Source organism: Streptomyces sp. NBC_00670 (assembly GCF_036226765.1).
Lineage (GTDB): Bacteria > Actinomycetota > Actinomycetes > Streptomycetales > Streptomycetaceae > Streptomyces.
The window spans coordinates 5514130-5571800 of the sequence record NZ_CP109017.1 but is presented as its reverse complement, the minus strand read 5'-3'; the positions used below and the strand labels follow the sequence as shown (position 1 = coordinate 5571800).

General features: G+C 70.6%; 41 protein-coding genes, 1 tRNA gene, 3 rRNA genes and 1 pseudogene (1 of these 46 running past the window's edge). 16 read left to right on the top strand and 30 right to left on the bottom strand.

Annotation, left to right across the window (positions count from 1 at the left end; all coding sequences use genetic code 11):
- Window positions 1-20: 20 nt before the first annotated feature.
- Window positions 21-488: a hypothetical protein gene (locus OIE12_RS24780; RefSeq protein WP_329138862.1), complete on the top strand. Its 468-nt coding sequence runs from the start codon at window positions 21-23 to the stop codon at window positions 486-488.
- 25 nt (window positions 489-513) lie between these two features.
- Window positions 514-756 (top strand): annotated as a pseudogene (locus tag OIE12_RS24775) (antitoxin); the annotation flags it as partial.
- A gap of 188 nt (window positions 757-944) precedes the next feature.
- Here the strand turns inward: OIE12_RS24775 and OIE12_RS24770 are convergent.
- Entirely contained in the window at window positions 945-1658 is a 714-nt protein-coding gene (locus tag OIE12_RS24770) for a class III extradiol dioxygenase subunit B-like domain-containing protein (RefSeq protein WP_329138860.1), read from the bottom strand.
- Between the two features lie 69 nt (window positions 1659-1727).
- Window positions 1728-3257, bottom strand: a complete 1530-nt coding sequence (gene miaB, locus OIE12_RS24765; protein WP_329138858.1) for a tRNA (N6-isopentenyl adenosine(37)-C2)-methylthiotransferase MiaB — start codon at window positions 3255-3257, stop codon at window positions 1728-1730.
- A 114-nt stretch (window positions 3258-3371) separates the two neighbouring features.
- Between miaB and OIE12_RS24760 the strand changes: the two genes are divergently transcribed.
- On the top strand, window positions 3372-4370 hold the full coding sequence (locus OIE12_RS24760) for a TAXI family TRAP transporter solute-binding subunit (protein WP_329138856.1): 999 nt from the start codon (window positions 3372-3374) through the stop codon (window positions 4368-4370).
- A gap of 35 nt (window positions 4371-4405) precedes the next feature.
- Here OIE12_RS24760 and OIE12_RS24755 read toward each other — a convergent pair whose 3' ends face one another.
- The gene (locus OIE12_RS24755) at window positions 4406-5821 is read right to left on the bottom strand and encodes a sensor histidine kinase (protein ID WP_329138854.1); all 1416 of its coding nucleotides are present in this window, start codon (window positions 5819-5821) and stop codon (window positions 4406-4408) included.
- Window positions 5822-5830: 9 nt separating this feature from the next.
- Window positions 5831-6517: a response regulator transcription factor gene (locus tag OIE12_RS24750; protein WP_329138852.1), complete on the bottom strand. Its 687-nt coding sequence runs from the start codon at window positions 6515-6517 to the stop codon at window positions 5831-5833.
- A 331-nt stretch (window positions 6518-6848) separates the two neighbouring features.
- Between OIE12_RS24750 and OIE12_RS24745 the strand changes: the two genes are divergently transcribed.
- From OIE12_RS24745 to OIE12_RS24715, 8 genes are all read left to right on the top strand, one after another.
- The gene (locus OIE12_RS24745; RefSeq protein WP_329138850.1) at window positions 6849-7625 is read left to right on the top strand and encodes an amino acid ABC transporter ATP-binding protein; all 777 of its coding nucleotides are present in this window, start codon (window positions 6849-6851) and stop codon (window positions 7623-7625) included.
- 167 nt (window positions 7626-7792) lie between these two features.
- Window positions 7793-8629: a glutamate ABC transporter substrate-binding protein gene (locus tag OIE12_RS24740; protein WP_329138848.1), complete on the top strand. Its 837-nt coding sequence runs from the start codon at window positions 7793-7795 to the stop codon at window positions 8627-8629.
- 144 nt (window positions 8630-8773) lie between these two features.
- The gene (locus OIE12_RS24735; RefSeq protein ID WP_329138846.1) at window positions 8774-9442 is read left to right on the top strand and encodes an amino acid ABC transporter permease; all 669 of its coding nucleotides are present in this window, start codon (window positions 8774-8776) and stop codon (window positions 9440-9442) included.
- Window positions 9439-10371 carry an amino acid ABC transporter permease gene (locus OIE12_RS24730; RefSeq protein ID WP_329138844.1) on the top strand — a complete coding sequence of 311 codons (933 nt, stop codon included), beginning with the start codon at window positions 9439-9441 and terminating at the stop codon, window positions 10369-10371. Before OIE12_RS24735 ends, OIE12_RS24730 begins: the two co-directional genes overlap by 4 nt.
- Window positions 10372-10590: 219 nt before the next feature.
- Window positions 10591-12348: an FAD-dependent monooxygenase gene (locus OIE12_RS24725; RefSeq protein WP_329138842.1), complete on the top strand. Its 1758-nt coding sequence runs from the start codon at window positions 10591-10593 to the stop codon at window positions 12346-12348.
- A gap of 377 nt (window positions 12349-12725) precedes the next feature.
- Window positions 12726-12812: a putative leader peptide gene (locus OIE12_RS33520; protein ID WP_324608160.1), complete on the top strand. Its 87-nt coding sequence runs from the start codon at window positions 12726-12728 to the stop codon at window positions 12810-12812.
- A 134-nt stretch (window positions 12813-12946) separates the two neighbouring features.
- The gene (locus OIE12_RS24720; RefSeq protein WP_329138840.1) at window positions 12947-13492 is read left to right on the top strand and encodes a cysteine dioxygenase; all 546 of its coding nucleotides are present in this window, start codon (window positions 12947-12949) and stop codon (window positions 13490-13492) included.
- On the top strand, window positions 13489-13959 hold the full coding sequence (locus tag OIE12_RS24715) for a rhodanese-like domain-containing protein (protein ID WP_329138838.1): 471 nt from the start codon (window positions 13489-13491) through the stop codon (window positions 13957-13959). The genes OIE12_RS24720 and OIE12_RS24715 overlap by 4 nt, the downstream gene beginning before the upstream one ends.
- A 167-nt stretch (window positions 13960-14126) precedes the next feature.
- On the opposite strand, the gene recX is transcribed toward OIE12_RS24715, so the two are convergent.
- From recX to OIE12_RS24675, 8 genes are all read right to left on the bottom strand, one after another.
- Window positions 14127-14975 carry a recombination regulator RecX gene (gene recX / locus OIE12_RS24710; protein WP_329138836.1) on the bottom strand — a complete coding sequence of 283 codons (849 nt, stop codon included), beginning with the start codon at window positions 14973-14975 and terminating at the stop codon, window positions 14127-14129.
- A 6-nt stretch (window positions 14976-14981) separates the two neighbouring features.
- On the bottom strand, window positions 14982-16100 hold the full coding sequence (recA, locus tag OIE12_RS24705) for a recombinase RecA (RefSeq protein WP_329138834.1): 1119 nt from the start codon (window positions 16098-16100) through the stop codon (window positions 14982-14984).
- Window positions 16101-16360: 260 nt separating this feature from the next.
- Window positions 16361-16921 carry a hypothetical protein gene (locus tag OIE12_RS24700; RefSeq protein ID WP_329138832.1) on the bottom strand — a complete coding sequence of 187 codons (561 nt, stop codon included), beginning with the start codon at window positions 16919-16921 and terminating at the stop codon, window positions 16361-16363.
- A gap of 113 nt (window positions 16922-17034) precedes the next feature.
- Window positions 17035-18294: an AI-2E family transporter gene (locus OIE12_RS24695; RefSeq protein ID WP_443053897.1), complete on the bottom strand. Its 1260-nt coding sequence runs from the start codon at window positions 18292-18294 to the stop codon at window positions 17035-17037.
- Window positions 18295-18411: 117 nt separating this feature from the next.
- Window positions 18412-18606: a DUF3046 domain-containing protein gene (locus tag OIE12_RS24690; RefSeq protein WP_030379477.1), complete on the bottom strand. Its 195-nt coding sequence runs from the start codon at window positions 18604-18606 to the stop codon at window positions 18412-18414.
- A gap of 35 nt (window positions 18607-18641) precedes the next feature.
- Window positions 18642-18950 (bottom strand): AzlD domain-containing protein, encoded by a 309-nt coding sequence (locus OIE12_RS24685; protein WP_329138830.1) that lies wholly within the window; start codon window positions 18948-18950, stop codon window positions 18642-18644.
- Window positions 18947-19678 (bottom strand): AzlC family ABC transporter permease, encoded by a 732-nt coding sequence (locus OIE12_RS24680; protein ID WP_329138828.1) that lies wholly within the window; start codon window positions 19676-19678, stop codon window positions 18947-18949. Before OIE12_RS24680 ends, OIE12_RS24685 begins: the two co-directional genes overlap by 4 nt.
- A 10-nt stretch (window positions 19679-19688) precedes the next feature.
- Window positions 19689-20540: an AraC family transcriptional regulator gene (locus OIE12_RS24675; RefSeq protein ID WP_329138826.1), complete on the bottom strand. Its 852-nt coding sequence runs from the start codon at window positions 20538-20540 to the stop codon at window positions 19689-19691.
- A 193-nt stretch (window positions 20541-20733) separates the two neighbouring features.
- Between OIE12_RS24675 and OIE12_RS24670 the strand changes: the two genes are divergently transcribed.
- A complete protein-coding gene (locus tag OIE12_RS24670) occupies window positions 20734-25644 on the top strand; it encodes an ATP-dependent helicase (RefSeq protein ID WP_329138824.1) in 4911 nt (1636 codons plus the stop codon).
- A gap of 51 nt (window positions 25645-25695) precedes the next feature.
- A complete protein-coding gene (locus OIE12_RS24665) occupies window positions 25696-26535 on the top strand; it encodes an Fpg/Nei family DNA glycosylase (protein WP_329138823.1) in 840 nt (279 codons plus the stop codon).
- A 623-nt stretch (window positions 26536-27158) separates the two neighbouring features.
- Here OIE12_RS24665 and OIE12_RS24655 read toward each other — a convergent pair.
- From OIE12_RS24655 to OIE12_RS24620, 8 genes are all read right to left on the bottom strand, one after another.
- The gene (locus OIE12_RS24655; protein ID WP_006142544.1) at window positions 27159-27536 is read right to left on the bottom strand and encodes a helix-turn-helix domain-containing protein; all 378 of its coding nucleotides are present in this window, start codon (window positions 27534-27536) and stop codon (window positions 27159-27161) included.
- Between the two features lie 109 nt (window positions 27537-27645).
- Window positions 27646-28191: a CinA family protein gene (locus OIE12_RS24650; protein WP_329138819.1), complete on the bottom strand. Its 546-nt coding sequence runs from the start codon at window positions 28189-28191 to the stop codon at window positions 27646-27648.
- Window positions 28188-28949 (bottom strand): CDP-diacylglycerol--glycerol-3-phosphate 3-phosphatidyltransferase, encoded by a 762-nt coding sequence (gene pgsA / locus OIE12_RS24645; RefSeq protein ID WP_329138817.1) that lies wholly within the window; start codon window positions 28947-28949, stop codon window positions 28188-28190. Before pgsA ends, OIE12_RS24650 begins: the two co-directional genes overlap by 4 nt.
- A complete protein-coding gene (rimO, locus tag OIE12_RS24640; RefSeq protein ID WP_329138815.1) occupies window positions 28946-30418 on the bottom strand; it encodes a 30S ribosomal protein S12 methylthiotransferase RimO in 1473 nt (490 codons plus the stop codon). Before rimO ends, pgsA begins: the two co-directional genes overlap by 4 nt.
- Before the next feature lie 103 nt (window positions 30419-30521).
- Window positions 30522-31424: a helix-turn-helix domain-containing protein gene (locus tag OIE12_RS24635; RefSeq protein ID WP_329138813.1), complete on the bottom strand. Its 903-nt coding sequence runs from the start codon at window positions 31422-31424 to the stop codon at window positions 30522-30524.
- A 238-nt stretch (window positions 31425-31662) separates the two neighbouring features.
- The gene (locus tag OIE12_RS24630; RefSeq protein WP_329138810.1) at window positions 31663-34464 is read right to left on the bottom strand and encodes a DNA translocase FtsK; all 2802 of its coding nucleotides are present in this window, start codon (window positions 34462-34464) and stop codon (window positions 31663-31665) included.
- A gap of 248 nt (window positions 34465-34712) precedes the next feature.
- Window positions 34713-35414: a response regulator gene (locus OIE12_RS24625; RefSeq protein ID WP_030379488.1), complete on the bottom strand. Its 702-nt coding sequence runs from the start codon at window positions 35412-35414 to the stop codon at window positions 34713-34715.
- Window positions 35415-35775: 361 nt separating this feature from the next.
- The gene (locus OIE12_RS24620; RefSeq protein WP_329138808.1) at window positions 35776-41322 is read right to left on the bottom strand and encodes a HAMP domain-containing protein; all 5547 of its coding nucleotides are present in this window, start codon (window positions 41320-41322) and stop codon (window positions 35776-35778) included.
- Between the two features lie 469 nt (window positions 41323-41791).
- Here OIE12_RS24620 and OIE12_RS24615 point away from each other — a divergent pair, with 469 nt between their 5' ends.
- Entirely contained in the window at window positions 41792-44449 is a 2658-nt protein-coding gene (locus tag OIE12_RS24615) for a SpoIIE family protein phosphatase (RefSeq protein ID WP_329138806.1), read from the top strand.
- An 86-nt stretch (window positions 44450-44535) separates the two neighbouring features.
- On the opposite strand, the gene OIE12_RS24610 is transcribed toward OIE12_RS24615, so the two are convergent.
- The 7 genes from OIE12_RS24610 to dapA form a co-directional block, all read right to left on the bottom strand.
- Window positions 44536-44608: transfer RNA gene (locus tag OIE12_RS24610), tRNA-Thr, on the bottom strand.
- 95 nt (window positions 44609-44703) lie between these two features.
- A complete protein-coding gene (locus OIE12_RS24605) occupies window positions 44704-45366 on the bottom strand; it encodes a DegT/DnrJ/EryC1/StrS family aminotransferase (protein WP_329142181.1) in 663 nt (220 codons plus the stop codon).
- 114 nt (window positions 45367-45480) lie between these two features.
- Window positions 45481-45597: ribosomal RNA gene (gene rrf / locus OIE12_RS24600) — 5S ribosomal RNA — on the bottom strand.
- 87 nt (window positions 45598-45684) lie between these two features.
- A 23S ribosomal RNA gene (locus OIE12_RS24595) occupies window positions 45685-48807 on the bottom strand.
- Between the two features lie 313 nt (window positions 48808-49120).
- Window positions 49121-50645 (bottom strand): 16S ribosomal RNA (locus OIE12_RS24590).
- The 16S, 23S and 5S rRNA genes sit together here, the layout of an rRNA operon.
- Window positions 50646-51154: 509 nt before the next feature.
- A complete protein-coding gene (locus OIE12_RS24585; protein WP_329138805.1) occupies window positions 51155-52840 on the bottom strand; it encodes a ribonuclease J in 1686 nt (561 codons plus the stop codon).
- A gap of 142 nt (window positions 52841-52982) precedes the next feature.
- Window positions 52983-53882 (bottom strand): 4-hydroxy-tetrahydrodipicolinate synthase, encoded by a 900-nt coding sequence (gene dapA, locus OIE12_RS24580; protein WP_030381283.1) that lies wholly within the window; start codon window positions 53880-53882, stop codon window positions 52983-52985.
- A 377-nt stretch (window positions 53883-54259) separates the two neighbouring features.
- Here dapA and OIE12_RS24575 point away from each other — a divergent pair, with 377 nt between their 5' ends.
- Both OIE12_RS24575 and OIE12_RS24570 read left to right on the top strand, forming a co-directional pair.
- On the top strand, window positions 54260-54499 hold the full coding sequence (locus OIE12_RS24575) for a hypothetical protein (RefSeq protein ID WP_329138802.1): 240 nt from the start codon (window positions 54260-54262) through the stop codon (window positions 54497-54499).
- A gap of 118 nt (window positions 54500-54617) precedes the next feature.
- The gene (locus OIE12_RS24570; protein ID WP_329138800.1) at window positions 54618-55178 is read left to right on the top strand and encodes a PH domain-containing protein; all 561 of its coding nucleotides are present in this window, start codon (window positions 54618-54620) and stop codon (window positions 55176-55178) included.
- 47 nt (window positions 55179-55225) lie between these two features.
- On the opposite strand, the gene OIE12_RS24565 is transcribed toward OIE12_RS24570, so the two are convergent.
- The 3 genes from OIE12_RS24565 to OIE12_RS24555 form a co-directional block, all read right to left on the bottom strand.
- Entirely contained in the window at window positions 55226-55726 is a 501-nt protein-coding gene (locus tag OIE12_RS24565) for a tetratricopeptide repeat protein (RefSeq protein ID WP_329138797.1), read from the bottom strand.
- An 86-nt stretch (window positions 55727-55812) separates the two neighbouring features.
- On the bottom strand, window positions 55813-56565 hold the full coding sequence (dapB, locus tag OIE12_RS24560; RefSeq protein WP_329138795.1) for a 4-hydroxy-tetrahydrodipicolinate reductase: 753 nt from the start codon (window positions 56563-56565) through the stop codon (window positions 55813-55815).
- A 64-nt stretch (window positions 56566-56629) separates the two neighbouring features.
- On the bottom strand, window positions 56630-57671 hold the 3' portion of the coding sequence (locus OIE12_RS24555) for a M16 family metallopeptidase (RefSeq protein WP_329138793.1). It continues 338 nt past the right edge of the window; 1042 of the gene's 1380 nt are visible here — the last part of the coding sequence; its start codon lies off the right edge, out of view; it ends in the stop codon at window positions 56630-56632.

Below are 57671 nucleotides of genomic sequence, written 5' to 3'. Positions count from 1 at the left end.
GAGTACCGTATGGAGTGGATATGGGTGTTTTTGCGCGACTTTTTCGGAAGTCGAAGGTCGTCGAGTCCTCGGCGCCGTCGGAGGGCGACGAGTCCTCGGAGACTGCGACGCCATCCGAGGCCGGGGAGTCCGCGACGACCACGGAGTCCGCAGCAGTCGCGGAGTCGCCGGTAGTCGCCGAGGTCTCGGGGGTTTCCGAGGTCTCGGAGGTCCCGGAGTCGTCCGCCCCCTCCGAGGACTCCGGAGTCTCCGAGTCGTCCGGCTCCGCGCGGGATGCGGAGTCCTCCGAGGGCCGCGAGACCGTGGAGACGGACGTCGAGGGCGCCGCGACGGCGGACGCCGACGCCCGCGCCGACGGGGCGAAGGACGCGGCGGACGATCAGGCCGCCGTCGGTGCCCCCGCCGCCCGCGACCGCGCGGCGATTCCGGGGCAGCAGTCCGCCGGACGGACCGCCGACGAGGAGGCCGGCGAGAGCGCCCGCACATGACGGTCCCGCGAGGGGAAGGTGCACCATGGGTCTGCTCGACAACGTGAAGGCCAGGCTGGGCCCGGCCAGGGACAAGGTCTCGGACCTCGCCGATCAGCACGGGGACAGGATCGGGCGGGGGATCGACAAGGCGGCGCGAGTCGTCGACGAGAGGACCGGGGGCAAGTACCGGGACCGGATCCGGACGGGGTCGGGGAAGGCGAAGGACGCGGTGGGGCGGCTCGGCCACCGTGAGGGCGACGGCGGGGGGGGCGGCTCCGCCGCCGGTGTCCTGAGGGAAGTGGGGGTGCGGCGGGAGTTCTTCGCCCCCGCCGCCCCTGCCCTCCCCCAAGCTCTCAACTTCGTTCGAGCAGGGGGGACCCCCGTCGTCCCCGGGGGCTCCGCCCCCCGGACCCCCAGAAGATCGCGCCCACGCGGCGGAGCCGCACATCGACACAGCCCCGCGCCCCTAAGGCATCACGACCAGGTTGCCGTCATGTAGCCGACCCCATAAGGGGCCTCCGCGTACAGCAGTGTGCCCGTGAGGTCGGCCGTGGTGGCCGCGCCTGCCAGGACCTGCCAGGGGGCGCGGCCGGAGACCTTCAGGGTGAGGGCCAGGTCGGGGTCGAGTGCCATGAGGGCGGCCGGGTCCGCCGTGCCGAGTGCCTCGGCGGCCCGGGCGTCGAAGGGCTCGGCCCGTTCGTCGAGGTAGCCCGGCGCCTTGAGGGACCGGCAGGCGCTGCCGTCGCCCATCACCAGCAGGGCCACCCGGTCGGCTCGCGCGGCGATCTGCCGGCCCACCTCCGCGCACCGTTCGGGCTCCAGCGGCTCGCCCACGCCCAGTCCCTCGACCGGGGCGCCGGACCAGCCGTTGCGCTCCAGCAGCCACGCCGCCACGGCCAGCGAGGGCGGCAGCACGCCCTCTGACCCGGTGCCGGGGTCCCGGCCGAGCCGGACGTCCAGGTCGACGCCGAAGCCGCGGAACGAGCCGGGCGTGCCCTCCGGGTGCGGTCCGCGCCCGGGCCGCTCGGCCGGTCCGACGACGACGAGCAGGTCGGGGCGGGCCGCGGCGAGGACGCCGAGGGCGTCCGTGCACGCGGCCCGCACGGCGTCCAGCTCGGGCGCGGCGCCCCGGGCCACCTCGGGCACCAGCAGGGGCGGACAGGGGCAGACGGCTGCGGCGACAAGCATGATCGGCAGCCTAACGCCGTCCCACGGCCCGCCGCCGCCGCATTTCCGGCTGCCGCGCCCCGGCGCGGATCAGTCGCAGCCGCACCCACTCGCCACGGCCGGCAGCGGCTCCGGCACGCCGATCTTCGGCAGGCCGAGCAGGACGCCGCTCTGCTGCTTCTCCTGCTCCCGGGCGTTGCGTGCCGCCCAGGCGTCCCCCGCGCGCGTGCGGCGCACGTCGAGCACGGCGCCCTCGGCGAGCAGGTGGTGCGGGGCGGCGTAGGTGACCTCGACGGTGACCATGTCGCCGGGGCGGACCTCCTGCTCCGGCTTGGTGAAGTGCACCAGGCGGTTGTCGGGGGCGCGGCCGGAGAGGCGGTGGGTGGCGCCGTCCTTGCGGCCCTCGCCCTCGGCGACCATCAGCTCCAGGGTGCGGCCGACCTGCTTCTTGTTCTCCTCCCAGGAGATCTCCTCCTGGAGGGCGACGAGCCGCTCGTAGCGCGTCTGGACGACCTCCTTGGGGATCTGGTTCTCCATGGTGGCCGCCGGCGTTCCGGGCCGCTTGGAGTACTGGAACGTGAACGCCTGTGCGAACCGGGCCTCGCGCACCACGTGCAGGGTCTGCTCGAAGTCCTCCTCGGTCTCCCCGGGGAAGCCGACGATGATGTCCGTGGTGATCGCGGCGTGCGGGATGGCGGCGCGCACCTTCTCGATGATCCCGAGGTAGCGCTCCTGGCGGTAGGAGCGGCGCATCGCCTTCAGGACCGGGTCCGAGCCGGACTGCAGCGGCATGTGGAGCTGCGGCATGACGTTCGGCGTCGCGGCCATCGCCTCGATGACGTCGTCGGTGAAGTCGCGCGGGTGGGGCGAGGTGAAGCGGACCCGCTCCAGGCCCTCGACCTGGCCGCAGGCGCGCAGCAGCTTGCTGAACGCCTCGCGGTCGCCGATGTCGGAGCCGTACGCGTTGACGTTCTGGCCGAGCAGGGTGATCTCGGAGACGCCCTCGGCGACCAGGGCCTCGACCTCGGCGAGGATGTCGCCGGGGCGGCGGTCCTTCTCCTTGCCGCGCAGCGCCGGGACGATGCAGAACGTACAGGTGTTGTTGCAGCCCACGGAGATCGAGACCCAGGCGGCATACGCGCTCTCGCGCCGGGTCGGCAGCGTGGAGGGGAAGGCCTCAAGCGACTCGGCGATCTCGACCTGTGCCTCCTCCTGCACGCGGGCGCGCTCCAGGAGGACCGGCAGCTTGCCGATGTTGTGCGTGCCGAAGACGACGTCGACCCAGGGCGCCTTCTTGACGATGGTGTCGCGGTCCTTCTGCGCCAGGCACCCGCCGACGGCGATCTGCATCCCGGGGCGCGAGGCCTTCCTGGGGGCGAGCCGGCCGAGGTTGCCGTAGAGGCGGTTGTCGGCGTTCTCGCGGACGGCGCAGGTGTTGAAGACGACGACGTCCGCGTCGCCGTCGGAGCCCTCGGGGGCCCGTACGTACCCGGCGCCCTCCAGCAGCCCGGAGAGCCGTTCGGAGTCGTGGACGTTCATCTGGCACCCATAGGTGCGGATTTCGTAGCTCTTGGGTGCGGGAACGTCCACTGCCGGGCTCCGGTCGCTGCTGCTGGTCATGCCCTCCAGGGTAGGCCGTCCCGCGACCGTCCCCGGGGGCGCCCGGAAGCGTCCGGGGGCGTCCGGGAGAACCGCCCTGGCCGTCACGGCCCTCCTGCTGGCAGGATCGCGCGCATGGTCACAGGTCTCGCCGGGGTCGGCCGGCGCCGGATGCTGTACGCGGCGGCGGCCGTGCTCGTCGTGCTCGGGCTGCTGCTGTGGTGGCTGCTGCCGCTGGGCGGGACGTCGCCCAGCGGGACGATCAGCCTCAGTACGGGCACGCCCACCGGCGTCTACCAGAAGTACGGCGTCCTTTTGCAGCGCGAGGTCGCCCAGCAGATGCCGCAGCTGGACGTGCACCTGGTGAACAGCGACGGATCGCAGCAGAACGTCCGCCGGGTGGCCACCGGGAAGGCGGACTTCACCATCGCCGCGGCCGACGCCGTCGAGGCGTACACGCTCGCGGACCGGGAGGGCGCGGACACGCTGCGCGGCTGCGCACGTCTGTACGACGACTATGTGCACCTCGTCGTGCCGCGCTCCTCGGACATCCGCTCGGTGGCCGACCTGAAGGGGCACAGCGTCGCGGTCGGGGAGGCCGGGTCCGGGGTGCGGCTGATAGCGGACCATGTGCTGGCCGCGGCGGGGCTCGATCCGCAGGACGACGTCACGCCGCTGCCCCAGGGCATCGGTGACGCGCCCCGGCTGCTGGAGCAGCACCGGATCGACGCGTTCTTCTGGTCGGGCGGGCTGCCCACCGCGACCCTCACCCAGCTCTCGCAGCGCTTCCCGGTGCGGCTGGTGCCGATCGGCACCGATCTGGTGCGCAAGCTGCACGCCCAGGGCGGCGCCTCCCGCTACTACCGGGCGGCGGTGATGCCCGCCGACGCCTATCCCGACGCCCAGCACGGCAACGCGGTGCCCACCCTCGCGGTGGCGAACCTGCTGGTGACCCGGGCGAGCTCGGGCGCGGACCTGACCGAGCAGCTGACCCGTACGGTGATCGACAGCCGGGACCGCATCGGGCGCAAGGTGCACGCGGCGCAGCGGGTGGACCTGCGCACCGCGATCTACACGGACCCGCTCCCGCTGCACGAGGGCGCACGCCGGTACTACCGGTCCGTGAAGCCGTAGGGAGACCCCCGGGCCCCCAGACCCTCCGACGGCTTTCACGCCCCCCGCTGCACCGACGTCCGCGGCACCGTCACCGTCACCGTCAGGCCGTGCGGGGCGTGGTGCGCGTACGCGATGGTGCCGCCGCCGGCCGCGAGCAGGGCCCGGCAGATGGACAGGCCGAGTCCGGAGCCCTTGATGTTCTGGTGGGCGGTGCTGCGCCAGAAGCGGTCGCCGATCCGGGCGAGCTCCTCGTCGGTCAGGCCGGGCCCGAGGTCGTTGACGACGATGCTCGCACTCTCGCCCCCGGCGGCCACCTCCACCTCCACGCGCTCCCCCTCGGGGGTGAACTTGAGCGCGTTGTCGATGACGGCGTCCAGCGCGCTGGACAGGGCCACCGGATCGGCCCAGGCCGTGGTGGCCGGGCACTGCCCCTCCAGCAGCACGCCCTTGTCGGCGGCGACCGGCTCCCAGGCGGCGACGCGCTCGGCGGCCAGCGCCCCGATGTCGGTGAGCCGCAGCTGCGTCTCGGCGTGCTCGGCGAGCGCGAGGTCCAGCAGGTCGTCGAGCACCTGCGCGAGGCGTTTGCCCTCGGTGCGGACGGAGGCGATCTCCTCGTTGCCCTCGGGCAGTTCCAGGGCGAGCAGTTCGATGCGCAGCAGAAGCGCCGAGAGCGGGTTGCGCAGCTGGTGGGAGGCGTCGGCGACGAAGGCGCGCTGCTGTTCCAGCACGTCCTCGACGTTGTCGGCCATCTCGTTGAACGAGCGGGCCAGGCGCTGGAGTTCCGGGGGCCCGCCGGCCGCCGCGACCCGGGACTTCAGCCGCCCGGTGGCGATGTCGTGGGTGGTGGCGTCGAGGATGCGTACCGGCCGCAGCACCCAGCCGGTCAGCCGGAGCGCGGCGCCGACGGCGAGCAGCATCGCGGCGATCTCCCCGGCGGCGAGCACCACCCAGCCGTGCAGGATCCGGGAGCGCATCTGCCCGGTGGGCGAGTCGGTGACCACGACCGCGACGACGTCGCCGTCGCGGATGACCGGGGAGGCCACGAAGAGGGAGCTGTGCTGCCAGGGCCAGACCTGCTGGGGGTCGTGGCTGCGGCGCCCGGCGAGGGCCTCGTCGAAGGCGGCGCGGCCCTCGCCCTCCTCGGGCACCTGCCAGTTGCCGGGGGCGCGGGCCATGGGGCACTCGTCGCGGTAGAAGACGCCGCCCCGGATGCCGTACACCCCGTGGTAGGTGGTGAGTTCCTTCTGGAGGGTGGCGCCGCGCTCGTCGCTGTCGGCGAGCGTGGAGCAGCCGGCGGGCCGGTCGGTGACGAACTGGGCGAGCGAGGCGAAGCGCGCGGTGTCGTCGATCCGGTCGACGACGACCTTCTGCTGTTCCCCGGCGGCCAGGCTGACCGCGAGCGGGATGCCGAGCGCGAGCAGGACCGCCGCCATGAGGACGATGAGCAGCGGCAGGAGACGTGCGTGCACGCGGCCCCGCTAGGCGGCCGGGGCGACGAGCCGGTACCCGACGCCGCGCACGGTCTCGATCAGCGCGGGCATGCGCAGTTTGGAGCGCAGCGAGGCGACGTGCACCTCCAGAGTGCGCCCGGTTCCCTCCCAACTGGTCCGCCACACCTCGCTGATGATCTGCTCGCGGCGGAAGACCACGCCGGGGCGCTGGGCGAGCAGCGCGAGCAGGTCGAACTCCTTGCGGGTGAGCTGGACCACCGTGCCGTCCACCCGCACCTGGCGGGTGGGCAGCTCGATGTGGACGGTGCCGAGGCGCAGCGCGGTCTCGACGGCGCCGGTGTCGTCCACGTGCGGGGTGCGCCGGCTGACGGCGTGGATGCGGGCGAGGAGTTCGCCGGTGTCGTACGGCTTGACCACGTAGTCGTCGGCGCCGAGGTTGAGGCCGTGGATGCGGGAGCGCACGTCGGAGCGGGCGGTCACCATGATCACGGGAGTGCTGGTGCGCTTGCGGATCTTGCCGCACACCTCGTAGCCGTCCTGGTCGGGCAGGCCCAGGTCGAGCAGGACCACGTCGAAGCCGGCCGCCTCCGGGACGAGGGCGCGCAGGGCCTCCTCGCCACTGCGGGCGTGGGTGACCTCGAAGCCGTGCCGGGCCAGTACGGCGGACAGGGCGGCGGCCACGTGGTTGTCGTCCTCGACGAGGAGCAGTCTCATCCTGCGGCGCCCTCCGGTCCTCGGTGGTCTTGCGGCTGCGGCTACAGTGGTGGCACACGCGTGCGGACGCGCGTACGGGGTGGTCACACGGACGCCGGGGGCGTTCCGCGTGCACATGGCAGTGACGCCGATGAAGCAGGACGCCGTCAAGAGGGATCGGGTTGCGAGCGGCTTCTGTTATCCACCCGGTACGGGTTCCGGACGCTCCTATGACGGCACGCGTCCGGACGATATCCGATCGTGATGCTCAACCTTCCCTCAGATGTGCTGACGGTCACTTTGATGGCTGATTACTGTCCTCCGAAACCGAGGAGGACGGAGCCAGTCAGCAATGACCGAAGTAGCAGTTGCCAAGAACAGTACGGCCTCGACCAGTGATCTTGTGGTCCTGAAGAGCGTCAACAAGCACTTCGGCGCCCTGCATGTGCTCCAGGACATCGAACTGACCATCACCCGCGGCGAGGTCGTCGTGGTGATCGGGCCCTCCGGGTCCGGCAAGTCGACCCTGTGCCGCACCATCAACCGCCTGGAGACCATCGACTCCGGCGAGATCAGCATCGACGGCAAGCCGCTGCCCCAGGAGGGGCGGGAGCTGGCCCGGCTGCGCGCCGACGTGGGCATGGTCTTCCAGTCGTTCAACCTCTTCGCGCACAAGACGGTGCTGGAGAACGTGACCCTGGGCCAGCTCAAGGTCCGCAAGACGGACAAGAAGCAGGCCGAGGAGAAGGCGCGCGCCCTGCTCGACCGCGTCGGCGTCGGCACCCAGGCGGACAAGTACCCCGCGCAGCTCTCCGGCGGCCAGCAGCAGCGCGTCGCCATCGCCCGGGCGCTGGCCATGGACCCCAAGGTCATGCTGTTCGACGAGCCGACCTCGGCGCTCGACCCCGAGATGATCAACGAGGTCCTCGAGGTCATGCAGCAGCTGGCGCAGGAGGGCATGACGATGGTCGTCGTCACCCACGAGATGGGCTTCGCGCGCTCGGCCGCCAACCGTGTGGTGTTCATGGCGGACGGCCGGATCGTCGAGGAGGCGACCCCGGACCAGTTCTTCAGCAACCCGCGCAGCGACCGGGCCAAGGACTTCCTGTCGAAGATCCTGCACCACTGAGCCCCGCCGGCCCTCGCGGCCGGATCCGCCGGCCCTCCATGGCCGGATCCCCCCACACGCACAGACTTCCGTACCGGCACCAGCACGCGCGAGGCGCACCGCACACGCACACGCACACGCACCGCCGGCCTCGGCACACCGCTTTCACGAGTCAAAGGACGAAAGACATGAACCTCCGCAAGATCACCGCCGCCTCGGCCGCCGTGCTCGCCCTCGCCGTGACCGCCACCGCCTGCGGTTCGGACGACAAGGACAGCGGGTCCTCGGGCGGCGGCGACAAGATCACCGTCGGCATCAAGTTCGACCAGCCCGGCCTCGGCCTGAAGAACCCGGACGGCAGCTTCTCCGGCTTCGACGTCGACGTCGCCACGTATGTGGCCAAGCAGCTCGGCTACGACGCCAAGGACATCGAATGGAAGGAAACTCCGAGCGCCGACCGTGAGAACGCTCTGCAGCGCGGAGATGTCGACTACATCGTCGCCTCCTACTCGATCACCGACGAGCGCAAGGAGAAGGTCGACTTCGCCGGCCCGTACCTGCTCGCCCACCAGGACCTGCTGATCCGCGCCGACGACAACATCGCCAAGGGCGCCGACCTCAACGGCAAGAAGCTGTGTTCGGTCACCGGCTCGACCTCGGCGCAGAACGTCCAGAAGAGCATCGCGCCCAAGGCCCAGCTGCGGAAGTACGGCACGTACTCCGAGTGCCTCGACGGACTGACCAGCGGCGCCGTCGACGCGGTGACCACCGACGACTCGATCCTCGCGGGCTACGCCTCGCAGGACCAGTACAAGGGCAAGGTCAAGCTGGCCGGCCTCAAGCTCAGCAACGAGAACTACGGCATCGGTGTCAAGAAGGGCGACACCAAGATGACGGACAAGATCAACAAGGCCCTCGAGAAGATGGCGTCGGACGGTTCCTGGGACAAGGCCGTCAAGGCCAACTTCGGCCCGGCCAACTACAAGAACGAGCCGGCCCCGAAGATCGGCAACATCGTCAAGTAGGCGCACGCCCTGCACCAGACCGGTACGGCGAGCAGGCCCGAGTCACGACGGCAGGTGAGCCCGTACGCATGATGTGCCGCGCCCCGAGCGCGCGGGCGCGGCACATCCCGACATCCCTCGGCACTCGTGGAAGCGCGGGAGATCGTGTTCGACTTTCTTGAAGGCTACGACGTCCTCGCGGCGTTCTGGGTGACGGTGAAGCTGACGTTCTTCTCCGCCCTGGGCTCGCTGATCCTGGGCACCCTGCTGGCCGGTATGCGGGTCAGCCCGGTGCCGCTCATGCGCGGTTTCGGCACGTTCTACGTGAACACCGTCCGCAACATCCCCCTCACCGTCATCATCGTTTTCTCCTCCCTCGGCCTCGCCGACGTCTTCGGCATGACTCTCGGCGTGCCCAACGACTTCGACGCTCTGTCCTACCGGCTCTCCATCCTCGGCCTGAGCCTCTACACGGCGGCCTTCGTCTGCGAGGCGCTGCGGTCCGGCATCAACACCGTGCCGATGGGACAGGCGGAGGCGGCCCGGGCCCTGGGGCTGAACTTCACCCAGGTCCTCACCCTGATCGTGCTCCCCCAGGCGTTCCGCACGGCGGTCGTCCCCCTGGGCAACGTCCTGATCGCCCTGACCAAGAACACCACGGTCGCGGCGGCCATCGGTGTGGGCGAGGCGGCCCTGCTGATGAAGGACATGATCGAGAACGAGGCGCAGCTGCTGCTCATCTCGTTCATCTTCGCCCTCGGCTTCGTGGTCCTCACGCTGCCGACGGGTCTGCTCTTCGGTTGGCTCGGCAAGCGCCTGGCGGTGAAGCGATGAGTTCCGTCCTGTACGACACGCCCGGCCCCCGGGCGAAGCAGCGCAACATCATCTACTCGGTCGTCTTCGTCGTCCTCCTCGGCCTGCTGCTGTGGTGGGTCTGGAAGCAGATGGACGACAACGGCCAGCTCGAATGGGCCAAGTGGAAGCCGTTCACGCTGTCGACCAGCTGGACGACGTATCTGCTGCCCGGTCTCGGCGAGACCCTCAAGGCCGCGGCGCTGTCCATGGTGATCGCGCTGCCGCTGGGCGCGCTGTTCGGCATCGCGCGGCTCTCCGACCACGTGTGGGTCCGGGTGCCGGCGGGTGTGATCGTGGAGTTCTTCCGCTCCATCCCCGTTCTGCTGATGATGGTCTTCGCCAACCAGTTCTATGTGCAGTCCACGGACCTCAGCAGTGACACCCGCCCGCTCTACGCGGTCGTCACCGGCCTGGTGCTGTACAACGCCTCGGTGCTCGCGGAGATCGTCCGGGCCGGCATCCTGTCGCTGCCCAAGGGGCAGGCGGAGGCCTCGCACGCGATCGGCCTGCGCAAGTACCAGACCATGACGTCGATCCTGCTGCCGCAGGCGGTCACGGCGATGCTGCCGGCGATCGTCAGCCAGCTCGTCGTCATCCTGAAGGACACCGCGCTCGGCGGCGTCATGCTGAACTTCACGGAGCTGCTGTCCGCCCGCAAGACGCTGGCCGCGTTCTACGCCAACGTCATCCCCAGCTTCGTGGTGGTGGGCCTGATCTACATCGTGCTCAACCTCGCTCTCACCACCTTCGCGAGCTGGCTGGAGCGGCGGCTGCGGCGCAGCAAGCGCGGCACGGGCACGGTGCTGGGCGCGGAGGACGTCGAGGAGCTGAACGCGGCGGAGCTCGGCAGCGTGGTCGGGGCCGGCGCCGGGGTCGGTGGTGCCGCCGACGATGTCGGCAAGAGGTGACGACCGGTCACCGTACGTGAACGAGGCCCGCCGGGGAACCGGCGGGCCTCGTCGTGCGTTTCCCCGGTGGCTCTGACCCACTTGGCGGCACGGCGGGGACCGGGATGATCACGGCCGAGTCCGTCGCTTGACGCGGACAGCGGCAATGGGTTGCATACGTTCTGTGATCGTGCACCCCGCTCCACCTGCCTGTTCCCGTCCGTTCCCGAGGACTTCGTCATGGGCGGGGGGCGCGGCGCCGTGGACCCGGTGATCATCGTCGGCGCGGGGCCCGTGGGGCTGACCCTGGCACTCGCGCTGGCCCGCCAGGAGGTCCCCTCCGTGGTCCTCGACGACGGCCCGGGCAAGGACGAACCCCGGCTCGCCCGCACCGCCGTGCTGCGGGAGGACACCACCGCGCTCGTCGAACGGCTGACCGGCGCGCCGCTCACGGGGGCGGGCGTCCGCTGGAGCGGCTGGCGGTCGATGCGGCGCCGGCAGGTGATGCGGCGGGCGGTGTTCGACGGCGCGGGCGAGGATGCCTCCGACGGCGGGTACGGGGGCGGGTACGGGGGCGCGCTCGACGGGCGGCGCGGGGGCGCGTTCGGTGACGCCGACGACGCGCAGGATGGCCCGGCCGAGGACTCCCCCGAGCCCCGGGGGGCGGAAGCCGCCGGACCCGCTCCCCTGCACCTCGCCCAGCACGTCCTGACCGGCATCCTGCGGGCGGCGCTCGCCCGGGAGCCGCTGGTGAAGGTGGTGGTGGAGAGCCGGCTGGACGGCGTCGAACAGGACGCGTCGGGCGTCACGGCACACACCCGGGGCCCCAAGGGCACCTGGTGGCGCGGGAGTTACCTGGTCGGCTGCGACGGCCCGCGCTCCACCGTCCGCAAACTCCAGGACATCCGCTTCCCGGGACGCACGGCCGTCGAGCGGTACGCCGTCGCCGCCCTGCGCACCGAACTCCCGTGGAGCGGCGAAGCGTTGCTGCACCGCCTGCCGCCGTGGCGCACCGCGGGCCCCTCGGCCGGCGAGGTCACCGCACGGCCGCTGCCCGAGGGGGTGTGGCGGCTGGACTGGCTGCTGCCGCCCGGCAAGGAGCTGGTGACACCGGAGCTGCTGGTCGGCCGCATCCGCGAGACGCTCACCGGCTGGACCGGCAACGCCACACCGGCGTACGAACTCCTGGACACCGGCGTGCACACCGTGCACCACCGGCTCGCGCGCCGCTGGCGCGCCGACCGGGTCTTCCTCGCCGGGGACGCCGCACACCTGCTCGGCGCCCTCGGCACACAGGGCCTGGACGAAGGACTGCGGGACACGGACAACCTCGCCTGGAAGCTGGCGGCCGCCTGGCACCAGCCGAGCGGCTCGCGCGAGGCCCTCCTCGACAGCTACCAGGAGGAACGGCGCGCGGTCGTCTCCGCCCGGCTGCGCGCCGCCGACCAGGTGCTTCCGGTACTGCGCGGCGGACGGGGCCTGCGGTCGTACGTCCCCGGGTCCGGGCGCGGCCACGACGCGCTGCTCGCCGACGGCCACCTGGGGCGGGGCCCGCTGGGCGGCCCCGGCGCCTACACCGGCTCGCCCCTGGCGGCGCCGGACGACGAGGCGACGGTGCCGGTGGACACGCCGCCGGGTGCGCCGGTGGCCGACGTGACGGTGACGGCCGAGGACGGCACGTTCGTACGGCTGCGGGACCGGCTGGGGCGCGGGGCGCTGCTGGTGGTACTGGTCGCTCCGGGCACCGGGGTGTGGGAGCGGCGGCACTGGATGTCGGCCGGGATCATGCCGAGGCTCGCGGCGGCGGTGACGGCACTGCCGTATCGCGCGGAGCTCCTGGTCACCGAGAGCTACCCGGGCGCCGCCCCCCACACGGTCCTCCTGATCCGCCCCGACGGCCACCTCGTCACCGCCCTCGCGGGCGTCCACCCCGCCGCCCTCTACACGGCCACGGCAACGACCCTGGCCACCCAGGAGCCCACCCCGCACACGACCTGACGGACGGTGCGGGGGGGGCTCCGCCCAGGTGTGGCGGGGGATGCGCCCCCTCAGGGGCGCGGGGAACTGCGCGACCAGCCACGACACCCCCGCACCCGTCACCGAGCCCCAAGTCCCCGCTCCTCCGGAGGCCCGAGGGAGCAGAGCCCCCTCGGGGTCGGAGGCGAAGCACCCGTGGCTGCCCGTCGCGTCGTTGTGGGGGTGCAGGGGGCGCAGTCCCCGCGTAGAGGGCCCGGGGGCTTCCGCCCCCGATGGGGTCGAAGGGCGGAGTCCTTGGCGGACGGGGAGGGTAGGGGCGGCGGGGGCGAAACACCCCCGAAACAACACCCCGCACTCCAGAATTGACCACCCGCCGCCCCCATGGTGTACTCCCGACCATGACCGACACCTGCGTACGCCTTTGGCGGAGGGTCCACATGGACCTCGTCCGCTACGCAGGCTGCGTATGTAGCCCGTCCTGCTGAACCACGCCCCCCTTCCAGCCGGCCCCCCCGGCTCTCGGTTCACCCCCGGCTCCCCACCCCCGCGCACCCACGCCCCCCTGCAGGGCCACCACGCGCACCCAGGAGAGCCCCGGACTCCTCAGGACGGTCCCGCGATGTCTGCCACCCCTTCCGCCACCACCTCCCCCGCCACGGACTCCACTCCCACGCCCCCCACCCAGGCCGAACTCCTCGACTTCGTCCACCGCACCGCCGCCGACACGGAGCTGATCGACTCCCTCCCCCTGGACCCGGAGGGCCGCACCTGGATCCGCCTCGACGGCCCCGGCGGCAGCGAGGCCTGGCTGATCGGCTGGCCCCCCGGCACCGGCACCGGCTGGCACGACCACGCCGACTCGGTCGGCGCCTTCCTCACCGCCCGCGGCGAGTTGAAGGAGAACGCGCTCGCCGCCCGACTGCCCACCGACGGCTGGAAGACCCTCGAACTGACCGAGGACGTCGACCGCGAGCGCCGGCTACCGGCCGGCAAGGGCCGCGCCTTCGGCCGCCACCACGTGCACGAGGTGCTCAACGAGTCCGCCGACGCCCACGCCGTCTCCGTCCACGCCTACTACCCGCCCCTGCCACGCATCCGCCGCTACTCCCGCTCGGGCCACGTCCTGCGCCTGGAGCAGGTCGAGAGCCCGGAGGACTGGCAGTGAGCCCCAGCCGTCCCCCCGCCGACCACGGCCTCAGCCGCCCCCAACCGCCCCTCGGCATAGACGAGTTGCTGAAGCAGGTCCGCGCAGACCTGGACCGCGTCGAGCCCCGGCGGGCCCACGAGGAGGCACAGTCGGCCGGCACCCTGCTGGTCGACATCCGCTACGCCGCCCTGCGCGACCGCGACGGCCTCGTCCCCGGCGCTGTCATCGTCGAGCGCAACGAACTGGAATGGCGCCTCGACCCCACCGGCAGCCACCGCATCCCCGAGGCCACCGGCCACGACCTGCGTGTGATCGTCTTCTGCAACGAGGGCTACGCCTCCAGCCTGGCCGCCGCATCCCTGCGCCGACTCGGCCTCCACCGCGCCACCGACCTGACAGGCGGCTTCCAGGCCTGGCGCGCCGAGGGCCTGCCGGTGACGTTCGCCCCAGGACGTCCCCCCACGGCCCCCGCGCAACCCCACTGAGCCGAATCCCTCGACCCGCCCGGCGCCCGCGCCCCCGACCCGGGCCCCGGGCGGGTCGAGGTGGAACCGCCCCCTCGCCCCCGTGGCCAGACACTCGCCCCCGCCGACTCAGTCCCCCTTGTCCCCCTCGTCTCTCTCATTCCCCCTCGTCGCCTGCGCCCCCTCGTTCACTCGAACCCCAGATCCTCCGTCTCCTCCCCCTCCTCCTCCAACGCCTGCCGGACCACCCGAAGGGCCATGCCCTCCGGATACCCCTTGCGGGCGAGCATTCCGGCAAGGCGGCGCAGCCGCTTGTCGCGGTCGAGGCCGCGTGTCGCCCGGAGCTTGCGCGCGACCAGCTCCCGTGCCGTCTCCTCCTCCTGCTCGGCGTCGAGTTGTCCCACGGCCTCGTCGATCAGGGCCGGGGCGACCCCCTTCGTCCGGAGCTCCCGGGCGAGGGCCCGCCGGGCCAGGCCCCGGCCGTGGTGCCGGGACTCCACCCAGGCGTCCGCGAACGCTCCGTCGTCGATCAGGCCGACCTCCGCGAACCGGTCGAGCACGCCGTCCGCCACGTCGTCCGGGATCTCCCGCTTGCGCAGGGCGTCCGCGAGCTGTTTCCGCGTGCGCGGGGTCCCGGTGAGCAGGCGCAGACAGATCGCCCGCGCCCGCTCCTCCGGGTCCCCTGGGGACTCCCCCTGCTCGGCCCTCGACGAGGAGGAGGAGTCCCCGTCCTGTGCGGCGCCGGTTCGCTCCCCGAAACCGCGCCGCCGTCCGCGGCCCCGTCCCGCGTGCGCGCCCCCGGCCCGGCGGGCGCCGCCCCGCCGCGTGCCACCGCCACCGGCCCCGCCGGCCGGTTCACCGCCGGCCGGTTCACCGCCGCCGGTGCCGTCCCCCGGTTCCCCGTCGGCGCCGTACGCGTGCTCGTCGTACCCCCCGTCCCCGCCCGCGGCGGGCCGGCCGCCGGCGTCACCGGTCCCCCGGCCGGAGGGCGCGGGGGGCCGGGGGGTGTACTCGGCCCACTCGGTGCGTCGTGTCATGCTCCGCTACTTCGCCGCCGCGGCCTTCGCCTTGCCGGCCTTGGCCGCCGGTGCGGGCACCGCCTTGGCGTCCGTCGCGGGAGGCGTCACGGCCGCGTCCGTGCCCGGCTCGGCGGCGGGCTCCTCCGGACGGACCCCGACGCCCAGCTTCTCCTTGATCTTCTTCTCGATCTCGTTGGCCAGGTCGGGATTGTCCTTCAGGAAGTTGCGCGCGTTCTCCTTGCCCTGACCGAGCTGGTCGCCCTCGTACGTGTACCAGGCGCCGGCCTTGCGGACGAAGCCGTGCTCCACGCCCATGTCGATCAGACCGCCCTCGCGGCTGATGCCCTGGCCGTAGAGGATGTCGAACTCGGCCTGCTTGAACGGCGGCGCGACCTTGTTCTTGACGACCTTGCAGCGGGTGCGGTTGCCGACCGCCTCCGTGCCGTCCTTCAGGGTCTCGATGCGGCGGATGTCGATGCGCACCGAGGCGTAGAACTTCAGCGCCCGGCCACCGGTCGTGGTCTCCGGGGAGCCGAACATCACACCGATCTTCTCGCGGAGCTGGTTGATGAAGATCGCGGTGGTCTTGGACTGGTTGAGCGCGCTGGTGATCTTCCGCAGGGCCTGGCTCATCAGCCGGGCCTGCAGACCCACGTGGCTGTCGCCCATCTCGCCCTCGATCTCCGCGCGCGGGACGAGCGCGGCGACGGAGTCGATGACGATGAGGTCGAGGGCACCGGAGCGGACCAGCATGTCCACGATCTCCAGGGCCTGCTCGCCGTTGTCCGGCTGGGAGAGGATCAGGTTGTCGATGTCGACGCCCAGCTTCTTCGCGTACTCGGGGTCGAGGGCGTGCTCGGCGTCCACGAACGCGACCTGGCCGCCGGCCTTCTGCGCGTTCGCCACGGCGTGCAGGGTGAGGGTCGTCTTGCCGGAGGACTCCGGGCCGTAGATCTCCACCACCCGGCCGCGCGGCAGGCCGCCGACGCCGAGGGCCACGTCGAGCGCGGTGGACCCGGTCGAGATGACCTCGATGGGCTCGTTGGTCCGGTCACCCATGCGCATGACCGCGCCCTTGCCGAATTGTCGTTCAATCTGTGCGAGCGCGGCGTCGAGCGCCTTCTCGCGGTCGGTTCCTGCCATGGGTTCCACCCGGTTCGTTTGTGTCGATCGCTTCACGCCAAAGACGCTAACGCCTGCCACTGACAATGCGCCTCGACGCCGTCCGGCCTGTGGATAACTCGGGCACTTCGCCGCGAATCACACGGGCGTTCCCTCCGCCCGGCGCCCCGCCGGAGATCTCATATGAATGGATGTTCGATTTTCATGTCAAGCGCACCACGCGGCACCGGCGCCGCGCCGGTGTCTGCGGTCAGCGGAGGCCGATCGTCGCCATCGACGTCTCACTCAGGGCGGAGACCGTACTCGGCCAGCCAGCCGAGCAGCTCGTGGCGGGAGGTCCGGACGAGGCGTCCTCCGGTGAAGCGCTCGTCGTCGGTCACCTCTGCCACGCATTCGGCAGGAGGCACGAAGGAGCGCGCCTCCTCGTCGGTGGTGAACTCGGCCTCCGCGAGTACCAGGCCCCGCAAGTGGGCGTCGAAGACGTCGACACCCAGCGGAGGAACGCTGAGACGGGCCTTGGACAGCACCCGGGCAGGCAGGGAGGCGAGCACGTCGTACTCGGCCGTCGACAGATACGTATTCGTGATCAGGCCCTGGGTGGCACCGGGCCGGTCCAAGGGGACCTTTTGAGTGAGTTTCATCTGGCGGCGGCCGTCCGGAAAATCGGCCCGCCGCAACCGCAGCCGAGTCCCCGCCAGGTAGCGGTCCGTGATCGAGCGGCTGACGGTCACCGACGACGGCGCCGGGGGCCCGGCCAGCAGGAACCGTCTCTCCCGCTCGACGCGGGCGTACTTGCCAGGACGAACCGACCGTCCTTCGACTCCTCCCGCTTCACCGCTCATGCACACAGCATCTCGACTTTCCCGCCCCGCTCGGTGGACTCACCTCAGTACGGGAGCGCCCTCCTCCCACTTCCCCGGACGTACGGTCACGCGGCCTGTGCCGGCGCCCCCGGTCACGCCCCCTCCTCCCCCTGCGGCCCGGCCGCCGTCGCCCGCCGGGCCGCCCACATCCGCCGCAGCCCCCGGGAGATCCCGCCCGGGGGACGGCGGGTCCGGTGACCGTGGACGCGGGGGTCGTCCGTGACGTCGTACCGCTTCACATAGGCGCCCAGGAACGCCTGCAGCGTGGCGATCGCCGGAATGGCGATCAGCGCGCCGACCGCACCGAGCAGCGCGGTGCCCGCGATGACCGACCCGAAGGCGACCGCGGGGTGGATGTCCACGGACCGCGCGGTCAGCTTCGGCTGCAGCATGTAGTTCTCGAACTGCTGGTACACCACGACGAAGACCAGCACCCACAGCGCGTACCAGGGGTCGACGGTGAACGCGATCAGCATGGGCAGGGCGCCCGCGAGGTAGGTGCCGATGGTCGGGATGAACTGCGAGACGAGCCCGACCCAGACGGCGAGCACGGGTGCGTAGGGGATCTCCAGCACCTGCAGCAGTACGTAGTGGGCGGCGCCCGAGATCAGTGCCATGAGGCCGCGCGAGTACAGATAACCGCCGGTCTTGTCGACGGCTATCTCCCAGGCGCGCAGCACCTCCGCCTGCCGGGCGGGCGGCAGCACCGAGCACAGGCCGCGCCGCAGCCGGGGGCCGTCGGCGGCGAAGTAGAACGAGAACAAGGTGATCGTCAGCATCCTGAAGAGACCGCCCAGGACCTGCGCGGAGACGTCCAGTACGCCCGTGGCGCTGTTCTGCACGTACTTTCGCAGCCAGTCGGAGTGCACCAGGTTGTTCTGGACGTCGACCCTTCTCAGCTCGGTGTGGAACGTGGTGTTGATCCACTGGATGAGCGAGTCCAGGTACTCCGGGAAGCCCTCGATCATCTTGACGATCTGCCCGGCGAGCATCGACCCCAGCAGGGTGATGAAGCCCGCGGTCAGGAGCAGCAGACACAGGAAGACCAGGAAGGTGGCCAGCCCCCGGCGCAGCCCGTGCCCGGCCATCCAGCTCACCGCGGGCTCTATGGCCAGCGCGAGGAAGAACGCGATCAGAATGTTGATCAGCAGCCCCGTGAGCTGGTGGAAGGCCCAGCTGCCGAGCTGGAAGGCGGCGATCAGGGCAAGGGCGAGCACCATCGCGCGGGGCAGCCAGCGCGGCATGCGGGCACTGCGCCCGGGCACGCCCTCGGGCGGGGGGCCGGGCGGCCGGGGCGCGTCGGCCGGCGCCGGGTGCGGGGGGACCTGCGCGGTCTCGTCAGTCGGGGCCACGGCGCAAGTGTCGCCCACACCACCGACAACCCGACCGCCGCCCACCACTGTCGTGACCCGCGACACACCTTGGGGGCGGCGAGAAGGGCGCGAACCGCCGTTTTCCGCCCCCGGCGGTCAGCGCCTCTCCTGCGGGACGTCCATGGCCGTGCACACCACTCGCCACACGTCCTTGGCGTCCCAGCCGGCGTCCAGCGCCTCGTGGACCGTGCGGCCGCCGAGCTCCGTCATCACGTGGTCGCGCGCGAAGGTGTCGGCGTACCCCGTACCGAAGTGCTCGGACATCCGCTGCCAGAAAACCGTCAACCGCATGCCTCCAGTATCCCGCTCCCGGGACACGGACCGGCTCAGCCCGTCATCGCCCGTACCCCCGCCGTCACCACCACCGCGGCGGCCACCACCAGCAGGAAGGGTGCGCGCAGCACCAGGGCGACGGCGGCCGCGGCGAGCCCGGCCGCGCGGGCGTCCAGGACGAGCGCGCGGCCGTCGGCGAACGTCTGCTGGGCCGTGAGGGCGCCCAGCAGGGCGACGGGCAGCAGAGCGGCCAGCCGCCGCACGAGGGGCCGTTCCAGGACGCCCTCGGGCACCAGCAGCCCCGCGAGCTTGACGGCGTAGGCGCCGACCGCGGTCGCCCCGATCGCGAACCAGACGTTCACCGTTCCTCCCCTCCCGGCTCCGACGCGCCGCGCCGGCCCGCGAGGAAGAGCACCAGCGGGGCGGCCAGCGCGGCCGCCAGCACCGGTACACCGGCGGGCAGCACGGGCAGCAGCCCGAGCCCCAGCAGTACGGCGAGCCCGGCCACGACACGCTCGGTGGCGGTCCGCAGCATGGGGGCGAGCAGCGCGAGGAAGACGGCCGGACCGGCGGCGTCGAGCCCCCAGGCGTTCGTGTCGCCTATCGCTTCCGCGCCCACCGCGCCGAGCAGCGTGGTGATGTTCCACAGCACGTAGAGGGTGAGCCCGGTGATCGTGAACCCGATGCGGGCGGCCCGCCGGGAGGGCTGGGCGAGCGAGACGGCGGTCGTCTCGTCGATGACCCACTGGGCGGCGAACGGACGCGCCACGCGCGGGAGGGCCAACAACTGCGACAGCCGCAGCCCGTAGAAGGCGTTGCGCACGCTCAGGAAGAACGCCCCGGCGGCCGCGGTGTACGGATTGCTCCCGGCCGCGAGCGCGCCCACCAGGGCGAACTGGGAGGCCCCCGTGAACACCAGGAGGCTCAGTACGCAGGTCTGCGGGAGTGTCATCCCACTGCCGGCCGAGGTCACCCCGAAGGCGAACCCGGAGAGGCCGACGGCGACACCGACGCCCAGGGCGTCACGGACGACGGCGGCATCGGGTTTCCTGTCCGCCCCTCTGTCCACGGAAACTGTCTGTTCTGCCACCCCCGCAACGCTACGGACCGCCCGCCCCAAAATCTTGTACGTTTTTGCGCTCCCGCCGGTACGCCCCCGGCGGCACCCCCACGATCCGGGTGAAGTGCCGTCCGAGGTGCGCCTGGTCGGTGAAGCCGACGGCGACGGCCACCTCGGCGGGCGCGACACCGGCGTCCAGCAGCCGTCGTGCCGCCCGCACGCGCGCGTCGGTGAGCCAGGTGTGGGGCGGCATCCCATAGGCGTCGCGGAAGGCCCGCAGCAGCGCGAACGGACCGGTGCCCAGCTCCGCGGCGAGCCGCTCCAGGGTCGGCGGACCGGCCATCCGCTCCTCGAGCACGGCACGCGCGCGTGCGGCCAGCCGCGCACCCGCCGTCCGCACGGACCGCTGCGGCAGCACCCCGCCGTTGAGCCGCAGCAGCCGCGTCACCACGACCCGCAACAGCGTGTCGGCGGCCAGCGCGTTGCCCTCGTCGACCGCACGCAGCACCTGGTGCACGAGCCCGGCCGCGTACGGATCATCCACAACGGGCCTCACGAACCCCGGACTGCCGCGCAGCGCGGTGGTCTCCTCCGCGATCCGGGCCACGAGCCCCGCCGGCGGATAGACGGCCCCGTACCGCCATCCCTCAGGAACCCCCGCACGACCTGTATGCGGAGTATCGGGATTGACCAGCGCGAGGGCACCGGCCCCCACGTACTGGTCGGCACCGCCGTGGTGGAACACCTCGACACCGTCGACGACGGCCGCGATGACGAACTGCTCATGGGTGTGCCGCACGAACCGCTTCTCGACGTAACGGGCACGCAGCAGATCGACCCCCGGCAACTCCTCGTACCGCCAGTGCCGCGCCCGCTCCGAACCACCCGCCATGACCCCATTGTCGACACAGCGGCAGCCACGCGCGCACCCCACGGCGGCCAGGCCGCCCACGCACGGAAGGGGACGGGGCGGTGGTGCCCGCCCGCAGCCGGAGCAGCCGCTGCCACCGACCGACGACGGCCCCGCGAACAGGCCGAACCCGCAGGTCACCCCCATTGTCAGTGGGACAGGGCACCATGGACCCATGGCCAGCTCCATCGACCGAGCCCTAGCCGGCTTCTCGCCCGCGACCCGCGCCTGGTTCACGGGGGCGTTCTCCGCCCCCACCACGGCCCAGGCCGGCGCATGGCACGCCCTCGCCCAGGGCTCGGACGTCCTCGTCGTCGCCCCCACCGGCTCCGGCAAGACCCTGGCCGCCTTCCTCGCCGCACTCGACCAGCTCGCCTCCGCCCCGCCCCCCGCCGACCGGCGCAAGCGCTGCCGGGTCCTGTACGTCTCCCCGCTCAAGGCCCTCGCGGTCGACGTCGAGCGCAACCTCCGCAGCCCCCTCACCGGCATCCGCCACGAAGCGCTCCGGCTCGGCCTGCCCGAGCCGGAGGTCAAGGTGGGCATCCGCTCCGGCGACACCCCCGCCGCCGAGCGCCGCTCCCTGGCCACCCGCCCGCCGGACATCCTGATCACCACCCCCGAGTCCCTCTTCCTGATGCTCACGTCCGCCACCAGGGACGCGCTGACCGGCGTGGAGACGGTGATCCTGGACGAGGTGCACGCGGTCGCCGGCACCAAGCGCGGCGCGCACCTCGCGCTGTCCCTGGAGCGGCTGGACGAACTGCTGCCGCGCCCCGCCCGCCGCATCGGCCTGTCGGCCACCGTCCGCCCGGTGGACGAGGTCGCCCGTTTCCTGTCACCGCACCGCAAGGTGGAGATCGTCCAGCCGGAGTCCGGCAAGGAGTTCGACCTCTCCGTCGTCGTCCCCGTCGAGGACCTGGGCGAACTCGGCGGCTCCCCCGTCACCGACGGATCGGGCGGCGCAACCGAGACAGGCGCCGCCGGCGGCGCCGAGCGCCCCTCCATCTGGCCGCACGTGGAGGAGCGCATCACCGACCTGGTGCAGGCGCACCGCTCGACGATCGTCTTCGCCAACTCCCGCCGCCTCGCCGAACGCCTGTGCAACCGGCTCAACGAGATCGCCTACGAGCGGGCCACCGGCGAGCCCCTGTCGGAGCACCACTCCCCCGCCGAGCTGATGGGCGGCTCGGGCGCCGCCCAGGGCGCGCCCCCGGTCCTCGCGCGCGCCCACCACGGCTCGGTCTCCAAGGAACAGCGCGCCCTGGTGGAGGAGGACCTCAAGGCGGGCCGGCTGCCCGCGGTGGTGGCCACCTCCAGCCTGGAGCTCGGCATCGACATGGGCGCGGTGGACCTCGTGATCCAGGTGGAGTCGCCGCCCTCGGTGGCGTCCGGGCTGCAGCGGGTGGGCCGCGCAGGCCACCAGGTGGGGGCGGTCTCCACGGGCGTGGTCTTCCCCAAGTACCGGGGCGACCTCGTGCAGGCCGCGGTGGTCACCGAGCGGATGCGCACGGGCTCCATCGAGTCGCTGCGCATCCCCGCCAACCCGCTGGACGTGCTCGCGCAGCAGCTCGTCGCCATGGTGGCCCTGGACACCTGGCAGGTCGACGACCTGCTGGCCATGGTCCGTCGCGCGGCCCCGTTCGCCGCGCTGCCGGAGTCTGCGTTCACGGCGGTCCTGGACATGCTCGCGGGCCGTTATCCGTCGGACGCGTTCGCGGAGCTGCGCCCTCGCGTGGTGTGGGACCGCGTGGCGGGCACGGTCACCGGCCGCCCCGGCGCCCAGCGGCTGGCCGTCACCTCCGGGGGCACGATCCCGGACCGCGGGCTCTTCGGGGTCTTCCTGGCCGGCGCCGACCCGAAGAAGGGCGGCGGCCGCGTCGGCGAGCTCGACGAGGAGATGGTGTACGAGTCCCGGATCGGGGACGTGTTCACGCTCGGCACCAGTTCCTGGCGGATCGAGGACATCACACGCGACCGGGTCCTGGTCTCCCCCGCCCCCGGCGTCCCGGGCCGGCTGCCGTTCTGGAAGGGCGACCAACTGGGCCGCCCCCTGGAACTGGGCCGCGCCCTGGGCGCCTTCCTGCGCGAGGTGGGCGCGCTGTCCAAGGAGGACGCCCGGCTGCGGCTGCTGTCGGCGGGGCTGGACGCCTGGGCGGCGGACAACGTGCTGGCCTACCTCACCGAGCAGCGCGAGGCCTGCGGCCACGTCCCGGACGACCGCACGATCGTCGTGGAGCGGTTCCGCGACGAACTGGGCGACTGGCGGGTCGTGGTGCACTCCCCGTTCGGCGCGCAGGTGCACGCCCCCTGGGCGCTGGCGCTGGGCGCCCGGCTGTCCGAGCGGTACGGCATGGACGCCCAGGTCATGCACGCCGACGACGGCATCGTGCTGCGCCTGCCCGACGCCGACCTGATGGGCCTCGACCTGCTCGACCGGGAACCGTCCGCGCCGGGCACGGCCTACGACGCCGAGCAGGCCCCCGTCGGCGCGTCGGACGTCCTGTTCGACAAGGGCGAGGTGGACCAGGTCGTCACCGACCAGGTCGGCGGCTCGGCCCTGTTCGCCTCCCGCTTCCGCGAGTGCGCCGCCCGCGCGCTGCTGCTGCCGCGCCGCAACCCCGGCCGGCGCACCCCGCTGTGGCAGCAGCGCCAGCGCGCGGCGCAGCTGTTGCAGGTGGCGAGCGAGTTCGGATCGTTCCCGATCGTCCTGGAGGCCGTCCGCGAATGCCTCCAGGACGTGTTCGACGTCCCCGGGCTCACCGAACTCATGGGCGACATCGAGTCCCGCAAGGTGCGCCTGGTCGAGGTGACCACCCCGGAGCCCTCCCCCTTCGCCCGCTCCCTGCTGTTCGGCTACGTGGCACAGTTCCTCTACGAGGGGGACTCACCGCTCGCCGAGCGCCGCGCCGCCGCGCTGTCGCTGGACTCGCGGCTGCTGGCCGAACTGCTCGGCCAGGCGGAACTGCGCGAACTGCTGGACGCGGAGGTGCTCACCGAACTGGAGCGGGAACTCCAGTGGCTCACCGAGGACCGCCGGATCAAGGACGTCGAAGGCGTAGCCGACGTACTGCGGCTGCTGGGCCCGCTCACCGACGCCGAACTGGCCGAGCGCGGCGCCGCCCCCGAGTGGGCACCCGAACTGGCCGCCTCCCGGCGTGCCATCCAGGTCCGCGTCGCCGGTGCCGAGCACTGGGCCGCAGTGGAGGACGCGGGCCGGCTGCGCGACGCGCTGGGCACCGCGCTGCCCGTGGGCGTGCCGGAGGCGTTCACCGAGCCGGTGAAGGACCCCCTGGGCGATCTCCTCGCCCGCTACGCCCGCACCCACGGCCCGTTCACCTCGGCCGCGGCCGCCGCCCGCTTCGGACTGGGCACCGCCGTCACCGAGGGCGCGCTGCAACGGCTCGCGGCGAGCGGCCGGGCCGTCCAGGGCGAGTTCCATCCGGCGGGCATCGGCCAGGAGTGGTGCGACGCGACGGTGCTGCGCCGGCTGCGGCGCCGCTCGCTCGCCGCGCTGCGGCACGAACTCGAGCCGGTGCCGCCCGCCGCCCTGGCCCAGTTCCTCCCCCAGTGGCAGCACGTGGGTGGCGGGCACGGTCTGCGCGGCATCGACGGACTCGTGCGCACGATCGAGCAGTTGCAGGGCGCCTCCGTTCCGGCGTCCGCCCTGGAGAAGCTCGTCCTGCCGTCCCGCGTGACCGGCTACGCGCCCGCGCTGCTGGACGAACTCACCGCCGCCGGGGAGGTGGTGTGGGCCGGCGCGGGCGCCCTGCCCGGCAAGGACGGCTGGGTCTCCCTCCATCTGGCCGACGCCGCCCCCCTGTTGCTGCCCCCGCCGCACCCGCTGGAACTGTCCGCGCTGCACCAGTCCGTGCTGGACGCGCTCTCCGGGGGCTACGGCCTGTTCTTCCGTCAGATCGCCGACCAGGTCCGCGCCACCGCCCACCCCGAGGCCACCGATCCCCAACTGGCCGACACGGTCTGGGACCTGGCCTGGTCGGGACGGCTCACCAACGACACGCTGGCCCCGATGCGCGCCCTCCTCGGCTCGGGCCGCACCGCGGGCTCCACGGCCCACCGCGCCAAACGCTCCGTCCCGCGCGGGCGGTACGGCTCCCTGACAGCCGCCGCGCGCCCCCAGTCCCGTACGGGCCCGCCGACGGTCGCGGGCCGCTGGTCGCTGCTGCCGGCCCGGGAGGCGGACCCCACCGTGCGCGCCCACGCGCTCGCCCGCACCCTGCTGGACCGCCACGGGGTGGTGACCCGGGGCGCGGTGGCCTCGGAGGGCGTCGAGGGCGGTTTCTCGGCGGTGTACCGCGTCCTGTCCGCGTTCGAGGACAGCGGCCAGGCCCGCCGCGGCTATGTGGTCGAAGGGCTGGGCGCGGCACAGTTCGCGATGGACGGCGCGGTGGACCGGCTGCGCGCGGTCTCCAACGCCCGCGAACGGGGTGGTACACCGCCGGCCCCGGTGGGGGTGGCGACCGGCTCCGTCGCCGGGGAGGGTTTCCTCGACGCGTTCGACACCCCGTACGACGTCGACAGTGACGGGAGCGGGAACGGCCGGGGCGGCGCGCACGACCCCTGGTCCGCGCCGGGCTACGGCGGCCCGCGCTCCGGCGCGGGCGGCGGAGGCCCGGTGCGGCCCGGTCCGCCGGCCTTCCCACCCGGTCATGGGCGCCCCGGCCGGACCACGGGCCCGGCCCGTGCGGTCGTCCTGGCCGCCGCGGATCCGGCGAACGCCTTCGGGGCGGCGCTGTCCTGGCCCGAGCCGCCGGAGGGGGCCGGGCACAAGCCGGGGCGGAAGGCGGGGTCGCTGGTCGTGCTGGTGGACGGTGAGCTGACGCTGTACATGGAGCGCGGCGGGAAGACGCTCCTTGCCTGGCCCGGTGCGGCGGACACGGCGCCGGGGGACGATCCCCGGCTGCCCGCCGCCGCGGAGGCGCTGGCCGCCTCCGCCCGCGCGGGCTCCCTGGGCACGCTCACCGTCGAACGCATCAACGGCGCCCCCGCGCTGACGTCGCCCTGGGGCGCCCTCCTGGAATCCACGGGCTTCGTGGCCACCCCCCGGGGCCTGCGCATACGGGCGTGACCCGAAGGGTTCTTCGCCCCCGGGCGAACCCCGTCGTGTCACCCTGGACCCATGCCCGAAGGCGACACCGTCCATCAGGCCGCGGCCCGGCTGCACACCGCCCTGGCCGGCAGCCGGCTCACCCGGTTCGACCTCCGCGTCCCCCGCTTCGCCACCTCCGACCTCACCGGCCACACCGTGCTGAACGTCACCCCCCGCGGCAAACACCTGCTCACCCGCATCGAGGGTGGCTACACCCTCCACTCCCACCTCCGCATGGACGGCGCCTGGAAGGTGTACGCCCCGGGCCGCCGCTGGACCGGCGGCCCCGCCCACCAGATCCGCGCGATCCTCGGCACCCCCGACCGCACGGCCGTCGGCTACCGCCTCCCCGTCCTCGAACTCCTCCGCACCGCCGACGAGTCCCGCGCCGTCGGCCACCTCGGCCCGGACCTGCTCGGCCCCGACTGGGACCCGGACACCGCCCTCGCCAACCTTCTGCGCGACCCCGCCCGCCCCCTCGGCGAGGCCCTGCTCGACCAGCGCAATCTCGCCGGCATCGGCAACGTCTTCAAGAGCGAACTGTGCTTCCTGCTCCGGGCCACCCCCTGGCTCCCGGTGGGCGAACTCCCCGCCGGCCACCTCGCCGAGCTGCCGGCGCTCGCGCAGAAGGTCCTCGAGGCCAACCGTGAGCGCCCCGACCGCAACACCACCGGCCGCCGCGAGCAGCCCCTGTTCGTGTACGGCCGTGCGTCACGGCCCTGTCTGCGCTGCGGGGCTCCGATCCGGATGGCCGACCAGGACGACGGCTCCCGGGACCGCCTCAGCTACTGGTGCCCCGTGTGCCAGTCGGGCCCGGCCCCTGCCGCTTCCGTCTCCCGCCCGGCACGGCCGCTCACCGACCGGCCGTAGGACGGGGGTCCTCCCCGCCGGCCGTACGGCGACCCGTCTCCCCCTCGTCGGGCCGCCGTACGGCCGGCGCCCAGCCTCCGCCACCGCCACCGCCACCGCCACCGCCACCGCCACCGCCACCGCCACCGCCAGGGTTCCCCCCATCGGTCCGGCCCGTCGCGCGGGCCTTCGGCACACAGTGCACCGGCAGCAGACTGAGCCCCCACCCCCCGGTGGCGACCGCACCCTCCAGCACTCCGGCATCGGGTGCCAGAACGAGCCGCAGCAGCCCCCACCACCACAGCCCGCCGAACGCCAGCGCAACCCCCCAGCGCACCGCGCGCCCGGTCATGGCCGCCACCTGCCGCCAGACGCTAGCCCTCCGCCACGAGGCCCGGGGAGGGCGCACCGACGGCACACGGGCGCACCGGCACGACCGGCCGTGCCGTCACCGCGCGCCCACGGTGCGCGCGCGGCACCTCCCGCACCGGTCGGGTCCGTCCGGATCATCCCTCCACCATGACCGCCCCGCCGCCCCCCGGCAAACGCACTCCGGGCACACCGAGCGGGCCCCAGACAGCGGAAAGCCCCGGTGGGGGGGGCTCCGAGGACCGGAGCTCCCCACCGGGGCTCGTAGAACCGCGTCAGGCGGCGACCACGTCCACCGCTTCGCTGGGCGCCTTGATCGTGACCCGTTCCGGCGGGACGCCGGCGACGGACACGGAGTTCAGCATGGGGCGACGCACCGGAGCGGGCACCGGTTCGGTGACCGCGGCCGACGCCGCCAGCTCCGCGAGCGCGAGTTCGTCACTCACCTCGCGCATCAACTCGGACATCCGTACGTCCAACGCGTCGCAGATCGCGGAGAGCAGTTCGGAGGAAGCCTCCTTCTGCCCCCGCTCCACCTCGGAGAGATAACCGAGCGAGACTCGGGCGGAGGAGGAGACTTCGCGCAGAGTACGGCCCTGGCGCTGGCGCTGCCGACGCAGCACGTCACCCAGCAGGCGACGGAGCAGAATCATCGGTGGCTCCCTCCTCGGACCGCGTAACCGCATCCTTCACGCCCCACCGTACCGCCTTGCGCCGCGGCCGTGCGGGGAGCGCTGTCGTGTTCACTCAGGGCTGCAAACATCAAGTCCCCCCGTTCCGTTCCGTATCCTGTGCCCGCTCATTCCCGGTCTGTTCGCCCGCCAGCTCCTCCAGGAGGAGGGCAAGCACGCTCCGTACACTCTCCATACGAATTTCCGTACGGTCGCCGTTCAACCTCAGAGACGCCACTTTCTCGCCACCGGGTTCTCCGAAAACAGTCTCGAAGGGGCCGTCGACGGCCACGAAGACCGTGCCGACCGGCTGCCCGTCCTGGGGTTCGGGGCCGGCCACGCCGGTGGTGGCGATGCCCCAGTCCGCGCGCAGCAGCCTGCGCACGCCGGCCGCCATCTGGGCCGCGACCTGCGGATCCACCGCACCCCGTTCGGCCAGTAGGGTGCCCTCCACACCGAGGACGTCCCGTTTCACATCGGTGGCGTACGCGGTGACAGCGCCCCGGAAGGCCTTGGACGCCCCCGGCACTGAGGCGATCTCCGCCGCCACCAGACCGCCGGTCAGCGACTCGGCGACGGCGAGCGTCTCGCCTCTCACCGTGAGTAGTCGCAGCACGTCGGCGGCCCCGGACGTCACCGTTGTGCCTCTTCCAACGCGGCCCGGCGCTCCGCGATTCCCCGGCGGCGCAGCACAATGGCCTGTCTCACATAGTCGAGCCCGGTCACCACCGTCAGGACGACCGCCGCGGCCATCACCCAGAACCGCAGGGTGGCGAGCCATCCGGTCAGTGCGAGCACGTACATGCCCACGGCCACACCCTGGGTGAGCGTCTTGAGTTTGCCGCCGCGGCTCGCCGGGATGACGCCGTAGCGGATGACGAGGAACCGCAGCAGGGTGATGCCGAGTTCGCGGCCGAGGATGACCACCGTCACCCACCACGGCAGGTCGCCGAGGGCGGAGAGACAGATCAGCGCCGCCCCCATGATCGCCTTGTCGGCGATGGGGTCGGCGATCTTGCCGAAGTCGGTGACCAGGTCGTACGTGCGTGCGAGATGGCCGTCGAACAGGTCGGTGATCATGGCGATGGCGAACGCCGCCCAGGCGAACGAGCGCCAGGCCGGGTCGTAGCCGCCGTTGCCGAGCATCAGTGCGACGAAGCCCGGGACGAGGAGCAGGCGGAGCATGGTGAGCAGGTTGGCCACGTTCCAGACGCTGGCCTGGTCGACCGCCGCGGCGCCGATCTTCCCGCCCCGCACCGGCCGCGCGCTCTCGTGCGGACCGCGCGCGCCCTCACCCTGCCCGGTCTCGTCCGTGACGTCGGGAACGCGTGCCGCAGGAGCCGTCCCGCGCGCGCCGGAGGGGCCGCCCGCCGCGGATGCCGGGACTCCGGTCATCTGCCCGCCTCCTCTGTACATCCCGGGGAGCCCGGGAGCGGCTCGGCCACCAGATCGACGCCCTCGGCCCCGACCACCTTCGCCTCGACCATACGGCCGACGCGCACATCCTCGCCGCTCGTCAGCCGCACCTGGCCGTCCGTCTCGGGAGCCTGGTGTGCGGCCCGGCCGTACACGCCCTCCTCTTCGTCGACGGACTCCACCAGCACGTGCACGGTGGAGCCGACACGCTCGTCGGCGCGCTGTGCGACCAGTTCCTCCGCGAGCCGGGAGACCCGGCTCAGCCGCTCGGCGACGACGTCCGCGTCGAGCTTGTTCTCGTACGTCGCCGCTTCGGTGCCGTCCTCGTCGGAGTACCCGAAGACGCCGATCGCATCCAGCCGGGCGCCGCTGAGGAATCTCTCCAGTTCGGCGAGGTCGGACTCCGACTCGCCGGGGAAGCCCACGATGAAGTTGGAGCGCACGCCGGCCTCGGGCGCCTTGCTGCGGATGGTGTCGAGCAGTTCCAGGAAGCGGTCGGTGTCGCCGAAGCGCCGCATCGCGCGCAGCACGCCGGGCGCGGAGTGCTGGAAGGAGAGGTCGAAGTAGGGGGCGACCTTGGGGGTGGCGGTCAGCACGTCGATCAGGCCGGGGCGCATCTCGGCGGGCTGGAGGTAGCTGACGCGCACCCGTTCGATGCCGTCGACCTCGGCGAGCTCGGGCAGCAGCGACTCAAGGAGGCGGATGTCGCCGAGGTCCTTGCCGTAGGAGGTGTTGTTCTCGGAGACCAGCATGACTTCCTTGACGCCCTGCTCGGCCAGCCATCGCGTCTCGTTCAGCACGTCGCTCGGGCGGCGGGAGATGAAGGAGCCGCGGAAGGAGGGGATGGCGCAGAAGGAGCAGCGGCGGTCGCAGCCGGAGGCGAGCTTCACCGAGGCGACGGGTGCCCCGCCCAGCCTGCGGCGCAGCGGCGCCCGCGGCCCGGAGGCCGGAGCGACGCCTTCCGGGAGGTCGGCCGGGCCGTGCCCGGGAAGGGCGACCGCGGCGCCTGCCTCCTGGCGCTCGGCGGGGCTGATCGGCAGCAGCTTGCGCCGGTCCCGCGGGGTGTGGGCGGCGTGGATGCCGCCGGAGAGGATGGTCTGGAGGCGGTCGGAGATGTCCGCGTAGTCGTCGAAACCGAGGACGCCGTCGGCCTCGGGCAGCGCCTCGGCGAGCTCCTTGCCGTACCGCTCGGCCATGCAGCCCACCGCCACCACGGCCCGGGTTCTGCCGTGGTCCTTGAGGTCGTTGGCCTCCAGGAGGGCGTCGACGGAGTCCTTCTTGGCGGCGTCGACGAAGCCGCAGGTGTTGACGACGGCGACGTCCGCGTCCTCGGCGTCCTCCACGAGCTGCCAGCCGTCCGCCTCCAAACGGCCTGCGAGCTCCTCGGAATCCACCTCGTTACGGGCGCAGCCGAGAGTGACGAGTGCGACGGTACGGCGTTCAGGCATGGGCTCAAGACTACTTCGTCCCGCTGACATCCCACGTCGACGGGGTTGGCCGTCTCGCGGGCCCCTCCGCCGGGCCGCGACCTGTGCCGCGGCCCGGGCCCCGTCATCCGGCCTCGGGGTCGCCCTTGGTGTACGTCAGCCGCTCGACCTGGCCGGCCTGGAACTCGTCCTCGATCTCCTTGCCGTTGACGTGCAGCCGGACCGCGCCGGCGTCGCCGAGGACGAGGTCGATCTTCTCCTTGTCCTGGAAGGTCTGGGAGTCGCCCTTCTCCAGGGTGCCGTCGAACAGGGTGCGGCCGTTGTGGTCCTTGGCGGAGATCCAGCTGCGTCCGTCGGTGGCGCTCACCTGGACGGTCACCTTGTCCCGGGGGGCCGCGGCGATGGCGCTGTCCGTGGGGTCCGGCTTGGGGTCGGCGGGCTTGGCGCTCTTGGGCGTGGCGGATTTCGCGGGCTTGCTCGCGGTGGCGGTGGAGCCCTCGGCGGCCTGGGCCTGCGTGCTGCCGTCGTCGTCGCCCCCGGTGAACAGCGTGAAGCCGACGAAGCCGATCACCGCGACGATCGCGGCGACCATGGCGGCGGTCCAGTTGGGCCCGCGCCGCTCCGGGCGGATCCGCTCCGCCTCGAAGAGCGGGGCGGCCGGGGTCGGGGCCGGACGCCCGCCGTGCTCGGCGGCGAACTGTTCGAGCAGCGGTTCCGGATCGAGGTGGACGGCGCGCGCCAGGGTGCGCAGATGCCCGCGCGCGTAGACGTCGCCGCCGCAGGGGGTGAAGTCGTCCCGTTCGATCGCGTGCACGATGGTGCCGCGGACCCGGGTGGCGTTGCTTATCTCGTCGACCGTCAGACCGGCCTCGATACGCGCCCGGCGCAGGGCGGTGCCGATCGAGGGGCGGTCGGCGGCACGGGTGGCCTCGTGGTCGTCGCCGGAACCGTCGTCGTCGACGCGGGCGTCTTCGACCGGGCGTGCGTCCTTGGGGGTCTTGTCGTCAGGGGAGTTGCCGATGGACACGGGGGCGCCTTTCGAGGGTGTAGCCACCTGTGCTGGAAGCTCAGTCTAGGGGGGGTACGAAAGGGTGGGGCAACCGGGCGGTAGGGGTTTGTACGCCATCAGAATGGCCGGTCATCCTGACGCCGGGAGGTCTCTCTTACCCCCCTCAACTTGACGTACTCGCAAGGAAAAGGGTTGCTCACGGATCACTTACGGGTGGGTCACGTTCGCGTTGCCGTACACCTGTGCGCCCTGTCCCTCATGCCTCGCTCTCCCCTCGGATCACCGCGAGCACACCGTCCAGTTCGTCGGCCTTCACCAGGACGTCGCGCGCCTTGGAGCCCTCGCTCGGACCGACGATGTTGCGCGACTCCATGAGGTCCATCAGCCGCCCGGCCTTGGCGAAGCCGACGCGCAGCTTGCGCTGGAGCATGGAGGTGGACCCGAACTGGGTGGAGACGACCAGTTCGGCGGCCTGGCAGAGCAGGTCGAGGTCGTCGCCGATGTCCTCGTCGATCTCCTTCTTCTGCTTGCTGCCCACCGTGACGTCGTCCCGGAAGACGGGCGCCATCTGGTCCTTGCAGTGCTGGACGACGGCCGCGACCTCCTCCTCGGTGACGAACGCGCCCTGCATACGGGTGGGTTTGTTCGCCCCCATCGGCAGGAAGAGCCCGTCGCCCTTGCCGATCAGCTTCTCGGCGCCGGGCTGGTCGAGGATGACGCGGGAGTCGGCGAGCGAGGAGGTGGCGAACGCGAGCCTCGAGGGCACGTTCGCCTTGATGAGGCCGGTGACGACGTCGACGGAGGGCCGCTGGGTGGCGAGCACCAGGTGGATGCCGGCCGCGCGGGCGAGCTGCGTGATGCGCACGATGGCGTCCTCGACGTCCCGGGGGGCGACCATCATCAGGTCGGCGAGCTCGTCGACGATCACCAGCAGGTAGGGATAGGGCTGGAGTTCGCGCTCGCTGCCCTCGGGCGGCTTGACCTTCCCCTCGCGCACGGCCCGGTTGAAGTCGTCGATGTGCCGGTAGCCGTAGGCGGCGAGGTCGTCGTAGCGCAGGTCCATCTCGCGCACCACCCATTGCAGCGCCTCGGCGGCCCGCTTGGGGTTGGTGATGATCGGGGTGATCAGGTGCGGGATGCCCTCGTAGACGGTGAGTTCGACGCGCTTGGGGTCGACGAGGATCATCCGCACGTCCTCGGGCGTCGCCCGCATCATCACCGAGGTGATCAGGCAGTTGATGCACGAGGACTTGCCGGAGCCGGTGGCGCCCGCGACCAGCATGTGCGGCATCTTGGCCAGCGAGTGCATGACGTAGCCGCCCTCGACGTCCTTGCCGAAGGCGACCAGCATCGGGTCGTCGTCCTCCGCGGACTCCGCGAGCCGCAGCACGTCACCGAGGTTGACCATCTCCCGGTCGGTGTTGGGGATCTCGATGCCGACCGCGGACTTGCCGGGGATCGGGCTGATGATCCGCACGTCCGGACTGGCGACCGCGTACGCGATGTTCTTGGCGAGCGCGGTGATCCGCTCCACCTTGACGGCGGGCCCGAGTTCGACCTCGTACCGGGTGACCGTCGGGCCGCGGGTGAAGCCGGTGACGCGGGCGTCGACCTTGAACTCGGTGAAGACGTTGGTGAGGGCGGCCACTATGGCGTCGTTGGCCGCGCTGCGGGACTTCCCCGGTCCGCCGCGCTCCAGCAGGTCCAGCGCGGGCAGCGCGTAGGTGATGTCGCCGGAGAGCTGCAACTGTTCGGCGCGGGGCGGCAGATCGCGCGGCTCCTGGGGCGACTGCTTGGTGAGGTCGGGCACCCCGGAGTCGCTGCGTTGGTCGCCCCCGGAGTCGCTCCCCGGCTGCGGGACCTTGCCGGCCGGGAGCTTGGACTGCCTGGGCTTCGCCTCCACCGGCTCCTTGGTGCGCGCCGCCGGTACGGGCGTGGTCTCCTCGTAGGGCTCGCGCGGGCCGCCGACGCCCTGGGTGAGGTCGGCGACGATCGGGGAGGGCGGCATGCCGTGCAGGACGGCGCCGTCGAGCGCGGCCGCGGCCGCTGCGGCGACGTCGACCGCGTCCATCGGGCGGTGCATGTCGGGCTGCGGCACGGCGGAACGCCGGGGGCGGCCGCGCCGCTTGGCGAGCGCCTCCTCCTCGACGCTGTCCGCGTCCGGCACCCCGGGGGCGGACCGGCGCCTGCGGGGGCGCGCGGGCGCCTCGTCGCGCCACTGCTCGTCGTAGCGCCCCTCCGCGTACGCCCCTTCCGCCCCGTCCATCTCGTCGACGAGGTCGTCCTCGGGGTCGGGGAGGATGCCGAGCTTGACCCCGAGGAGGCGAAGCCGCTGCGGAATCGCGGTCACCGGGGTCGCCGTCACGACGAGCAGCCCGAAGAACGTGAGCAGCACGAGCAGCGGCACGGCCAGGACCTCGCCCAGCATGTACGTCAGCGGGGTCGCCGCGCCCCAGCCGATGAGGCCGCCGGCGTCCCTTATCGCCTGCATGCCGTCGCTGCGGGCGGGCGAACCGCAGGCGATGTGCACCTGGCCGAGCACCCCGATGGCGAGCGCGGACAGGCCGATGACGATCCGGCCGTTGGCCTCCGGCTTCTCGGGATGCAGGATCAGGCGCACGGCGATCGCGCCGAGCAGTATCGGCACGATGAGGTCGAGCCGCCCGAAGGCGCCGGTCACCAGGATCTCGACCAGGTCGCCGACGGGGCCGCGCAGATTGGCCCAGGTGCCCGCGGCCACGATCAGCGCGAGCGAGAGCAGGAGCAGTGCGACGCCGTCCTTGCGGTGTGCCGGGTCGAGCCCCTTCGCGCCCCGCCCTATGCCGCGGAAGAGGGCGCCGACGGCGTGCGCGAGGCCCAGCCAGAGGGCGCGCACGAGTCGGTACACGCCTGCGGTCGGGCTGGGCGCCGCCGCGGGCGCGGCCTTCTTCGCCGGGGCCTTCCTGGCGGGCGCCTTCTTCGCGACGGCCTTTTTCGCGGGGGCCTTCTTCGCCGGAGCCTTCGCGGGAGCGGCCACCTTCTTCGCGGGCGGCTTCTTGGCTGCGGGACGTGGGGCCATGGGTGTGAGATTACCGTCGGAGACGGCAACGGACACGTGTGCCCACCGCTTCACCCGTTCGTGTCGCCCGTATCAGAGGGGCCCTGCTGACGCGGGGTCAACGCACGAGGGGCCGCCCGGGGCGGCCCGCCGACGGTACCCGCGTCGCGCCGGCCGCGCCGATCGGACGCGACGGCACTGGTGCTGCGAGAGGCGCGCCGGCCGGAAGCAACGGTCCCCGGCGCCGGGAGAGCCGCGCCGGCCGGACGCTACGACACCGCCGTCGGCCCGCCCGAGGCGCCCGGTTCCAGCGCGTCCAGGGCGCGGCGCAGCCCCGTCAGCTTGCGTTCCAGGTGGGCGGCGGTGGCGACCGCCGCCGCGTCGGCGGACTCGTCGTCGAGCTGCTTGGACAGCGCCTCGGCCTGCTCCTCGACCGCCGCCAGCCGCGCGGAGAGCTCGGCCAGGATGCCGGCCGCCTCCTTGCTGTCGCCGACCACGTCCTTGGCGCCGTTCGTGCCGGCGCTGCCGTTCCCGTTGCCCTCCAACTGGAGGCGCAGCAGTGCGGCCTGCTCCTTGAGCTGGCAGTTCTTCATGTAGAGCTCGACGAAGACCGACACCTTCGCGCGCAGCACCCACGGGTCGAACGGCTTGGAGATGTAGTCCACCGCACCCGCCGCGTACCCCCGGAAGGTGTGGTGCGGCCCGTGGTTGATCGCGGTCAGGAAGATGATCGGGATGTCCCGGGTCCGCTCCCGCCGCTTGATGTGCGCGGCGGTCTCGAAACCGTCCATGCCCGGCATCTGGACGTCCAGCAGAATGACCGCGAAGTCGTCCGTGAGCAGCGCTTTGAGTGCTTCCTCCCCGGACGATGCCCGCACCAGCGTCTGATCGAGCGCGGAGAGGATGGCCTCCAGCGCCAGCAGATTCTCCGGCCGGTCATCGACCAGGAGGATCTTGGCCTTCTGCACCATGGCCCGCCCTCCTCGCCCCGGCGTGGGGCCTCCCCTGTCCGAAGGACTTGGGCCGGCACCGGACGCCGTCCCAGGGGACGGCTCCCTTGCGCCGTCCGTCCTTGTGCCGGTCATGGTAGCCGCACCCCGCCCGTCGCCACACCCTGTCACCGCGATGTCACTGTGCACGGAGCGGAAACGCGGCGGAAGACCAGAAGGTTCCCCGGTTCCCGCAGTTCTACACGCGAACCACCACAGTCCGTCAGCGGGGAACGGTGAACATCTCGTGTCCGCACCTCCCCGCGCACGGCACCGCCGCCCCGCGGGTCACTGCCGTCACGCTCCGCGCACCGCCACCGCCGCCCCTCGCGTCACTCCTTCGTCATTCCTCGTGCATCCACTGGTTCATCACCGACAGCAGGTGATCGGGGTCGACCGGCTTGGTGACGTAGTCCGAGGCGCCCGACTCGATGGCCTTCTCCCGGTCTCCCTTCATCGCCTTCGCCGTGAGGGCGACGATCGGCAGCCCGGCGAACTGCGGCATCCGGCGGATCGCGGTGGTCGTCGCGTAGCCGTCCATCTCCGGCATCATGATGTCCATCAGGACGACCGCCACGTCGTCGTGCTGCTCCAGGACCTCGATGCCCTCGCGCCCGTTCTCCGCGTACAGCACCGACAGCCCGTGCTGCTCCAGGACGCTGGTGAGCGCGAAGACGTTGCGGATGTCGTCGTCGACGATCAGCACCTTCTCGCCGTCGAACCGCACGACCGGACCCGGCCGCGACCCCGCATCCGGTTCCTCCGCAACGGTTCCGAACCCCTGGGAGCCCCTCTCCAGGGCCTGGCCGCGCTCCGCGGGCAGCGCGGCGGCGCGCTCCTGCTCCGCCGCCGCACGGCGGCGCCGGAAGAGGCCGGCGGTGCCGTTGGGCGCCTCCTGCGGCCGCGGTCCGGCCGGCGCCCCGGTGGGGGCCGCGGCGCCCGCGGCCTGTCCCGCCTCGGAGGCGAGCAGCTCGCCGGGTTCCATGGCGGGCGCGAGCTGCGCGTACCCCTGGGGCGGCAGCTCGCTCGGGTGCAGCGGCAGGTACAGCGTGAAGGTGGAGCCGCGCCCCGGTTCGCTCTGCGCGTGGATCTCGCCGCCGAGCAGCCGGGCGATCTCGCGGGAGATGGACAGTCCGAGCCCCGTGCCGCCGTACTTGCGGCTGGTGGTGCCGTCCGCCTGCTTGAACGCCTCGAAGATGACGCGCATCTTGCTGGCCGCGATCCCGATGCCGGTGTCGGTGACGGAGAACGCGATCATGTCGGCCTCCGGGTCGGCCAGCGAACCGGCCTCCAGGAGCTGCTCCCGGATCGCCTGGGGCACGTCCTGGCCGGCCGGGCGGATCACCAGCTCGACCGCTCCGGAGTCGGTGAACTTCACCGCGTTCGACAGCAGGTTGCGCAGCACCTGCAGCAGCCGCTGCTCGTCGGTGTGCAGCGTGGCGGGCAGCTCCGGGGAGACCCGTACGGAGAAGTCCAGGCCCTTCTCCGCGGTCAGCGGCCGGAAGGTGGCCTCCACGTAGTCGACGAGCTGGACGAGCGCGATGCGCGTCGGGGAGACGTCCATCTTGCCCGCCTCGACCTTCGACAGGTCCAGGATGTCGTTGATCAGTTGCAGCAGGTCCGAGCCGGCGCCGTGGATGGTCTCGGCGAACTCCACCTGCTTCGGCGAGAGGTTGCCCTCGGCGTTGTCGGCGAGCAGCTTGGCCAGGATCAGCAGCGAGTTGAGCGGCGTGCGCAGCTCGTGCGACATGTTGGCCAGGAACTCGCTCTTGTAGCGCATGGAGACCGCGAGCTGCTCGGCGCGCTCCTCCAGCACCTGCCGGGCCTCCTCGATCTCGGTGTTCTTCACCTCGATGTCGCGGTTCTGCCGCGCCAGCAGTTCGGCCTTCTCCTCCAGTTCGGCGTTGGACGCCTGCAACGCCTTCTGCCGTTGCTCCAGTTCCTCCGACCGCTCGCGCAGCTGCTCGGTCAGCTCCTGGGACTGCTTCAGCAGCACTTCGGTCTTGGTGTTGACGGAGATGGTGTTGACGCTGGTCGCGATCATCTCGGCGATCTGGTTGAGGAAGTCGCGCTGGATCTCGGTGAACTTCGTGAAGGACGCCAGCTCGATCACCCCGAGCACGGTTCCCTCGAACAGCACCGGCAACACGATGACCTGCGCGGGCGGGGCGTCGCCGAGCCCGGAGGAGATCTTCAGGTAGCCGCTGGGCGCGTTCTCCACGAGGATCGTGCGCTTCTCCTGGGCGGCGGTCCCGATGAGCGCCTCACCGGGCCGGAACGACGTCGGCATGGAGCCCATCGAATAGCCGTACGAGCCGAGCATCCGCAGTTCGTACGCGTCGCTGGTGCCGGCCTCGAGCTCCTTGGCGTCCCTGATGTCGCGCGCGTCCCGGGCGTCCGCGCCGTCGACCAGCGGCATCCCCAGGAAGAACGCGCCGTGCTGCGCGGCGACCAGGGGCGGCAGCTCGCTCATGATGAGGGAGGCGACGTCCTCCAGGTCGCGGCGGCCCTGCATGAGGGCGGAGATGCGCGCCAGGTTGCCCTTGAGCCAGTCCTGCTCCTTGTTGGCGATCGTGGTGTCGCGCAGGTTGGCGATCATCTTGTTGATGTAGTCCTGAAGTTCCTGGATCTCACCGGAGGCGTCCACGTCGATCTTCAGGTTGAGGTCGCCCCGGGTCACCGCGGTGGCCACGCGCGCGATGGCACGCACCTGCCGGGTCAGGTTCCCGGCCATCTCGTTCACCGACTCGGTCAGGTCCCGCCAGGTGCCGTCGACGTCCCGCACCCGCGCCTGGGCGCCCAGCTGCCCCTCGGTGCCCACCTCGCGGGCCACCCTGGTGACCTCGTCGGCGAACGAGGAGAGCTGGTCGACCATCGTGTTGATGGTCGTCTTCAGCTCGAGGATCTCGCCGCGGGCATCGATGTCGATCTTCTTGGTGAGGTCGCCCTTGGCGATGGCGGTGGTGACCATGGCGATGTTGCGCACCTGACCGGTCAGGTTGGACGCCATCTGGTTCACCGACTCGGTGAGGTCCTTCCAGGTGCCCGCCACGCCCGGCACCCGCGCCTGCCCGCCCAGGATGCCGTCCGTGCCCACCTCGCGGGCCACCTTGGTGACCTGGTCGGCGAACGAGCTCAGCGTCTTCACCATCGTGTTGAAGGTGTCGGCGAGCTGGGCGACCTCGCCACGCGCCTCGATCTTCACCGTGCGGGTCAGATCGCCGTTGGCGACGGCCGCCGCGACCTGGGAGATGTTGCGCACCTGCACGGTCAGGTTGTTGGCCATCAGGTTGACGTTGCCGCTGAGGTCCTTCCAGATGCCGGTGACCCCGGGCACGTGGGCCTGGCCACCGAGGATGCCCTCGGTGCCCACCTCGCGCGCCACCCGCGTCACCTGCTCGGCGAACGAGGACAGCTGGTCGACCATCGTGTTGACGGTGGTGACGAGCTCCAGGATCTCGCCCTTGGCGTCGACGGTGATCTTCTTCGACAGATCGCCCTTGGCGACCGCCGTCGTCACCTCGGCGATGTTCCTCACCTGGATGGTGAGGTTGTTCGCCATGAAGTTGACGGACTGGGTGAGGTCCTTCCAGGTGCCGGAGACCCCCTGCACCTCCGCCTGGCCGCCCAGAATGCCCTCGGTGCCCACCTCACGGGCCACCCTGGTGACCTGCTCGGCGAAGTTGGAGAGCTGGTCGACCATCGTGTTCAGCGTGTTCTTGAGCTCGAGGATCTCCCCGCGCGCGTCCACGTCGATCTTCTGCGACAGATCACCGCGCGCCACGGCGGTGGCGACCTGCGCGATGTTGCGCACCTGGGCGGTGAGGTTGCCCGCCATGCCGTTCACGGAGTCGGTGAGGTCCCGCCACACGCCTGCGACGCCGGGGACCTGCGCCTGCCCGCCCAGGCGGCCCTCGGTGCCCACCTCACGGGCCACCCGGGTCACCTGGTCGGCGAAGGCGGACAGCTGGTCCACCATCGTGTTGATGGTGTTCTTCAGCTCGAGGATCTCCCCGCGCGCGTCCACGTCGATCTTCTGCGACAGATCACCGCGCGCCACCGCCGTCGTCACCTGGGCGATCTGCCGCACCTGGGAGGTCAGATTGCCCGCCATGAAGTTGACGGAGTCCGTCAGCTCCTTCCAGGTGCCCGACACGCCGTCCACGCGCGCCTGACCGCCGAGGCGCCCCTCGGTGCCCACGTCCCGGGCCATTCGCGTCACCTGGTCGGCGAAGGAGGAGAGCTGGTCCACCATCGTGTTGACGGTGTTCTTCAGCTCCAGCATCTCGCCGGCCACGTCCACCGTGACCTTCTGCGACAGGTCACCGTTGGCCACCGCCGTCGTCACCGTGGCGATGTTCCTCACCTGTCCGGTGAGGTTGCGGAACGCCGTGTTGACGGAGTCCGTCAGGTCCTTCCACGTTCCGGCGACCCCCGGCACCTGCGCCTGACCACCCAGCTTGCCCTCGACGCCGACCTCGCGCGCGACCCGCGTCACCTCGGCACCGAACGAGGAGAGCTGGTCCACCATCCCGTTGACGGTGTTCTTCAGCTCCAGCATCTCGCCGGCCACGTCCACCGTCACCTTCTGCGACAGATCGCCGCTGGCCACCGCCGTCGTCACCGCGGCGATGTCCCGCACCTGCGTCGTCAGGTTCCGGAACACCGTGTTGACGGAGTCCGTCAGGTCCTTCCACGTCCCCGCCGCGCCCGGCACGTTCGCCTGGCCGCCCAGCTGCCCCCCGGCGCCCACCTCGTTGGCCACGCGGGTGACCTCGTCGGCGAAGGTCCGCAGCGTCAGCGTCATCTGGTTGATCGTGTCGGCGAGCTGCGCCACCTCGCCGCGCGCGCTCACCGTCACCTTCCGCGACAGGTCACCGTTGGCGACCGCCGTGGTCACCTCCGCGATCCCGCGCACCTGGGCCGTCAGATTGCCGGCCATCAGGTTCACCGAATCGGTGAGGTCCTTCCACACCCCGGCCACACCCGGCACCTGCGCCTGACCGCCGAGCTCGCCCTCGACGCCGACCTCGCGCGCGACCCGCGTCACCTCGGAGGAGAACGAGGAGAGCTGGTCGACCATCGTGTTGACGGTCTCCTTCAGCTCCAGCATCTCGCCGGCCACGTGCACGGTGACCTTGCGCGACAGATCGCCCTTGGCGACCGCCGTCGTCACCAGCGCGATGTCCCGCACCTGCGCCGTCAGCCGGTACGCCATCGTGTTGACGGAGTCCGTCAGGTCCTTCCACGAACCCGACATCCCGCGCACCCGGGCCTGTCCGCCCAGCTTGCCCTCCGTGCCGACCTCACTGGCCACACGCGTGACCTCGTCGGTGAACGTCGACAACTGGTCGACCAGGTTGTTGACCGTGCGGCCCACCTTCAGGAACTCGCCCCGCAGCGGCGCACCGTTCCCGCCGCCCTCCGGAGCCGGGGTCCGCAGGTCCATCCGGGGCGACAGATCGCCCTCCGCCACCGCGGTGAGCACCCGGCCGACCTCGGAGACGGGCCGTACGAGGTCGTCGACGAGCGCGTTGGAGTTGTCGATCGCGGTCGCCCAGGAACCCTCGCAGGCGCCCGTCTCCAGCCGCTCCGTGAGCTTGCCCTCGCGCCCCACGACCCGCCGGACCCGCGCCAGCTCACCCGTCAGATGCAGATTGCGGTCCGCGACCTCGTTGAAGACGGCGGAGATCTCCGCCATCACGTCGTCGCCCGTGACGGTCAGCCGCCTGCGGAAGTTCCCGTCCCGCATGGCCGCGAGCGCGGCCAGCAGCCGGTGCAGGGCCGCCGTGTCCACCTCGGTGGTACCACCGCGCGAGCGCCCGTTGCCCAGGGACTGTCCGCCTTTCGCGCGCGTCTTCGCACTCCGCGTCGCTGCGCCAGACTCCACTGTGTCCCTCCCGCAGGGATCGACCGTTACTCCGCGTGCTCGGTTGCTGCCGCCACCCGGCCGCCGGGCTGCCGCGTGCTTCTGCCCGGTGCCGCGGAAGGCACTCGCCGTGTGCACGGACCTTCCTGGAAGCCTGCCCAGTGTTTCACCCTGGCGCACCGGGGTGACGGGCCACGACCGTAACCCTAGGCGGCACTCCCCCGACACCGCTCCGGGCGGGCCCGCTCCCGCACCGGCCGGACAGCGGCGATTCCGCCCGCCGGACGAGAACCGCGCAGGTCGCACGCCTCCTCCCCACCCCCGCCCCGCGCTCCCGCCCCACCCGGAGGGCGCGCGAGGGGCGCGAGAAGGCGCGTGATGGCGCACTGGGCGCCACCCAGGTGTTCAGGGACGTGCCCACATGGGGATACCCCTGAACACGGAGCCAGTGCCCCCACTACCCTGTAGTGATCGAACCGGGGAATCGGGCATGGGAGCCAGGGGGCGCCGACACATGGGGAGTGCTGTGATCACCGCGCGCGCGGCCGCCAGCTTCGAGCCCGTCGGACGGTCGGTGGCGACCGCCCGGTCGTTCGTCCGCGACACCCTCCAGGGCTGGGGCTTCGGCGACATCGTCGACGACGCCGTGGTCCTCACCAGCGAACTCGTCACCAACGCCGTCGTCCACGCGGGCACCTCCGCCGACGTCCTGTGCCTGCGCACCGAGGACGGCGTCCGCGTCGAGGTCTCCGACCTCTACCCCGACCGCGAGGTCCCCGTCCAGAGCGCCGCGGTCTCCATGGGCAGCCCCGACCGCGAGGGCGGCCGCGGCCTCCAGCTCTGCGCCGCCCTCGCCACCCGCTGGGGCGTGGAGTACACCCCCACCCACAAGCAGGTCTGGTTCCAGCTCGACCTCCCCGAGCGCCCCGTCGGCACCCGCGCCGCCGGCCCGGCGCTCCCCGCCGACCTGCTCCCCCTCGCCGACGGCCGGGTCCGGGTCGCGGTGGTCCAGATCGACCGCACGGCGGCCATCACCGCCTGGAACGAGGACGCCGAGGAACTCTTCGGCTACGCCGCCGAACAGGTCATCGGCAAGCCCCTCACCGACCTGGCCGCCTGGCCGCACACCCCCGGCACCGGCACCGGCATCGCCGAGGCCCTCCAGCTCTCCCGCTGGGAGGGCAGCTACGGCATCCGGGCCACCACCGGCCGGGTGATCCCCGTCTACGCCTCCCACCTGCGCGTACGGGACACCGCGGGCGAGCCCTCCACCGTCTGCCTCCTGGTCCGCGACCACGAGCGGGCCGTTCTGCAGACCCCCCTGCGCAACTCCGGCACCGACACCACCACCTCCGCCGAGGGCCAGTCCGCCGACCCCTTCGAGGTCTTCATCGGCTCCCCCGCCCCCGACGACCTCGACGGCCTCCTGCAGCGCACCGTCGAACGCGCCCGCGACATGCTCGACGGCGACGCCGCCTTCCTCCTCCTGGCCACCGACGACGAGACGGAACTGGAGGTCCGCGCCTCCACCGGACTGCCCTCCGCCCGCCAGCGCTTCGCCCGCGTCCCCGTCGAGGCCGGCCCCGGCCGCTACGGCTCGGCCCGCATGCCCTCCGTCCACGACGACCTCGCCGCCGTGCCCGGCGCCGTCCCCCTGCTGGGCGGTACGGGCATGCGGTCGGTGGTCACCGTCCCGCTCAAGGTCGAGGGCCGCCTCACCGGCTCCCTCGGCGTGGCCGCCGAGTCCCCCGCCCGCTACTCGAACGAGGAAGCGCTCAGACTCCAGTTCGCCGCCGACCGCATCGCCCTGGCCGTCGAGTCCGCCCGCCTCGGCGAACTCGAACGCCTGCGCCGCGGCTCACTGAGCTTCCTCGTCGAAGCCTCCGACCTGCTGGCCGGCACCCTGGACCGCGACCAGACGCTCGCCCTGATGGCCCAGATGACCATTCCCACCCTGGCCAGCTGGTGCGCCGTCTACACCATCGCCGAACCGTCCTCCGAGCCGTACCTCTCCTACGTCCTGCACGAGGACGAGGACCGCATCGACGGCCTCAAGGCCCTGCTCGCCAAGATCCAGCCGCCCGAGCCCATCCCCACCCCCGGCGCCCGCGTCTGGACGGCTCCGGCCGAGGCCGCCCACCAGGCGGCCCTGCGCACCTCCATGCGCAGCCTGGGCCTCGGCGAACCGGCGACGGTCACCTCGGGCGTCGGTACGACATTGGCGACGGCCTCCGCGGTCGGCGGCGAGACCGTGGTGCTCCCCCTGGTGGCGCGCAACCGCGTCATCGGCATGCTGACGCTCGGCAAGCCCACGGACGAGCACTTCCGCCAGGAGATCCTGGAACTCGCCGAGGACCTCTCCCGCCGGGCCGCCCTGGCCCTGGACAACGCCCGCCTGTACTCGGAGCGCACGGCCATCAGCCAGTCCCTCCAGCGCAGCCTCCTGCCGCCGGAGCTGCCCACCATCGACGGCGTCGAGGTCGAGGTCATCTACCGCGCCGCCGGCGAGGGCAACGAGGTCGGCGGCGACTTCTACGACCTCTTCCCCATCCGCGACGGCGCCTACGGCTTCGCCATCGGCGACGTGTGCGGTACGGGACCGGAGGCGGCGGCGGTCACGGGCCTGGCCCGGCACGCCCTGCGGCTGCTGGCCCGCGAGGGCTTCGGCGGCCCGGCGGTCCTGGAGCGGCTCAACTCCGCGATCCTCGACGAGGGCGCCCGCAGCCGCTTCCTCACCCTGCTCTACGGCGAGCTGTGGCCGCAGGAGGACGGAAGCGCGGTACTGAAGGTCGTCTGCGCCGGCCACCCCCTGCCACTCCGCCTCCGCCAGGACGGCACGGTCGAACCGGCCGCCGAACCGCAGCCCCTGCTGGGCGTCATGGACGACCTGGAGCTGTACGAGGAGACGGTGACCCTGGACCCCGGCGATGTCCTGCTGTGCGTCACGGACGGCGTCACCGAACGCAGGGAAGGCACCCGCATGCTGGGCGACGACGGCCTCGCCGACGTCCTCACCGGCTGCACGGGCCTGACCGCCGGGGCCGTCGCCGCGCGCGTGATGCGCGCGGTGGAGCGCTTCGCCTCCGCCGCCCCGTCGGACGACATGGCGATCCTCGCGATGCGCGTACCCGAGCCGCACCAGGGCTGAAGCGAGGACATGCAAAGAGGACATGCAAAGAGGACATGCAAAAAGGCCCCGCCCGATCGGGCGGGGCCTTTTTGCCTTTCAGCGCGAGCCCCCAAACGGAATCGAACCGTTGACCTTCTCCTTACCATGGAGACGCTCTACCGACTGAGCTATAGGGGCCTGTCGCCTTCCGGGGTTTCCCCCGCGGCGACGAGAGAGATCATACCCCGAACAGATGACTGCTCCCAACCGCGCGCACGCGCTGAGCAGTGCGCTCAGAAAGCGTGCTGGAGGAGCCCGCCGAGCGCGTTGCAGGCGGAGACAATTCGGTGCAGATCCCGCTTCGTCAACGCCCCGTCGAGCGACAGCGCCAACGTCTCGTCGGCGGCCCGCTCGGTTTCCGGCAGATACACATCACGCCGGAAGGCGGGCATGCGGTGCACGGGCGTCTTCACCGGAACCCGGCATTCGACGCCCCTGGCACGCACCGCACGCGCGAAGGCGTCACGGTCCGGCCGCCCGTTCCCGGGCACCCTGACCACGTACTGCTGATACGTGTGGGCGGCACCGCCCTGCGGCGTCCGCACCCCCCGCAACCGGCGGTCGAGATACGCGGCCCGTTCCCTGCGCTGCGCCAACTCGGCGTACGGCGTTTCGGATTCGCCCTGCTCCAGCACGAGGAGGCCGTGCCTTCGGCCGACCGCGTACAGGGTGTCGAGCGGCGCCGGGTGGCCGAAGCGGTGCACGGCGACCACGGCCGCCGTCCGCGGGCTCACCACCGCCTCCACGGCGGCGGGGTCGAGGCAGTACGTGTCCGGGTCTATGTCGGCGAAGACGGGCACGGCACCGGCCAGCAGTGCGGCCTCGGCCGGCTCGGCGTTGCCGAACGCCGGCACGATGACCTCGTCACCGGCGCACACGCCGGCTGCCCTGAGCATTCCAGCAGTCCCCATGGCCCCGATCGTGCGGGGGCCAGATGAACGCCAAGTGACGGGAAACACAAAAGAGCGGGTCCCCGAACCGAAGTTCGGAGACCCGCTCTCTGAAGAATTGTTCGGCGGTGTCCTACTCTCCCACAGGGTCCCCCCTGCAGTACCATCGGCGCTGTAAGGCTTAGCTTCCGGGTTCGGAATGTAACCGGGCGTTTCCCCTACGCTATGACCACCGAAACACTATGAAACACACAACCCGGCACACCATTCACATGGCAGCGGTTGTTCGTGGTTTCAGAACCAACACAGTGGACGCGAGCAACTGAGGACAAGCCCTCGGCCTATTAGTACCAGTCAACTCCACCGGTCACCCGGCTTCCATATCTGGCCTATCAACCCAGTCGTCTACTGGGAGCCTTACCCCATCAAGTGGGTGGGAGTCCTCATCTCGAAGCAGGCTTCCCGCTTAGATGCTTTCAGCGGTTATCCCTCCCGAACGTAGCCAACCAGCCATGCCCTTGGCAGAACAACTGGCACACCAGAGGTTCGTCCGTCCCGGTCCTCTCGTACTAGGGACAGCCCTTCTCAAGACTCCTACGCGCGCAGCGGATAGGGACCGAACTGTCTCACGACGTTCTAAACCCAGCTCGCGTACCGCTTTAATGGGCGAACAGCCCAACCCTTGGGACCGACTCCAGCCCCAGGATGCGACGAGCCGACATCGAGGTGCCAAACCATCCCGTCGATATGGACTCTTGGGGAAGATCAGCCTGTTATCCCCGGGGTACCTTTTATCCGTTGAGCGACGGCGCTTCCACAAGCCACCGCCGGATCACTAGTCCCGACTTTCGTCCCTGCTCGACCCGTCGGTCTCACAGTCAAGCTCCCTTGTGCACTTACACTCACCACCTGATTACCAACCAGGCTGAGGGAACCTTTGGGCGCCTCCGTTACCCTTTAGGAGGCAACCGCCCCAGTTAAACTACCCATCAGACACTGTCCCTGATCCGGATCACGGACCCAGGTTAGACATCCAGCACGACCAGACTGGTATTTCAACGACGACTCCCACCGAACTGGCGTCCGATGTTCACAGTCTCCCAGCTATCCTACACAAGCCGAACCGAACACCAATATCAAACTGTAGTAAAGGTCCCGGGGTCTTTCCGTCCTGCTGCGCGAAACGAGCATCTTTACTCGTAGTGCAATTTCACCGGGCCTATGGTTGAGACAGTCGAGAAGTCGTTACGCCATTCGTGCAGGTCGGAACTTACCCGACAAGGAATTTCGCTACCTTAGGATGGTTATAGTTACCACCGCCGTTTACTGGCGCTTAAGTTCTCAGCTTCGCCCACCCGAAAGTGAGCTAACCGGTCCCCTTAACGTTCCAGCACCGGGCAGGCGTCAGTCCGTATACATCGCCTTACGGCTTCGCACGGACCTGTGTTTTTAGTAAACAGTCGCTTCTCGCTGGTCTCTGCGGCCACCCCCAGCTCAAGGAGCACGTCCTCTCACCAGGTGTGGCCCCCCTTCTCCCGAAGTTACGGGGGCATTTTGCCGAGTTCCTTAACCATAGTTCACCCGAACGCCTCGGTATTCTCTACCAGACCACCTGAGTCGGTTTAGGGTACGGGCCGCCATGAAACTCGCTAGAGGCTTTTCTCGACAGCATAGGATCATCCACTTCACCACAATCGGCTCGGCATCAGGTCTCAGCCCCATGAACGGCGGATTTACCTACCGTCCGGCCTACACCCTTACCCCGGGACAACCACCGCCCGGGATGGACTACCTTCCTGCGTCACCCCATCACTCACCTACTAACCGCTTGGGCCGGCGGCTCCACCACTCCGAGATTGTCCGAAGACGCACCCGGCGGCTTCACGGCCTTAGCATCACGATGCTCGATGTTTGACGCTCCACAGCGGGTACCGGAATATCAACCGGTTATCCATCGACTACGCCTGTCGGCCTCGCCTTAGGTCCCGACTTACCCTGGGCAGATCAGCTTGACCCAGGAACCCTTAGTCAATCGGCGCACACGTTTCCCACGTGTGAATCGCTACTCATGCCTGCATTCTCACTCGTCAACCGTCCACAACTACCTTCCGGTGCTGCTTCACCCGGCAGACGACGCTCCCCTACCCAACCCAGCCGGCGTTGGCCGTATTGCTGGATTGACACGACTTCGGCGGTACGCTTGAGCCCCGCTACATTGTCGGCGCGGAATCACTAGACCAGTGAGCTATTACGCACTCTTTCAAGGGTGGCTGCTTCTAAGCCAACCTCCTGGTTGTCTCTGCGACTCCACATCCTTTCCCACTTAGCGTACGCTTAGGGGCCTTAGTCGATGCTCTGGGCTGTTTCCCTCTCGACCATGGAGCTTATCCCCCACAGTCTCACTGCCGCGCTCTCACTTACCGGCATTCGGAGTTTGGCTAAGGTCAGTAACCCGGTAGGGCCCATCGCCTATCCAGTGCTCTACCTCCGGCAAGAAACACACGACGCTGCACCTAAATGCATTTCGGGGAGAACCAGCTATCACGGAGTTTGATTGGCCTTTCACCCCTAACCACAGGTCATCCCCCAGGTTTTCAACCCTGGTGGGTTCGGTCCTCCACGACCTCTTACAGCCGCTTCAACCTGCCCATGGCTAGATCACTCCGCTTCGGGTCTTGAGCGTGCTACTAAAAACGCCCTCTTCGGACTCGCTTTCGCTACGGCTACCCCACCCGGGTTAACCTCGCAACACACCGCAAACTCGCAGGCTCATTCTTCAAAAGGCACGCAGTCACGAGACACCAGCAAGCTGATGTCCGACGCTCCCACGGCTTGTAGGCACACGGTTTCAGGTACTATTTCACTCCGCTCCCGCGGTACTTTTCACCATTCCCTCACGGTACTATCCGCTATCGGTCACCAGGGAATATTTAGGCTTAGCGGGTGGTCCCGCCAGATTCACACGGGATTTCTCGGGCCCCGTGCTACTTGGGTATCTTCCAAACGAGCCGCTGACGTTTCGACTACGGGGGTCTTACCCTCTACGCCGGACCTTTCGCATGTCCTTCGCCTACATCAACGGTTTCTGACTCGTCCTGTCGCCGGCAGACGACAGAAGAAAGAACCCACAACCCCCACGACGCAACCCCTGCCGGGTCTCACACGTCGAAGGTTTGGCCTCATCCGGTTTCGCTCGCCACTACTCCCGGAATCACGGTTGTTTTCTCTTCCTGCGGGTACTGAGATGTTTCACTTCCCCGCGTTCCCTCCACACTGCCTATGTGTTCAGCAGCGGGTGACAGCCCATGACGACTGCCGGGTTTCCCCATTCGGACACCCCCGGATCAAAGCCTGGTTGACGACTCCCCGGGGCCTATCGCGGCCTCCCACGTCCTTCATCGGTTCCTGGTGCCAAGGCATCCACCGTGCGCCCTTAAAAACTTGGCCACAGATGCTCGCGTCCACTGTGCAGTTCTCAAACAACGACCAACCACCCATCACCCCGGGAACAACATCCCGAGTGCACTGGGGCCAGCATCCCGAAGACCCAGCCTCACGGCCGTGCCCTCAGACACCCAACAGCGTGCCCGACACCCTCACCACTCCTCTTCCGTTCCACGCCGAAGCAGTACTAGGAAGACAAGCTGGTCAAGTGTGCCGAGTAGTCAACGTTCCACCCATGAGCTGACCACCGCCGGACATTCGCCGGCGTAGTGGCTCTGGACCACCAAGCAAGCTTGGCAGCCTAGATGCTCCTTAGAAAGGAGGTGATCCAGCCGCACCTTCCGGTACGGCTACCTTGTTACGACTTCGTCCCAATCGCCAGTCCCACCTTCGACCGCTCCCTCCCTTGCGGGTTGGGCCACGGGCTTCGGGTGTTACCGACTTTCGTGACGTGACGGGCGGTGTGTACAAGGCCCGGGAACGTATTCACCGCAGCAATGCTGATCTGCGATTACTAGCGACTCCGACTTCATGGGGTCGAGTTGCAGACCCCAATCCGAACTGAGACCGGCTTTTTGAGATTCGCTCCACCTCACGGTATCGCAGCTCATTGTACCGGCCATTGTAGCACGTGTGCAGCCCAAGACATAAGGGGCATGATGACTTGACGTCGTCCCCACCTTCCTCCGAGTTGACCCCGGCGGTCTCCCGTGAGTCCCCAGCACCACAAGGGCCTGCTGGCAACACGGGACAAGGGTTGCGCTCGTTGCGGGACTTAACCCAACATCTCACGACACGAGCTGACGACAGCCATGCACCACCTGTACACCGACCACAAGGGGGCGCCCATCTCTGGACGTTACCGGTGTATGTCAAGCCTTGGTAAGGTTCTTCGCGTTGCGTCGAATTAAGCCACATGCTCCGCCGCTTGTGCGGGCCCCCGTCAATTCCTTTGAGTTTTAGCCTTGCGGCCGTACTCCCCAGGCGGGGCACTTAATGCGTTAGCTGCGGCACGGACAACGTGGAATGTTGCCCACACCTAGTGCCCACCGTTTACGGCGTGGACTACCAGGGTATCTAATCCTGTTCGCTCCCCACGCTTTCGCTCCTCAGCGTCAGTATCGGCCCAGAGATCCGCCTTCGCCACCGGTGTTCCTCCTGATATCTGCGCATTTCACCGCTACACCAGGAATTCCGATCTCCCCTACCGAACTCTAGCCTGCCCGTATCGACTGCAGACCCGGGGTTAAGCCCCGGGCTTTCACAACCGACGCGACAAGCCGCCTACGAGCTCTTTACGCCCAATAATTCCGGACAACGCTTGCGCCCTACGTATTACCGCGGCTGCTGGCACGTAGTTAGCCGGCGCTTCTTCTGCAGGTACCGTCACTTTCGCTTCTTCCCTGCTGAAAGAGGTTTACAACCCGAAGGCCGTCATCCCTCACGCGGCGTCGCTGCATCAGGCTTTCGCCCATTGTGCAATATTCCCCACTGCTGCCTCCCGTAGGAGTCTGGGCCGTGTCTCAGTCCCAGTGTGGCCGGTCGCCCTCTCAGGCCGGCTACCCGTCGTCGCCTTGGTGAGCCACTACCTCACCAACAAGCTGATAGGCCGCGGGCTCATCCTGCACCGCCGGAGCTTTCCACCACCCGACCATGCGGTCAGTGGTTGTATCCGGTATTAGACCCCGTTTCCAGGGCTTGTCCCAGAGTGCAGGGCAGATTGCCCACGTGTTACTCACCCGTTCGCCACTAATCCCCACCGAAGTGGTTCATCGTTCGACTTGCATGTGTTAAGCACGCCGCCAGCGTTCGTCCTGAGCCAGGATCAAACTCTCCGTGAATGCTTGCCGGGATACCCCGGACACACATCACGAGAGCGGAACAGCCAGGCGGAATAAGCCCAGCCGTTCACAGCGTCCTCGCTGTGTTTATTCCAAAGGAACCTCGCCCCAGCAGATGCTGGAGACGGGGTATCAACATATCTGGCGTTGACTTTTGGCACGCTGTTGAGTTCTCAAGAAACGGACGCTTCCTTCGTACTCACCCGAGAGACTCTCTCAGGCTTTCCTCCGGGCGCTTCCCTTCGGTCTTGCGTTTCCGACTCTATCAGACGCTTTCACTGTCCGATTTCCTCGGTGCTTTCCAGGACTTCGCTCTTCCGAGCGCTTTCCTTTCCGGCGGTTCCGACTTTATCAGAGGTTCTGAGTCGGTTTTTCCGCCCCCTGGAGGCTTCCTCCAGCACACCGAGTGTGCCGGGTTCCCCCTGTGGCGGAGCCGCAAACCTACTGGAGCGGGCGGCCTCGATGCAAATCGAGGCCGCCCGCTCCGAGTTCAGCCGTATGACGTGGCGTCAGACCTCCACGACGACCGGCAGGATCATCGGCCGGCGCCGGTAGGTGTCGGAGACCCACTTCCCCAGTGTGCGGCGGATGAGCTGCTGCAACTGGTGCGGTTCCACGACGCCGTCCTGGGCCGATCGTTCGAGCGTCTCCGTGATCTTCGGCAGGACGGCGGCGAACGCGGAGTCCTCGATGCCGGAGCCGCGGGCCTGGACGTGCGGACCACCGGTGATCTTGCCGGTGGACGAGTCCATCACCACGAAGACGGAGATGATGCCCTCGTCGCCGAGGATCCTGCGGTCCTTGAGCGCGGGTTCGCCGACGTCGCCGACGGAGAGCCCGTCCACGTAGACGTACCCGGCCTGGACCTTGCCGGAGATCTTCGCCTTGCCGCCGACGAGGTCGACGACGACGCCGTCCTCGGCGATGACGATGCGGTCGTGCGGGACACCGGTCAGCGCGCCCAGCTCGGCGTTGGCCCGCAGGTGACGCCATTCGCCGTGGACCGGCATCAGGTTCCTGGGCCGGCAGATGTTGTAGAAGTACAGCAGCTCGCCGGCCGAGGCGTGTCCTGACACGTGGACCTTGGCGTTGCCCTTGTGGACGACATTGGCACCCCACCGGGTCAGGCCGTTGATCACGCGGTACACCGCGTTTTCGTTGCCCGGGATGAGGGACGAGGCCAGGATCACCGTGTCGCCCTGGACGATCCGGATCTGGTGGTCCCGGTTGGCCATGCGCGACAGTGCCGCCATCGGCTCGCCCTGGGAGCCCGTACAGACCAGTACGACCTCGTGGTCCGGGAGGTCGTCGAGGGTCTTCACGTCGACGACGAGACCGGCCGGCACCTTTAGGTAGCCGAGGTCCCGGGCGATGCCCATGTTGCGGACCATGGAGCGGCCGACGAAGGCCACCCGGCGCCCGTACTCGTGGGCGGCGTCCAGGATCTGCTGGATGCGGTGGACGTGGCTGGCGAAGCTCGCCACGATGATCCGCTTGCGCGCACCGGCGAAGACCTGGCGCAGGACGCTGGAGATGTCGCGCTCGTGCGGGGTGAACCCGGGGACCTCGGCGTTGGTGGAGTCGGCGAGGAGCAGGTCGATGCCCTCCTCGCTGAGCCGCGCGAACGCGTGCAGGTCCGTGAGGCGGTTGTCCAGCGGGAGCTGGTCCATCTTGAAGTCGCCGGTGTGGACCACCATGCCGGCCGGGGTGCGGATGGCGACCGCGAGGGCGTCCGGGATGGAGTGGTTGACGGCGACGAACTCGCAGTCGAACGGGCCGACGCGCTCCCGGTGTCCCTCGGCCACCTCGAGGGTGTAGGGCCGGATGCGGTGCTCCTGGAGCTTGGCCTCGATCAGGGCGAGGGTCAGCTTGGAACCGATCAGCGGGATGTCCGGCTTCTCGCGCAGCAGGAAGGGCACGCCGCCGATGTGGTCCTCGTGACCATGGGTGAGGACGATGCCCTCGATGTCGTCGAGGCGGTTACGGATGGACGTGAAGTCCGGCAGGATCAGGTCGATTCCGGGCTGCTCCTCCTCGGGGAAGAGCACTCCGCAGTCGACGATCAACAGGCGGCCGCCGTATTCGAACACGGTCATGTTCCGGCCAATTTCGCCGAGGCCGCCGAGCGGGGTGACCCGCAGGCCGCCCTCGGGAAGGGGCGACGGCGGGCCGAGTTCAGGGTGCGGATGACTCAAAAGACTCTCCTCACCATGCGCGCCACGTACCTGGGGGCACGTGGCGCGCATGACGTTCGTGCAAAAGCAGTTGTCGTGGTGTGGGTTCGCAGGCACGCACCGGTTCCGGGGCGTCCTGCCTCTTCAGTTGTGAAGTCCGTTGTCAGAGCTGTACCCCGCCGGCAGCAAGATCGATCTTGAGCTGGGCGGTCTCCTCGGGGGTGAGTTCCACCATGGGCGCGCGCAGCGGCCCCGCGGGCAGGCCCTGGAGGGCGAGCGCGGCCTTGGTGGTCATCACTCCCTGGGTGCGGAACATGCCGGTGAAGACCGGAAGCAGCTTCTGGTGGATCTCGAGCGCCTTCTGGACGTCACCGGCGGTGTACGCCTCGACGAGGGTACGCAGCTCCGGGGTGACGACATGGCCGACGACCGAGACGAAGCCGACCGCGCCGACGGAGAGCAGGGGGAGGTTGAGCATGTCGTCGCCGGAGTACCAGGCGAGTCCGGAGCGGGCGATGGCCCAGCCGGCCCGGCCGAGGTCGCCCTTGGCGTCCTTGTTGGCGACGATCCTGGGGTGCTCGGCCAGGCGGACGATCGTCTCGGTGCTGATCGGGACGCCGCTGCGGCCGGGGATGTCGTACAGCATGACCGGCAGGCCGGTGGCGTCCGCGATGGCCGCGAAGTGCCGGTACAAACCCTCCTGAGGGGGCTTGTTGTAGTACGGCGTCACGGTGAGCAGGCCGTGCGCGCCGGCCTGCTCGGCGGCGCGGGCCAGCTCGATGCTGTGGTGGGTGTCGTTGGTGCCGACTCCGGCCACGACGTGGGCGCGGTCTCCGACGGCCTCCGCCACGGCCCGTACGAGATCCCTTTTCTCCGCGTCGCTCGTGGTCGGCGACTCGCCGGTGGTGCCGTTGACGACCAGGCCGTCGTTGCCTGCGTCCACCAGGTGGGTGGCGAGTCGCTGCGCGCCGTCGAGGTCGAGTGCGCCGTCCGCCGTGAAGGGCGTGACCATGGCGGTGAGGACCCGCCCGAAGGGGGTCTGCGGAGTCGAGGTCGGAGCCATGGGTAACACGCTACTCGTTGCTCAGGGCGTGGTCTGCCCTCGGGGGAGGCGACAAGCCGGGACAGAGGTGGGGTCCGGCACTGCCTGCTCGGGGGTTCAAGCAGTGCCGGGCCCGTTTGTTCAGGCTAAGTGAACCTCGCGAATTGCCGCAATCCGGACACTTCCGGAGGCTGACCGTACGTACGTTCCTGGTGTGGACGAAGCCCGGCGAATCCTCCAGACCCGGCGAGTCCTGCGAACGTCCGTGAACTTCCGCGAAAACGGTGATTGCGGGCACCAATCGAGGCACTCGTTCGTCTGTGTCGGTGAGAGTGATTCGTTCGATCGCTCTCACCCCGCCCCTCGTTCCCACGTCCTCGAAAGGATCGGCGCCTCCCATGTTCCGCCGGCGTGAGCCCGTCCCGTTCGCCTTCGTCGCCGAAGCCGACAGGTTCCGCAGCAATGTCACTCCCCCGCCCCGGCGGCGGGCCTCCGCCGGGCAGATAGCCGGGCGCTGGCTGATGGGGCTCACCATCGTCGCCGCGCTCGTCGGCGCCCTGCTCATCGGCATGCCCGCGCTCTCCCTGGACCACGCCACCACGAAGACGCAGCAGCCCGTGGCCTCCGACGGCCGCTGAGTCCCGGCGCGCTCCGGCAGTCCGCGGGGCACTCCACCGGCCGCCCTGGGGTGGTGACCGGCGGCACCGCTCGGTAGCCTCACCGCATCTCCGTGCGTGGACCGAGTGAGGAACAGACGTGCCCCTGCCCTTCCTGACGGCCGATCGGGTGTTCGACGAGGCGGCGGACGACCGTGCTCTGCCCTACGAGGACCGCGACCACTGGCGCCGTCCGTACCGGCCCGGTCCCTGGCGGGTCGCCGCCGCGGCACTGTTGCTGCTGCTCGCCTCGTACGTCCTCTTCGCCGCGGTCATCATCGCGTTCACCGGCACGCTGTCCACCGCCGTGGGCTGCCTCGGTGCCGCCCTTGTGGTCATCCTGGGCGCGCTGCGGCTGCTGCGCATCGGCGTCTGGGTGAGCGGGCGCGGGCTGCGCCGGGTGGGCTTCTTCCGCACCACCACCGTGCCGTGGGAGCAGGTGATCGCGGTGCGCACGGCCCAGCAGCCGGTGCGCTGGCTCGGTCTGCCGCGCACGGTTCAGGGCCAGGCGCTGACGCTGGTCCGCAGGGGCCGTACGACGGACGGGCCGGTGCCGCTGCTGACCACGCACGACGCGGACTTCCTGGCGCGTCCGGACGCCTTCGACCGGGCGGCGGACACGGTCGAGGCGTGGGCCGAGGAGCACCGGCTGGGCGGATGACGCCCGGCCGAGCAGGGCGCGCCCCGGCTGGGCGGGCGATGCCCCGGCTACGCCCCGACAGCGTCCTCGGTACTGCCCGCGCTGTTCGTGCCGTCCCTGCCGTCCGTTCCGTTCGTGGCGTGCAGGCTGATCGCGCGTTGCATCGCCTTGCGGGCGCGCGGGACGTCGCGGGCGTCGTGGTAGGCGACGGCGAGGCGGAACCAGCTGCGCCAGTCGTCCGGGGCCTCTTCGGTCTCGGCCCGGCGCCGGGCGAAGACCTCGTCGGCCGAGTCGCGGTCGATGCGCCCGCTGGGCGTGCGCTTGAGCTCGTCGACCGGGAGGCCCCCCTCCGCGTCGAGCTCGGCGGCGAGCCGGTTGGCCCGGCGCACGAACTGGGTGTTCTTCCACAGGAACCACAGCCCGATCACCGGCAGGACCAGTACGGCGACGCCGAAGGTGACGGTGATGGCGGTGCCGTTCTCGATCAGCAGCACCCCGCGGCTGCCGACCAGGACGAAGTAGACGACCAGGACGGCGGCCGTGACGAAATAGGTGATCTTCGCACGCATGAGGCAGGCTGCTTTTCTCGGGTGTTCCGCGAGGTTTCTGGGGGGGTCTAAGGGTCTCTCGGAGGTTTCTCGGGTGGGTCGCCGGGTCAGTCCAGGTCCAGGAAGTGCTCCAGGCCGAAGGTGAGGCCCGGGGCGGTCACCACCCGGCGGACGCCCAGCAGGATGCCGGGCATGAAGCTGCTGTGGTGCAGCGAGTCGTGGCGGATGGTGAGGGTCTCCCCCTCGGCGCCGAGCAGCACCTCCTGGTGGGCGAGCAGTCCGCGCAGCCGTACGGCGTGCACGGGCACCCCGTCGACGTCCGCGCCGCGCGCACCGTCCAGGGCCGTCGTCGTGGCGTCAGGCGCCGGGGCGCTGCCCGCCTTGGCGCGTGCCGCGGCGATGAGCTGCGCGGTGCGGGTGGCCGTACCGCTGGGGGCGTCGACCTTCTTCGGGTGGTGCAGTTCGACGACCTCGACGGACTCGAAGTAGGGCGCCGCGAGCTGTGCGAACCTCATGGTGAGGACGGCCCCGATGGAGAAGTTCGGCGCGATGAGCACGCCGGTCTCCGGGGAGCCGTCCAGCCATCCCGTCAGCCGCGCGAGGCGGTCCTCGGTCCAGCCCGTGGTGCCGACCACCGCGTGGATGCCGTGGCGTACGCAGAAGTCGAGGTTGTCCATGACCGAGTCGGGGGTGGTCAGCTCGACCGCCACCTGGGCGCCGGCCCCGGTGAGCGCCTCCAGCTCGTCCCCGCGGCCGAGGGCGGCCACCAGTTCGAGATCCTCGGCGGCCTCGACGGCCCGTACGGCCTCGGCGCCGATCCGGCCCTTGGCACCGAGGACCGCCACGCGCAGCTTGCTCATCTTCTGGCTTCCTTATCGATGTACCGATGTGTCGACGTACGACTGCCGGCTTGCCGGAAAGGCGTTACGCGACCGCCTCGTGCAGCCGGGCGGCCTGCCTGTCCTTGAGCGGTCCTATGACCGACAGCGAGGGACGCCGTCCCAGGATCTCGCGGGCGACCGCGCGGACGTCGTCCGGGGTGACCTCGGTGATCCGGGCCAGCATGTCGTCGACGGACATCTGGTCGCCCCAGCACAGTTCGCTCTTGCCGATACGGTTCATCAGCGCGCCGGTGTCCTCCAGGCCGAGCACCGTGGAGCCCCGGAGCTGGCCGATGGCGCGGTCGACCTCCTCGTCGGACAGCCCGTGCTCGGCGACGTGGTCGAGCTCGTCGCGGCAGATCTTGAGCACGTCGTGCACCTGACTGGGCCGGCAGCCGGCGTACACGCCGAACAGACCGCAGTCGGCGAAGCCCGAGGTGTACGAGTACACGCTGTAGGCCAGGCCGCGCTTCTCACGGACCTCCTGGAAGAGGCGGGAGGACATGCCGCCGCCGAGGGCGGTGTTGAGCACGCCCAGTGCCCAGCGGCGGTCGTCGGTGCGGGACAGGCCCGGCATGCCGAGCACGACGTGCGCCTGTTCGGTCTTGCGGCCGAGCAGGTCCACGCGACCGCCGGCCCGCAGGGTGCGCCGGCCGGAGCGGGGCTCCACCGGGACGGCGTCGGGGCGGCTGAGGGCGTCCACGCGTTCGAAGGCGGCGCGGACCTGGCGTACGACCTTGGCGTGGTCGACGTTGCCGGCGCAGGCGACGACGAGGTGCGTGGGGTCGTAGTGCCTCTTGTAGAAGCGGCGTATCCGGTCGGCGGTCAGCGCGTTGACGGTGTCGACCGTGCCGAGGACGGGGCGGCCGAGGGCGTTGTCGCCGAACATGGTGTGCGCGAAGAGGTCGTGCACGCAGTCGCCCGGGTCGTCCTCGGTCATCGCGATCTCCTCGAGGATCGCGCCGCGTTCGACGTCGACGTCCTCCTCGCGGATCAGGGAGCCGGTGAGCATGTCGCAGACGACGTCGATGGCGAGGGGGAGGTCGCTGTCGAGCACGCGTGCGTAGTAGCACGTGTACTCCTTG

What these genes read in the sequence shown, in the direction of transcription:
- OIE12_RS24780 (WP_329138862.1), top strand. Translation starts at nt 21, where the DNA reads ATGGGTGTTTTTGCGCGACTTTTTCGGAAGTCGAAGGTCGTCGAGTCC.
- OIE12_RS24770 (WP_329138860.1), bottom strand. Translation starts at nt 1,658, where the DNA reads ATGCTTGTCGCCGCAGCCGTCTGCCCCTGTCCGCCCCTGCTGGTGCCC.
- miaB (WP_329138858.1), bottom strand. Translation starts at nt 3,257, where the DNA reads ATGACCAGCAGCAGCGACCGGAGCCCGGCAGTGGACGTTCCCGCACCC.
- OIE12_RS24760 (WP_329138856.1), top strand. Translation starts at nt 3,372, where the DNA reads ATGGTCACAGGTCTCGCCGGGGTCGGCCGGCGCCGGATGCTGTACGCG.
- OIE12_RS24750 (WP_329138852.1), bottom strand. Translation starts at nt 6,517, where the DNA reads ATGAGACTGCTCCTCGTCGAGGACGACAACCACGTGGCCGCCGCCCTG.
- OIE12_RS24745 (WP_329138850.1), top strand. Translation starts at nt 6,849, where the DNA reads ATGACCGAAGTAGCAGTTGCCAAGAACAGTACGGCCTCGACCAGTGAT.
- OIE12_RS24740 (WP_329138848.1), top strand. Translation starts at nt 7,793, where the DNA reads ATGAACCTCCGCAAGATCACCGCCGCCTCGGCCGCCGTGCTCGCCCTC.
- OIE12_RS24730 (WP_329138844.1), top strand. Translation starts at nt 9,439, where the DNA reads ATGAGTTCCGTCCTGTACGACACGCCCGGCCCCCGGGCGAAGCAGCGC.
- OIE12_RS24725 (WP_329138842.1), top strand. Translation starts at nt 10,591, where the DNA reads ATGGGCGGGGGGCGCGGCGCCGTGGACCCGGTGATCATCGTCGGCGCG.
- OIE12_RS33520 (WP_324608160.1), top strand. Translation starts at nt 12,726, where the DNA reads ATGACCGACACCTGCGTACGCCTTTGGCGGAGGGTCCACATGGACCTC.
- OIE12_RS24720 (WP_329138840.1), top strand. Translation starts at nt 12,947, where the DNA reads ATGTCTGCCACCCCTTCCGCCACCACCTCCCCCGCCACGGACTCCACT.
- recX (WP_329138836.1), bottom strand. Translation starts at nt 14,975, where the DNA reads ATGACACGACGCACCGAGTGGGCCGAGTACACCCCCCGGCCCCCCGCG.
- recA (WP_329138834.1), bottom strand. Translation starts at nt 16,100, where the DNA reads ATGGCAGGAACCGACCGCGAGAAGGCGCTCGACGCCGCGCTCGCACAG.
- OIE12_RS24700 (WP_329138832.1), bottom strand. Translation starts at nt 16,921, where the DNA reads ATGAGCGGTGAAGCGGGAGGAGTCGAAGGACGGTCGGTTCGTCCTGGC.
- OIE12_RS24690 (WP_030379477.1), bottom strand. Translation starts at nt 18,606, where the DNA reads ATGCGGTTGACGGTTTTCTGGCAGCGGATGTCCGAGCACTTCGGTACG.
- OIE12_RS24675 (WP_329138826.1), bottom strand. Translation starts at nt 20,540, where the DNA reads ATGGCGGGTGGTTCGGAGCGGGCGCGGCACTGGCGGTACGAGGAGTTG.
- OIE12_RS24670 (WP_329138824.1), top strand. Translation starts at nt 20,734, where the DNA reads ATGGCCAGCTCCATCGACCGAGCCCTAGCCGGCTTCTCGCCCGCGACC.
- OIE12_RS24665 (WP_329138823.1), top strand. Translation starts at nt 25,696, where the DNA reads ATGCCCGAAGGCGACACCGTCCATCAGGCCGCGGCCCGGCTGCACACC.
- OIE12_RS24655 (WP_006142544.1), bottom strand. Translation starts at nt 27,536, where the DNA reads ATGATTCTGCTCCGTCGCCTGCTGGGTGACGTGCTGCGTCGGCAGCGC.
- pgsA (WP_329138817.1), bottom strand. Translation starts at nt 28,949, where the DNA reads ATGACCGGAGTCCCGGCATCCGCGGCGGGCGGCCCCTCCGGCGCGCGC.
- rimO (WP_329138815.1), bottom strand. Translation starts at nt 30,418, where the DNA reads ATGCCTGAACGCCGTACCGTCGCACTCGTCACTCTCGGCTGCGCCCGT.
- OIE12_RS24630 (WP_329138810.1), bottom strand. Translation starts at nt 34,464, where the DNA reads ATGGCCCCACGTCCCGCAGCCAAGAAGCCGCCCGCGAAGAAGGTGGCC.
- OIE12_RS24625 (WP_030379488.1), bottom strand. Translation starts at nt 35,414, where the DNA reads ATGGTGCAGAAGGCCAAGATCCTCCTGGTCGATGACCGGCCGGAGAAT.
- OIE12_RS24615 (WP_329138806.1), top strand. Translation starts at nt 41,792, where the DNA reads ATGGGAGCCAGGGGGCGCCGACACATGGGGAGTGCTGTGATCACCGCG.
- OIE12_RS24605 (WP_329142181.1), bottom strand. Translation starts at nt 45,366, where the DNA reads ATGCTCAGGGCAGCCGGCGTGTGCGCCGGTGACGAGGTCATCGTGCCG.
- dapA (WP_030381283.1), bottom strand. Translation starts at nt 53,882, where the DNA reads ATGGCTCCGACCTCGACTCCGCAGACCCCCTTCGGGCGGGTCCTCACC.
- OIE12_RS24575 (WP_329138802.1), top strand. Translation starts at nt 54,260, where the DNA reads ATGTTCCGCCGGCGTGAGCCCGTCCCGTTCGCCTTCGTCGCCGAAGCC.
- OIE12_RS24565 (WP_329138797.1), bottom strand. Translation starts at nt 55,726, where the DNA reads ATGCGTGCGAAGATCACCTATTTCGTCACGGCCGCCGTCCTGGTCGTC.
- dapB (WP_329138795.1), bottom strand. Translation starts at nt 56,565, where the DNA reads ATGAGCAAGCTGCGCGTGGCGGTCCTCGGTGCCAAGGGCCGGATCGGC.